The organism is Streptomyces sp. NPDC002669, assembly GCF_042889165.1.
GTDB lineage: Bacteria > Actinomycetota > Actinomycetes > Streptomycetales > Streptomycetaceae > Streptomyces.
On the sequence record NZ_JBIAQQ010000001.1, the window covers coordinates 56,010 to 111,735 of the forward strand.

The 55,726-nt window shown below is 73.4% G+C and carries 50 protein-coding genes (1 of these 50 running past the window's edge); 21 read left to right on the forward strand and 29 right to left on the reverse strand.

Features of this window, described 5'->3' with window-relative positions; genetic code table 11:
- Positions 1 to 145: 145 nt before the first annotated feature.
- Positions 146 to 730: a TMEM165/GDT1 family protein gene (locus ACFYW1_RS00250; protein WP_388985084.1), complete on the forward strand. Its 585-nt coding sequence runs from the start codon at positions 146 to 148 to the stop codon at positions 728 to 730.
- Positions 731 to 828: 98 nt separating this feature from the next.
- On the opposite strand, the gene ACFYW1_RS00255 is transcribed toward ACFYW1_RS00250, so the two are convergent.
- Positions 829 to 1,353, reverse strand: a complete 525-nt coding sequence (locus ACFYW1_RS00255; protein WP_388985086.1) for a methylated-DNA--[protein]-cysteine S-methyltransferase — start codon at positions 1,351 to 1,353, stop codon at positions 829 to 831.
- A complete protein-coding gene (locus ACFYW1_RS00260; RefSeq protein ID WP_388985088.1) occupies positions 1,350 to 2,846 on the reverse strand; it encodes an AlkA N-terminal domain-containing protein in 1,497 nt (498 codons plus the stop codon). Before ACFYW1_RS00260 ends, ACFYW1_RS00255 begins: the two co-directional genes overlap by 4 nt.
- A gap of 165 nt (positions 2,847 to 3,011) precedes the next feature.
- Here ACFYW1_RS00260 and ACFYW1_RS00265 point away from each other — a divergent pair, with 165 nt between their 5' ends.
- Positions 3,012 to 3,449, forward strand: a complete 438-nt coding sequence (locus ACFYW1_RS00265) for a hypothetical protein (RefSeq protein WP_388985090.1) — start codon at positions 3,012 to 3,014, stop codon at positions 3,447 to 3,449.
- A gap of 55 nt (positions 3,450 to 3,504) precedes the next feature.
- Positions 3,505 to 4,311, forward strand: coding sequence for a hypothetical protein (locus ACFYW1_RS00270; RefSeq protein WP_388985092.1), 807 nt, complete (start codon positions 3,505 to 3,507; stop codon positions 4,309 to 4,311).
- A gap of 49 nt (positions 4,312 to 4,360) precedes the next feature.
- Here the strand turns inward: ACFYW1_RS00270 and ACFYW1_RS00275 are convergent, their stop codons facing one another.
- On the reverse strand, positions 4,361 to 5,776 hold the full coding sequence (locus ACFYW1_RS00275; protein ID WP_388985094.1) for a phytoene desaturase family protein: 1,416 nt from the start codon (positions 5,774 to 5,776) through the stop codon (positions 4,361 to 4,363).
- An 86-nt stretch (positions 5,777 to 5,862) separates the two neighbouring features.
- Between ACFYW1_RS00275 and ACFYW1_RS00280 the strand changes: the two genes are divergently transcribed.
- Positions 5,863 to 6,696 carry a nucleotidyltransferase domain-containing protein gene (locus ACFYW1_RS00280; RefSeq protein WP_388985096.1) on the forward strand — a complete coding sequence of 278 codons (834 nt, stop codon included), beginning with the start codon at positions 5,863 to 5,865 and terminating at the stop codon, positions 6,694 to 6,696.
- A gap of 67 nt (positions 6,697 to 6,763) precedes the next feature.
- Here ACFYW1_RS00280 and ACFYW1_RS00285 read toward each other — a convergent pair whose 3' ends face one another.
- The 3 genes from ACFYW1_RS00285 to ACFYW1_RS00295 form a co-directional block, all read right to left on the reverse strand.
- Entirely contained in the window at positions 6,764 to 7,609 is an 846-nt protein-coding gene (locus tag ACFYW1_RS00285; RefSeq protein ID WP_388985098.1) for an inositol monophosphatase family protein, read from the reverse strand.
- 69 nt (positions 7,610 to 7,678) lie between these two features.
- Complete coding sequence (locus ACFYW1_RS00290; protein ID WP_262375966.1) at positions 7,679 to 8,029, reverse strand: zinc ribbon domain-containing protein; 351 nt, start codon at positions 8,027 to 8,029, stop codon at positions 7,679 to 7,681.
- 138 nt (positions 8,030 to 8,167) lie between these two features.
- Complete coding sequence (locus ACFYW1_RS00295; RefSeq protein WP_388985101.1) at positions 8,168 to 8,893, reverse strand: TetR family transcriptional regulator; 726 nt, start codon at positions 8,891 to 8,893, stop codon at positions 8,168 to 8,170.
- A gap of 109 nt (positions 8,894 to 9,002) precedes the next feature.
- Between ACFYW1_RS00295 and ACFYW1_RS00300 the strand changes: the two genes are divergently transcribed.
- The 4 genes from ACFYW1_RS00300 (at position 9,003) to ACFYW1_RS00315 (ending at position 12,499) form a co-directional block, all read left to right on the forward strand.
- Positions 9,003 to 9,788 carry an electron transfer flavoprotein subunit beta/FixA family protein gene (locus ACFYW1_RS00300; RefSeq protein ID WP_388985103.1) on the forward strand — a complete coding sequence of 262 codons (786 nt, stop codon included), beginning with the start codon at positions 9,003 to 9,005 and terminating at the stop codon, positions 9,786 to 9,788.
- Positions 9,789 to 9,902: 114 nt separating this feature from the next.
- Positions 9,903 to 10,865 (forward strand): electron transfer flavoprotein subunit alpha/FixB family protein, encoded by a 963-nt coding sequence (locus ACFYW1_RS00305; RefSeq protein WP_388985105.1) that lies wholly within the window; start codon positions 9,903 to 9,905, stop codon positions 10,863 to 10,865.
- A 378-nt stretch (positions 10,866 to 11,243) separates the two neighbouring features.
- A complete protein-coding gene (locus ACFYW1_RS00310; RefSeq protein WP_388985107.1) occupies positions 11,244 to 12,245 on the forward strand; it encodes a sporulation protein in 1,002 nt (333 codons plus the stop codon).
- Positions 12,245 to 12,499 carry a twin-arginine translocase TatA/TatE family subunit gene (locus ACFYW1_RS00315; RefSeq protein WP_388985109.1) on the forward strand — a complete coding sequence of 85 codons (255 nt, stop codon included), beginning with the start codon at positions 12,245 to 12,247 and terminating at the stop codon, positions 12,497 to 12,499. The genes ACFYW1_RS00310 and ACFYW1_RS00315 overlap by 1 nt, the downstream gene beginning before the upstream one ends.
- 12 nt (positions 12,500 to 12,511) lie before the next feature.
- On the opposite strand, the gene ACFYW1_RS00320 is transcribed toward ACFYW1_RS00315, so the two are convergent.
- From ACFYW1_RS00320 to ACFYW1_RS00330, 3 genes are all read right to left on the reverse strand, one after another.
- Positions 12,512 to 13,576 (reverse strand): fatty acid desaturase, encoded by a 1,065-nt coding sequence (locus ACFYW1_RS00320; RefSeq protein WP_388985111.1) that lies wholly within the window; start codon positions 13,574 to 13,576, stop codon positions 12,512 to 12,514.
- A 118-nt stretch (positions 13,577 to 13,694) separates the two neighbouring features.
- On the reverse strand, positions 13,695 to 14,600 hold the full coding sequence (locus ACFYW1_RS00325) for a hypothetical protein (RefSeq protein ID WP_388985113.1): 906 nt from the start codon (positions 14,598 to 14,600) through the stop codon (positions 13,695 to 13,697).
- 51 nt (positions 14,601 to 14,651) lie between these two features.
- Entirely contained in the window at positions 14,652 to 15,458 is an 807-nt protein-coding gene (locus ACFYW1_RS00330) for a GntR family transcriptional regulator (RefSeq protein WP_388985115.1), read from the reverse strand.
- Between the two features lie 115 nt (positions 15,459 to 15,573).
- On the opposite strand from ACFYW1_RS00330, the gene ACFYW1_RS00335 reads away from it, so the two are divergent.
- On the forward strand, positions 15,574 to 15,819 hold the full coding sequence (locus ACFYW1_RS00335) for a hypothetical protein (protein ID WP_388985117.1): 246 nt from the start codon (positions 15,574 to 15,576) through the stop codon (positions 15,817 to 15,819).
- Positions 15,789 to 16,697: a diaminopimelate epimerase gene (gene dapF, locus ACFYW1_RS00340; protein WP_388985119.1), complete on the forward strand. Its 909-nt coding sequence runs from the start codon at positions 15,789 to 15,791 to the stop codon at positions 16,695 to 16,697. Before ACFYW1_RS00335 ends, dapF begins: the two co-directional genes overlap by 31 nt.
- Before the next feature lie 34 nt (positions 16,698 to 16,731).
- Here the strand turns inward: dapF and ACFYW1_RS00345 are convergent, their stop codons facing one another.
- From ACFYW1_RS00345 to ACFYW1_RS00375, 7 genes are all read right to left on the reverse strand, one after another.
- A complete protein-coding gene (locus ACFYW1_RS00345) occupies positions 16,732 to 17,589 on the reverse strand; it encodes a helix-turn-helix domain-containing protein (protein ID WP_388985121.1) in 858 nt (285 codons plus the stop codon).
- Positions 17,590 to 17,643: 54 nt separating this feature from the next.
- Positions 17,644 to 17,913, reverse strand: coding sequence for a hypothetical protein (locus ACFYW1_RS00350; RefSeq protein WP_388985123.1), 270 nt, complete (start codon positions 17,911 to 17,913; stop codon positions 17,644 to 17,646).
- 319 nt (positions 17,914 to 18,232) lie between these two features.
- Entirely contained in the window at positions 18,233 to 18,463 is a 231-nt protein-coding gene (locus ACFYW1_RS00355) for a phosphopantetheine-binding protein (RefSeq protein ID WP_388985125.1), read from the reverse strand.
- 4 nt (positions 18,464 to 18,467) lie between these two features.
- Complete coding sequence (locus ACFYW1_RS00360; RefSeq protein WP_388985127.1) at positions 18,468 to 19,100, reverse strand: isochorismatase family protein; 633 nt, start codon at positions 19,098 to 19,100, stop codon at positions 18,468 to 18,470.
- Positions 19,101 to 19,113: 13 nt separating this feature from the next.
- Positions 19,114 to 20,808 carry a (2,3-dihydroxybenzoyl)adenylate synthase gene (locus ACFYW1_RS00365; protein WP_388985129.1) on the reverse strand — a complete coding sequence of 565 codons (1,695 nt, stop codon included), beginning with the start codon at positions 20,806 to 20,808 and terminating at the stop codon, positions 19,114 to 19,116.
- Positions 20,805 to 22,010, reverse strand: a complete 1,206-nt coding sequence (locus ACFYW1_RS00370; protein ID WP_388985131.1) for an isochorismate synthase — start codon at positions 22,008 to 22,010, stop codon at positions 20,805 to 20,807. Before ACFYW1_RS00370 ends, ACFYW1_RS00365 begins: the two co-directional genes overlap by 4 nt.
- A 100-nt stretch (positions 22,011 to 22,110) precedes the next feature.
- Positions 22,111 to 22,947: a 2,3-dihydro-2,3-dihydroxybenzoate dehydrogenase gene (locus ACFYW1_RS00375; RefSeq protein WP_388985133.1), complete on the reverse strand. Its 837-nt coding sequence runs from the start codon at positions 22,945 to 22,947 to the stop codon at positions 22,111 to 22,113.
- 143 nt (positions 22,948 to 23,090) lie between these two features.
- Between ACFYW1_RS00375 and fhuB the strand changes: the two genes are divergently transcribed.
- The 3 genes from fhuB to ACFYW1_RS00390 are packed head-to-tail and all read left to right on the forward strand — an operon-like array spanning position 23,091 to position 27,150.
- Positions 23,091 to 25,427 (forward strand): Fe(3+)-hydroxamate ABC transporter permease FhuB, encoded by a 2,337-nt coding sequence (gene fhuB / locus ACFYW1_RS00380; protein ID WP_388985135.1) that lies wholly within the window; start codon positions 23,091 to 23,093, stop codon positions 25,425 to 25,427.
- A 51-nt stretch (positions 25,428 to 25,478) separates the two neighbouring features.
- Complete coding sequence (gene fes / locus ACFYW1_RS00385) at positions 25,479 to 26,714, forward strand: enterochelin esterase (RefSeq protein ID WP_388985137.1); 1,236 nt, start codon at positions 25,479 to 25,481, stop codon at positions 26,712 to 26,714.
- Between the two features lie 34 nt (positions 26,715 to 26,748).
- Positions 26,749 to 27,150, forward strand: a complete 402-nt coding sequence (locus tag ACFYW1_RS00390) for an SgcJ/EcaC family oxidoreductase (RefSeq protein WP_388985139.1) — start codon at positions 26,749 to 26,751, stop codon at positions 27,148 to 27,150.
- Positions 27,151 to 27,209: 59 nt separating this feature from the next.
- Here the strand turns inward: ACFYW1_RS00390 and ACFYW1_RS00395 are convergent, their stop codons facing one another.
- Genes ACFYW1_RS00395 through ACFYW1_RS00405 form a run of 3 tightly spaced genes read right to left on the reverse strand, consistent with a single transcriptional unit; the run spans position 27,210 to position 36,120 of the window.
- A complete protein-coding gene (locus ACFYW1_RS00395) occupies positions 27,210 to 28,688 on the reverse strand; it encodes a DHA2 family efflux MFS transporter permease subunit (RefSeq protein ID WP_388985141.1) in 1,479 nt (492 codons plus the stop codon).
- Positions 28,685 to 28,897 carry an MbtH family protein gene (locus tag ACFYW1_RS00400; protein WP_388985143.1) on the reverse strand — a complete coding sequence of 71 codons (213 nt, stop codon included), beginning with the start codon at positions 28,895 to 28,897 and terminating at the stop codon, positions 28,685 to 28,687. The genes ACFYW1_RS00395 and ACFYW1_RS00400 overlap by 4 nt, the downstream gene beginning before the upstream one ends.
- An 8-nt stretch (positions 28,898 to 28,905) precedes the next feature.
- Complete coding sequence (locus tag ACFYW1_RS00405; RefSeq protein ID WP_388985144.1) at positions 28,906 to 36,120, reverse strand: amino acid adenylation domain-containing protein; 7,215 nt, start codon at positions 36,118 to 36,120, stop codon at positions 28,906 to 28,908.
- Positions 36,121 to 36,268: 148 nt separating this feature from the next.
- On the opposite strand from ACFYW1_RS00405, the gene ACFYW1_RS00410 reads away from it, so the two are divergent.
- Positions 36,269 to 37,429, forward strand: a complete 1,161-nt coding sequence (locus tag ACFYW1_RS00410) for a M20 family metallopeptidase (protein ID WP_388985146.1) — start codon at positions 36,269 to 36,271, stop codon at positions 37,427 to 37,429.
- 64 nt (positions 37,430 to 37,493) lie between these two features.
- Here ACFYW1_RS00410 and ACFYW1_RS00415 read toward each other — a convergent pair whose 3' ends face one another.
- Positions 37,494 to 38,495, reverse strand: coding sequence for an ABC transporter substrate-binding protein (locus ACFYW1_RS00415; protein ID WP_388985148.1), 1,002 nt, complete (start codon positions 38,493 to 38,495; stop codon positions 37,494 to 37,496).
- Between the two features lie 153 nt (positions 38,496 to 38,648).
- Between ACFYW1_RS00415 and ACFYW1_RS00420 the strand changes: the two genes are divergently transcribed.
- Entirely contained in the window at positions 38,649 to 39,440 is a 792-nt protein-coding gene (locus ACFYW1_RS00420) for an ABC transporter ATP-binding protein (RefSeq protein ID WP_388985149.1), read from the forward strand.
- A gap of 137 nt (positions 39,441 to 39,577) precedes the next feature.
- Complete coding sequence (locus ACFYW1_RS00425) at positions 39,578 to 40,162, forward strand: TerD family protein (protein WP_385600962.1); 585 nt, start codon at positions 39,578 to 39,580, stop codon at positions 40,160 to 40,162.
- A 34-nt stretch (positions 40,163 to 40,196) separates the two neighbouring features.
- Here the strand turns inward: ACFYW1_RS00425 and mgtA are convergent, their stop codons facing one another.
- Positions 40,197 to 42,860: a magnesium-translocating P-type ATPase gene (mgtA, locus tag ACFYW1_RS00430; RefSeq protein WP_388985151.1), complete on the reverse strand. Its 2,664-nt coding sequence runs from the start codon at positions 42,858 to 42,860 to the stop codon at positions 40,197 to 40,199.
- Complete coding sequence (locus ACFYW1_RS00435) at positions 42,853 to 43,209, reverse strand: ArsR/SmtB family transcription factor (protein ID WP_388985153.1); 357 nt, start codon at positions 43,207 to 43,209, stop codon at positions 42,853 to 42,855. Before ACFYW1_RS00435 ends, mgtA begins: the two co-directional genes overlap by 8 nt.
- Before the next feature lie 219 nt (positions 43,210 to 43,428).
- On the opposite strand from ACFYW1_RS00435, the gene ACFYW1_RS00440 reads away from it, so the two are divergent.
- Complete coding sequence (locus ACFYW1_RS00440) at positions 43,429 to 43,695, forward strand: GlsB/YeaQ/YmgE family stress response membrane protein (RefSeq protein WP_148836180.1); 267 nt, start codon at positions 43,429 to 43,431, stop codon at positions 43,693 to 43,695.
- Between the two features lie 323 nt (positions 43,696 to 44,018).
- Positions 44,019 to 44,447, forward strand: coding sequence for an ATP-binding protein (locus ACFYW1_RS00445; protein ID WP_388985155.1), 429 nt, complete (start codon positions 44,019 to 44,021; stop codon positions 44,445 to 44,447).
- A gap of 148 nt (positions 44,448 to 44,595) precedes the next feature.
- Here the strand turns inward: ACFYW1_RS00445 and ACFYW1_RS00450 are convergent, their stop codons facing one another.
- From ACFYW1_RS00450 to ACFYW1_RS00465, 4 genes are all read right to left on the reverse strand, one after another.
- Entirely contained in the window at positions 44,596 to 45,444 is an 849-nt protein-coding gene (locus ACFYW1_RS00450) for an MHYT domain-containing protein (RefSeq protein ID WP_388985157.1), read from the reverse strand.
- A gap of 386 nt (positions 45,445 to 45,830) precedes the next feature.
- On the reverse strand, positions 45,831 to 46,661 hold the full coding sequence (locus ACFYW1_RS00455; protein ID WP_388985159.1) for a peptidoglycan-binding protein: 831 nt from the start codon (positions 46,659 to 46,661) through the stop codon (positions 45,831 to 45,833).
- Positions 46,662 to 46,744: 83 nt separating this feature from the next.
- Positions 46,745 to 48,142, reverse strand: a complete 1,398-nt coding sequence (locus ACFYW1_RS00460) for a ferric reductase-like transmembrane domain-containing protein (protein ID WP_388985161.1) — start codon at positions 48,140 to 48,142, stop codon at positions 46,745 to 46,747.
- Between the two features lie 525 nt (positions 48,143 to 48,667).
- Complete coding sequence (locus tag ACFYW1_RS00465) at positions 48,668 to 49,231, reverse strand: hypothetical protein (RefSeq protein ID WP_388985163.1); 564 nt, start codon at positions 49,229 to 49,231, stop codon at positions 48,668 to 48,670.
- Positions 49,232 to 49,299: 68 nt separating this feature from the next.
- Between ACFYW1_RS00465 and ACFYW1_RS00470 the strand changes: the two genes are divergently transcribed.
- Complete coding sequence (locus tag ACFYW1_RS00470) at positions 49,300 to 49,992, forward strand: response regulator transcription factor (protein WP_388985165.1); 693 nt, start codon at positions 49,300 to 49,302, stop codon at positions 49,990 to 49,992.
- Entirely contained in the window at positions 49,989 to 51,386 is a 1,398-nt protein-coding gene (locus ACFYW1_RS00475) for a sensor histidine kinase (RefSeq protein WP_388985167.1), read from the forward strand. Before ACFYW1_RS00470 ends, ACFYW1_RS00475 begins: the two co-directional genes overlap by 4 nt.
- A gap of 31 nt (positions 51,387 to 51,417) precedes the next feature.
- On the opposite strand, the gene ACFYW1_RS00480 is transcribed toward ACFYW1_RS00475, so the two are convergent.
- The 3 genes from ACFYW1_RS00480 to ACFYW1_RS00490 all read right to left on the reverse strand — a co-directional run bounded on the left by ACFYW1_RS00480 (position 51,418) and on the right by ACFYW1_RS00490 (position 55,271).
- A complete protein-coding gene (locus ACFYW1_RS00480) occupies positions 51,418 to 51,744 on the reverse strand; it encodes a hypothetical protein (RefSeq protein WP_388985169.1) in 327 nt (108 codons plus the stop codon).
- Positions 51,745 to 51,778: 34 nt separating this feature from the next.
- Positions 51,779 to 54,115 carry a PAS domain-containing protein gene (locus ACFYW1_RS00485; protein ID WP_388985171.1) on the reverse strand — a complete coding sequence of 779 codons (2,337 nt, stop codon included), beginning with the start codon at positions 54,113 to 54,115 and terminating at the stop codon, positions 51,779 to 51,781.
- Positions 54,116 to 54,281: 166 nt separating this feature from the next.
- Complete coding sequence (locus ACFYW1_RS00490; protein WP_388985173.1) at positions 54,282 to 55,271, reverse strand: lytic polysaccharide monooxygenase; 990 nt, start codon at positions 55,269 to 55,271, stop codon at positions 54,282 to 54,284.
- Between the two features lie 356 nt (positions 55,272 to 55,627).
- On the opposite strand from ACFYW1_RS00490, the gene ACFYW1_RS00495 reads away from it, so the two are divergent.
- On the forward strand, positions 55,628 to 55,726 hold the 5' end (the start) of the coding sequence (locus ACFYW1_RS00495; RefSeq protein ID WP_388985884.1) for a biotin/lipoate A/B protein ligase family protein. Its footprint extends 957 nt past the window's final position; the window shows 99 of its 1,056 coding nt (coding positions 1–99); the start codon lies at positions 55,628 to 55,630; its stop codon lies off the right edge, out of view.

A 55,726-nucleotide genomic window follows, 5' to 3' on the forward strand; every position in this document is an offset into this window, starting at 1 on the left:
CATGGCGGGCGGGCGAGACCTTCGGTCAGGTATGACACGCCCGCGCCCGTGGGCGCTGACGTCATGCCGGGCCGAGTGGTCCTCCGAGAGCCGTCCGGCGCTTCGCGAAGGCCCGGGGCCCGGCTCTCACAGAAAGCCACCCGGAATGCACCTCGACCCCCTGGCGATCCTCACCGCCTTCGGGCTGATCTTCCTCGCGGAACTCCCCGACAAGACGATGTTCGCGTCGCTTGCCATGGGCACCCGCATGCGGCCGCTGTACGTCTGGTTCGGCACCTCGTCCGCGTTCATCGTGCACGTCGCCATCGCGGTGGGGGCGGGCAGTCTGATCGGGCTGCTGCCCGACTGGATCGTGAAGCTGGTGTCGGCCTCCCTCTTCGCCTTCGGCGCGTTCATGCTGCTGCGTTCCAACGGCGACGATGACGACGACGAGGCGGGCAGCAAGACGGTGACCGGTTTCTGGCCGGTCTACTCGACCGCGTTCATGGCCGTCTTCATCAGCGAGTGGGGCGACCTCACCCAGATCACCACGGCCAACCTGGCCGCGAGCAACGGCACCTGGTCCACGGCGATCGGGTCGGCGGCGGCCCTGATGTCCGTCTCGGCACTGGCGCTGCTGGCGGGACAGTTCATCGCGAAGCGGGTGCCGCTCAAGACGGTCCAGCGGATCGGCGGGCTCTGCATGCTGGGGCTGGCGATCTGGACCCTGGTGGAGATCTTCACCGGCTGACGCCGGCCGACCGGCCGGGGCACTTCCCGGTTGCCCGGAGGGCGGCCCCGGACGTTCCCGTCCGGGGCCGCCCCGGTGCTTCTCCGCACGGGGCGGGTTCAGAAGAGCGCCGGGGTCTCGTCCCGCACACCGCTCTCGAAGGCCAGCAGCCGCTGCTTGCGGTCGAGGCCGCCGCCGTAGCCGGTGAGCCCGCCCGAGGCGCCGATGACGCGGTGGCAGGGGACGATGATGCCCACCGGGTTCTTGCCGTTGGCGAGCCCCACCGCGCGCGAGGCGCCCGGTTTGCCGAGGATCTCGGCCAGTTCGCCGTACGAGCGGGTCTCGCCGTACGGGATGTGCCGCAGCTGTTCCCAGACGCTGCGCTGGAACGGGGTGCCGCCCAGGTGCAACGGCAGGTCGAACTCGTGCAGTTCACCGGCGAAGTAGGCGTCGAGCTGGCGGACGGTCTCCGCGAAGGGCCGCGGGTCCGGCTCCCCGAAGGTCTCCTCGGGCGGGCGGTGGCGCTGTTCGGTCATGTAGAGGCCGCAGAGGATCCCGTCGGTGGCGACGAGGGTCAGCGGGCCGTACGGGCTGTCGACGACCGTGTGCCGCCGGGGCGCCGTGCTCGTGGGTTTCGTGGTCATGACTGGTCTTCCCGGCTTTCTCGGGTGGGCAGGTGGTTGATGGGGTGATCGTCGACGGTCCACAGGTACTGGACCGCGTACGCCCGCCAGGGCCGCCAGGCCGCCGCCCGGGTGGTGAGCGCCGCGGGGGTGGACGGGAGGCCGAGCTTCCCGGCCGCGCGCCGGATGCCGAGGTCGGTGGGGAGGAAGGCGTCGGGGTCGCCGAGCGCCCGCATCGCGATCACCTCCACGGTCCAGGGGCCGAAGCCGGGCAGGGCGGCCAGCTCGGCCCGGGCCCGTTCCCAGTCGGTGCCGGTGCCCAGGTGGAGCGATCCGTCGGCCAGCGCCCCGACGAGCGTGGTGAGGGTGGTGCGACGGCTGCGCGGCAGGGCGAGCCGTTCGGGGTCGAGTCCGGCGAGCGCCCCGGGGGTCGGGAAGAGGTGGGTGAGGCCGCCCTCCGGGTCGTCGACGGGGGTGCCGTGCGCGGTGACCAGACGGGCCGCGTGGGTGCGGGCGGCGGCGGTCGAGACCTGCTGGCCGAGCACCGCCCGGACGGCGAACTCCGCCTCGTCGACGGTGCGCGGGACCCGCCGGCCGGGGCCCTCGTCGACCAGGGGCGCGAGCAGCGGATCGGCGCGCAGCTGTTCGTCGACGGCCGTCGGGTCGGCGTCCAGATCGAGCAGCCAGCGGCAGCGGCTGATCGCGAGCGTGAGGTCCCGCGGATCGGTGAGGGAGAGCCGGCAGGCGATGTGGCCGGGCTGCGGGGAGAGGGCGACGGTGCCGTGCCCGTACCGCAGGGCGAGCGTGCGGCGGTAGGCGCCGTCCCGCCACTCCTCGACGCCGGGAACCGCGGTCGCGGCGAGGTGGCCGAAGAGGTTACTGGGGTTGAGCGGGGCCCGGTACGGCAGCCGCAGCGCTGTCGTGCCCGGCGTGGCGGGAGGGTTCGTGGCGCGGGCGGCGCGGCTGCGCAGTTCGCCCGGGGCGAGCGCGAAGACCTCGCGGACGGTCTCGTTGAAGGTGCGGATCGAGGAGAACCCGGCGGCGAACGCGACTTCGGCCATGGGCAGCGCGGTCGTCTCGATGAGGAGCCGCGCGGTCTGGGCGCGCTGGGCGCGGGCCAGGGCGAGCGGTCCCGCACCGAGTTCGGCGAGCAGTTGGCGTTCGATCTGCCGGGCGGAGTAGCCCAGCCGGGCCGCGAGCCCGGGGACGCCTTCGCGGTCGACGACGCCGTCCCGGATGAGGCGCATCGCGCGGGCCACGGAGTCGGCCCGGGCGTTCCATTCCGGGGAACCGGGGCTGGTGTCGGGCCGGCATCGCTTGCAGGCCCGGAACCCGGCCTGCTGGCAGGCGGCGGCGCTGGGGTAGAAGGTCATGTTCTCGACCTTGGGCGGCACGACGGGGCAGCTGGGACGGCAGTAGATCCGGGTGGTCAGAACCGCCGTGAAGAACCAGCCGTCGAAGCGGGCGTCCTTGGACCGGACGGCCCGTACGCAGCGCTCGGTGTCGGTGTACATGCCTCAAGCATCCGGTACGGGCGGCCGGGGGGCTGGCGGAATTCCGACATCGACGCGACGCTGCCAGGCTCCTTCGGATTCGCCTCCCCCGGCCGTCGGCGGCGTTTCGCCGTTCCGCCCGGTAAAACGATGGAGGGCGGGGCTCCGGTCGGTCATGCTCCCGGGATGGACCGAATCGTCGATCTCGACCGGGCCGCCGCCGTGCTCGCCGACCGGGCAGCGCCCTGGCGCGACCGCGGAGTGGTGTTCGACCCGGTGACGTGGCGGGACGCGGAGGCGTCCTGGCCCCAGCCCCTCGAAACCGACCGGGCACGGGTGGGCGACCCGGATTCGCTGGGGGTCGTCGCCCACGGCCCGGACGACACCGAGCTGTCCGTGGTGCTGTTCCGGGGCGGCTGGGCCGATGTCGACCTCTTCGCCTCCCCCGACGGCTTCGAGCCGCTCCCGGCCTCGGACGTCGTCTCCGCCGAGGACTTCGGGGACCGGCTCGCGCAGTGGCTGCGGCGCGCCTTCGGCCCGCCCCGCGGCGAGTCCCCGGGAGCACGGTCGGGCACACTCGACGGAGTGCACGGGGAATGGCCGGAAGCGGGTGGGGAACGGTGAGCGGTCCGTACGAGCGTTGCGGGGCGGCACGCCCCGGCTCCGTGGTCGGGGCCGGATGACCTCCTTCCACCACTCCGTCGTCGTCCGCCCCGTGGAGCCCGGCCGGCTCCGTGAACTCATCGGAATACTCTGTGACTTCGCCGAATCCACCCGGGCCGGCGGCGGGCAGGTCCTGTTGGAGGACGGGCGGCCGGTGGCGGGCGTGCGCCTGCTGAAGGGGCGCCATCTGCGGCCCGGTGCCCGGTACGGGATCGCGGCGGCCGACTCCACGGAGCGGACCGTCGTCCTCGTGCGCGAGTGGCGGCGCACCGGCGCGATCGCCGTGGAGCAGCTGTCGGTCACGGCTGACCTCACGGCACGTATGGCCCTTCGGCTGAGCAGCCCGGACCGGCCGCGGTTGGTGGAGGCCGAGGGAAAGCTGCGGGGGCCGGAGGGGTCCGGGGCGCTGCGCCGGGGAACGGGGAGGGCCCGGCTCGACCTGGCCGCGTGGTGGGCGGCGGCCGGACTCCCGCCCGGGGCCCCGCCGGTGGCGCGGGCCCCGATGACGGCCCGGCTGGGGCACCGGCTGGGCGAGGCGCGGCTGCGACTGCGGCCGCGCCGGGCGGACGGTGGGCTGTGGCAGGTGGACGTGTCGGTCACGGTGCGCGGACGGTGGCTGCTGCGACCGGTCGTCGCGGTCGCCCTGGCCGTGGCCGGGGGCCGGGTGCGGCAGGGGTTCCGGTCCGCGGTGGAGCGGGCCGCCGACGGGTGGAACCAGGAGATCGGCGAGCTGCTGGCCCTGGATCCGGACGAGCTCCGGGCCGAACTTGCGAAACAGTCCGCCGAGCACCCTCACGACGACGCCGGGCGCCCTTCGCGGTGATGCCGGGCGGCCCGCGTCCTTTCGGGCCGCCCGGCACCCAGAACCGTCGTCAGGAGGACCGGAGCCGCCGCCAGACCGCCTTCGCCGCGTGGTGGCCGGACATTCCGTGCACGCCGGGGCCGGGCGGGGTGGCCGAGGAGCACAGGAACACCGCCGGGTGCGCCGTCGCGTACGGGACGCGGGCGAGCTTGGGACGGAGCACCGTCTGCAGCCCGGCGAACGCACCGCACGCGATGTCGCCGTCGACGTAGTTGGCGTTGCGCGCGGCGAGTTGCGGCGGCCCGGCGACCGCGCGGGCGAGCACCAGGTCGCGGAAGCCGGGGGCGAAGCGTTCCAGCTGGCGTTCGATGACGTCGGTGGCGTCGCCCTCCCAGCCCGCCGGGACGTGTCCGTACGCCCAGAAGACGTGTCGCCCCTCGGGGGCGCGGGACGGGTCGACCAGGCTGGGCTGTGCGGTGATCAGGAACGGCACGCTCGGGTCGTGCCCCTTCACCGCGGCCGTCAGCGCGGAGTCGATCTCGCCCGCGGTGGGACCGATGTGGACCGTTCCGGCGCGCCGGGCCTCCTGCGCGGTCCAGGGGACGGGACCCGACAGGGCGTAATCGACCTTGAAGCAGGAGGCGCCGTACCGGTAGCCGCGGTAGGCCCGGCCGAGCCCCGCGATGCGGGCGACGGCGGTCGGCGAGGTGTCGAAGACGTAGGCACGGGCGGGCGGGAGTTCGTCGAGCCGCTTGACCTCGGTACCGGTGTGGATCACGCCGCCCTGTTCGCGCAGGTACGAGGCGAGGGCGTCGGAGATGGACTGCGATCCGCCGCGCGGCACGGGCCAGCCCTTCTCGTGCGCCGCCAGCGCGAAGAGCAGGGCGATCCCGCCGGTGGCCAGGCCGCTGGTGGGGGCTATGGCATGGGCGGCGAGCCCGGCGAACAGGCCGCGCGCCTTCTCCCCCCGGAAGCGGCGGGAGATCAGCGAGGCGGGCTGGAGCGCGTCGAGCCCGAACCGCACCCAGCGGTACGGGTCGCGGGGCAGCCCGTCCCACGGGGTGCGCAGGAAGTCCTCGGCGAGGGTGTCCCAGTGGCCGAGGTACGGGGCGACGAGCCTGCGGTAGGCCCCCGCGTCCCGCGCACCCAGCGACATGGCGCTCTCCCCCACCGAGCCGGTGAGCACGGCGGCCGTGCCGTCCGGGAACGGATGGGCGAGCGCCAGCTCGGGCTGGATCCACTCCAGGCCGTGCCGAGCGAGCGGCATCGCGTCGAACGCGGGCGAGCCGATGCCCAGCGGGTGGACGGCGGAACAGGGGTCGTGGCGGAAGCCGGGGAGGGTCAGCTCCTCAGTGCGGGCACCGCCCCCGACGGCCCCTGCCGCTTCGAAGACCTCCACGGCGAAACCGCGGCGGGCCAGTTCGACCGCGGCGGTAAGTCCGTTGGGGCCGGCCCCCACGACGACTGCATCGAGCATCGACGGCACCTTCGGACTCCTTCGTCAGCCGACGGCCAGGACACCCAGGATATTCCGAGGCGTCGGCGCCCCGGCCGGGGGTAGGGTCACGCGCGATGAACCCACTGAACTCCCTTGCCGCGCCCGTGCCCTCCCACATCCTCGACATGGCCTCCCGCCTGGCCGATCTGCCCGGAATCCGGGCCGTCGCCCTGGGCGGCAGCCGGGCCCGCGGCACCCACCGCCCGGACTCCGACTGGGATCTGGGCCTGTACTACCGCGGCACTCCCGACGTGGCCGCGCTGACCGCGCTGGCGTCCGAGGTTCAGGGCGCCCCGGCCGAGGTCGCCGGTCCCGGCGGCTGGGGCCCCTGGGTCGACGGCGGGACATGGCTGCGGGTGGACGGCGTCGCGGTGGACTGGATCCTGCGCGACCTGGACCGGGTGGAGGCGGTCTGGGAGGACTGCCGCGAGGGCCGCTTCGAGGTGGGCGTGCAGCCGGGGCACCCGTTGGGCTTCTGGTCCCCCGCGTACCCCGGCGAGGTCGCGTCGGCTCGCGTACTGGCCGACCCGCTGGGCGAGTTGACCGACCTTCAGGAACGTACGAGGCACTATCCGGAACCGCTGCGCACCGCCCTCGTCGAAGCCGCGTGGGAGGCGGACTTCTCGGTGGCGGCGGCCCGCAAGTCGGCGCCCGCCGGCGACACGGTCCATGTCGCCCTGTGCCTGTCGCGGGCGTTCGGCGTCCTGGCCCAGTCCCTGCACGCCCACCATCGTGTCTGGTGCCTCAACGAGAAGGGCGCCACGGCCGCCGCCGCGGCGTTGCCGGACACTCCGGCGGGCTACGCGGACCGGGTCGACGCGGTGTTGCGGGGGCTGGACGGGGCGGCGGTGGAGCGGGCGGCGGAACTGGTGCGCGAGGTGCGGTCGGCGATCGCGCCGCGTGCCTGATCCCGGGGCCTGCCGTACGCCCCGGGCGTGGGCCCGGGACGGTACGGCGCCGGGCCGCAGCGGTCGGTCAGGCTCCGGTGCGCAGCGCTTCGAGGACGCGGGCGGCGGTCGCCCCGTCGCGTGCCGCGGTGAACGGCAGGTCGTTGCCGCCCGCGATGCGGAACGGGGCGCCGGAGAGCGTGGCCTGGGCTCCGCCCGCCTCGGCGACCAGCAGCAGACCCGCCGCGTGGTCCCAGGCGTACTCCCAGTTGAAGGCGACGGCGTCCTTGTCACCGCGGGCTATGTCGAGGTATTCGAGCCCCGCCGAGCCGCAGGGGCGGGCGTCGATGCCCTCGGTGCGCAGGCCGAGCAGGGCGCGCTTCTGGGCGTCGGTGGTGTAGTCGGGGTGGGACATCGCCACCCGCAGGACGGCGCCGGGGGCGGGCGCCCCCGAGCGTATCGGCCTGCCGTTGAGCGTGGCCCCGCGACCGCGGACCGCGACCGCCATCTCGTCCAGGGCCGGTGCGTACGTCCACGAGGCGAGGAGCTCGCCGCGGTGGGCCAGGGCCACCAGGGTGCAGAAGCCCTGCTCGCCGCGGACGAACTGGCGGGTGCCGTCGACCGGGTCGACGATCCACACCGGGGCGTCGCCGCGCAGGGCGTCGTACACCCCCGGGTCGGCGTGCACCGCCTCCTCCCCGACGACGACGGAGCCGGGCAGGAGCGCGGTGAGCGCGGCGGTGAGGTGTTCCTCGGCGAGGCGGTCGGCGACGGTGACGAGGTCGTGCGGGCCGTTCTTCTCGACGATCTCATGCGCGGCCAGCTGCCGGTGGCGGGGCATGATCTCGGCAGCGGCGGCGGCGCGCACCGCCGCCTCGACCTCGATCAGGTGTCCGGCGTCCCCGGCGGTATGGGCGAGAAAGTCATCGATCATGCCTCCAGCCAATCATGTCCCTCCCGGGCGCCGGCGACCCGGTGGTGACGGGGGCGTGACCGGTCGGCGTCAGTACCAGTCGTCGTGCCCCGGCGGGTCGCAGAGTTCGAAGACCACCTCTCCGGTGTCCGGGCCCTCGACGACGGCCGGGCGCACCCGGGCGCCGACCGCCACCCGGTCCGGCGCGGCGCCCACGACCCGGCAGCGGAACACGAAGCCCTCGGGGAACCGGACGAGGGACTCGTTGCGGGCCGCCTCGGTGTAGCGGTGCACCACGCCCGACCGCACCACGACACCGGGACCGGCGCTGTGTTCGGACTCCAGGTCGCTGGACGCGCACACCGGGCACAGCAGCCTCCGGAAGGAGGCCGTGCCGCACCAGCGGCATCGGTGGTAGGTCAGGCCGGCTTCCTCATGCACCGTCCGCGCGGTGCCACTTGACGACTGGGACACGTTCGACCCCCTGCGCTCGGCTCGGAGCGCGCCGCGTCTGCGCGTCGGCACGCGTCCGCACCATAGGGCACTGAGTGTCGAAACGTAAAGACACTCAGTGCCAGATCATGCCGTTCCGGGGCGTCCGCCCTGCCCGAGGGCCGATTCGACCTGCTGGACGACGCGCCACATCGGGGCGCCCTTCGCCGCGACCATCACCACCACGTCGCCGTCGGCGGAGGGCGGCGCCACGTTTCCGTCCATCCCGCTCCCCCACACCTGGCGCACCAGCCCGAGCGCGTGGTCGACGGCGGCCTCCGCGTCGCCCTCGCCGCCCGAACGCAGCCAGCTCCGCAGCCCGTTGTTGTGCGCGGCGACCACGGAAGCCGCGATCACCTCGGCCCGCAGCGCGCCGTCGGCCGATTCGCCGTACCGGCCGCGGAGGTAGCCGGCCAGCGTCTGTTCGTACCGGCGCACCACGGACAGTTCGTAGGTACGCAGTCCGGGCACCTCCCGGGTGAGCCGGTAGCGCTGGACGGAGAACTCCGGGTTGGCGGAGTACATGCGCAGCACCAGCCGGGCCGCGTCGCTCACCACGTCGACCGGCTCGGCGTCGCCGGCCTCCGCGAGGAAGGCGGTCATGTCGGCGAGGCACCGTTCGTGGTCCGGGAAGACCGCGTCCTCCTTGGAGGGGAAGTACCGGAAGAACGACCGGCGCCCGACCCCGGCCCGCGCCACGATGTCGTCCACCGTCGTCCGCTCGAAGCCCCGCTCCAGGAAGAGCTGGAAGGCCGCCTCGGCGAGCACCTCCCGCATGGGGGCCTTCTTCGCCGGTCTGCGTGCGTCAGTCATGCCGGGAACGTAGCACCGAAAAGAGCTTTCTGGCACCGGGTTCCTTTACAGAGGGTACTGAGTGCCATAATGTCGTCTCTACGAACCACACCCAGGTAGGAGAGCCGGCGTGAGCTTGAGGATCGTTGTCTGTGTGAAGTACGTGCCCGATGCGACGGGTGAGCGGCGTTTTGCCGATGATCTGACGGTGGACCGTGAGGATGTGGACGGTCTGTTGTCGGAGCTCGACGAGTACGCGGTGGAGCAGGCGTTGCAGATCGCGGACGGGGTGGAGGGTGCGGAGGTCACCGTGGTGACGGTGGGTCCGGAGGATGCGCGCGATGCGTTGCGCAAGGCGTTGTCGATGGGTGCGGACAAGGCGGTGCATGTCGAGGACGAGGATCTGCATGGTTCGGATGTGATGGGGACGTCGTTGGTGCTGGCGCGGGCGGTGGAGAAGGCCGGGTTCGATCTGGTGGTGTCGGGGATGGCGTCGACGGACGGTTCGATGGGTGTGGTGCCGGCGTTGCTGGCGGAGCGGCTGGGTGTGCCGCAGGTGACGTTGTTGTCGGAGGTTTCGGTGGAGGGTGGTGTGGTGTCGGGGCGTCGTGACGGGGATGTGGCCTCGGAGCTGGTGGAGGCGTCGTTGCCGGCGGTGGTGTCGGTGACCGACCAGTCGGGTGAGGCGCGGTATCCGTCGTTCAAGGGGATCATGGCGGCGAAGAAGAAGCCGGTGGTGTCGTGGGATCTGTCCGATCTGGGGGTCGAGGCGGAGGAGGTCGGGCTGGCGGGTGCGTTCACCGTGGTGGAGTCGGTGGCGGAGCGTCCGGCGCGTGTGGCGGGCACGGTCGTGAAGGACGAGGGCGAGGGCGGGCGGCAGCTGGCCGGGTTCCTGGCGGGCCAGAAGTTCATCTGACCGGGTTGCCGGTCCTGGCCGTTTCGGTGGGGGCTGGTGGTGCCGGTGGCTGCTTCGGTGGGGCCGGTGTGGGTGTTGTCGTTCCGTCTTTGATTCGCAGGAGGTTGGGGTTCCATGGCTGAGGTTCTGGTTTTTGTCGATCACGTGGGCGGTGCGGTGCGCAAGCCGACGCTGGAGCTTTTGGCGCTGGCGCGGCGTGTGGGTGAGCCGGTGGCGCTGGCGGTGGGTGAGGGTGCCGGTGAGACGGTTTCGGTGCTGGCCGAGCACGGTGCGGTGCGGGTGCTGACCGCGGTGGGTGCGGAGTTCGGTGAGTTCTTGGTGGTGCCGAAGGTGGATGCGTTGCAGGCGGCGTGCGGGGTGGTGTCGCCGGTGGCGGTTTTGGTGCCGTCGTCGGCGGAGGGCAAGGAGGTGGCGGCGCGGCTGGCGTTGCGGCTGGGTTCGGGTGTGATCACCGATGCGGTGGATCTGGAGGCGGGTGCGGAGGGTGTGGTGGCGACGCAGTCGGTGTTCGCGGCGTCCTTCACGACGCGTTCGCGGGTGTCGCGGGGTGTGCCGGTGGTGACGGTGAAGCCGAACAGTGCCGGGGTGGAGGCGGCTCCCGCAGCGGGTGTGGTGGAGGAGCTGGCGGTGGAGTTCTCGGCGGCGGCGCGGGGGACGCGGGTGACGGGGCGTACGGCGCGTGAGTCGACGGGGCGTCCGGAGCTGACCGAGGCGGCGATCGTGGTCTCGGGCGGGCGCGGGGTCAACGGTGCGGAGAACTTCGCGGTGATCGAGGCGCTGGCCGATGCGCTGGGGGCGGCGGTGGGTGCCTCGCGGGCCGCGGTGGACGCGGGCTGGTATCCGCATTCCAGCCAGGTCGGGCAGACCGGCAAGAGCGTCTCCCCGCAGCTGTACATCGCCTCGGGGATCTCCGGCGCGATCCAGCACCGGGCCGGGATGCAGACGTCCAAGACGATCGTCGCGATCAACAAGGACGCCGAGGCCCCGATCTTCGACCTCGTCGACTACGGCGTGGTCGGCGACCTCTTCCAGGTCGTCCCCCAGCTCACCGAGGAAGTCAACTCCCGCAAGGGATGACGACCCAGGCCGCGGCGCCCCGTTCCCGGGGCCGCCCGGAGATCCGTCCACCGGCCCCGCCGACGCTCCCCCGCGTCGGCGGGGCCGGTCGCGTACCACCTGGGGCGGGCTCCGCCCCGAGGCGTGCGCCACGGTACGGCGCCGGGCGGTACGCTCACCGGGGCACGGTAAAATCACGGCAAAACGCGCTCGTCAAGTGGCTGTCCGGACCTCGTGGGCGATCCTTTTCGGACTTTCCCGCCCACCGGGCCCGCACGGCTCCTGCGCCCCCTTCACCGGCCCTATGCTTCTACACGTCTGTAGAGTTCGGGTGCTTCCTCGGGAGGTGCCCGGGCTCCCCCGCACCCCTCGTACGCACATAAGGGAGTGAACGCCGCCATGGTGTTCAAACGACTGCTCGGCTCGCTCGGCGTGGGCGGCCCCACCGTCGACACGGTCCTCGATCCCGGGGCGGTCGCCCCGGGCGGCCCGCTGTCCGGTCAGGTCCATCTCAAGGGCGGCAACGCCGACTTCGACATCGAGCACATCACGCTGGAGCTCGTCGCGCGGGTGGAGTCCGAGCACGAGGAGGGCGAGAGCGAGGGCGTCGTGGCCTTCGAGCGCCTCACCGTCGGCGGCGGCTTCCGGCTGGCCGAGGGCGAGCGGCGCAGCGTTCCGTTCACGGTCGCCCTGCCGTGGGAGACCCCGATCACCGAGCTGTACGGGCAGGACCTGGGCATCGTCCTCGGCGTGCGCACCGAACTGGCGGTGGCCGGGGCCAAGGACAAGGGTGACCTGGACCGGCTCACCGTCCGCCCGCTGCCGGCGCAGGAGGCCGTCCTGGAGGCGCTCGGCCGGCTCGGTTTCGGCTTCAAGTCCGCCGACCTGGAGTACGGGCACATCGGCGGCACCGGTCAGCAACTCCCCTTCTACCAGGAGATCGAGCTGTCCCCGGCACCGCAGTACGCGCACGCGGTCAACGAGATCGAGGTCACCTTCCTCGCCTCGCCGGGCGGCATGGAAGTGGTCCTGGAGGCCGACAAGCGCGGCGGCCCCTTCTCCGACGGGCACGACGCGCTCAGCCGGTTCACGGTCCCGCACGACGGGGTGGAGCACCAGGACTGGACGGCGCTCGTGGACGGCTGGCTGCGGCAGCTGGTCGAGCACCGGTCGGCGTACGCGGCGGAGTCCTCGTACGGGCACGACGGCCCGTACCCCGCGCAGCACGGGCACCACTCCCACGAGGGCGGTCACCGTTCCGGGCCGGGCATCGGCACGGCCGTCGCGGTGGGCGCCGCCGGGCTCGCGGTCGGGGTGGTCGGCGGCATGGTCGCGGCCGAAGTCGTCGACGAGGTCGGGGACTTCTTCGAAGGCGACGACGAGGACGAGGGCGACGACTGATGTTCGGCCTCAGCGAACTCGCGATCATCCTGGTCGTGGTCATACTCGTCCTGGGCGCCAAGCGGCTCCCCGACCTCGCCCGTTCCGCGGGCAAGTCGGCCCGCATCCTCAAGTCCGAGGCCAGGGCCATGAAGGACGGCCCGGACGGCGACGGGGAAACCGCGCCGCCCCGCGTCATCCGTGGCGAGACCGTCGACCGCCGGGACACCGGGGCCCCGGAGCCGGGCACGGACCGGCCGCCGGGGCACGCCTGATCTGTTGGGCCGTCAGGCTGTCGGGCCGCTCGCACGAGCGGCCCGACAGCCGTTCGGGGGTGTGGTGTCTCCTCGGCCGGCCGCGAGGGCCCGCAGATGGCGCCGGGCGACCGAGGCCGGGCCCAGGACGAGGGCGGACGGCATGAAGTGCGGCTGTTCCAGGTCGCGTTCGTAGGCGGTCAGGTAGTTCCAGCGCATGCCCGGATGGGCCGAGTGGGCGTAGTGGTACAGGTCGCCGTACGGCAGCCAGGTCGTCGACGCGACGCGTGCGAGGAACCGGTTGGACGGATACAGGCGCAGGCATCGTCCCGCCTCCGTCCGGGCCGGGGAGCCCGTCCTGAACTCGGGGTCGAACCAGGTGTGTTCGACGAAGAGGCTGAGCCAGGCGAGCTGGGGATACAGCAGCAGCCGCGGCACGAGGACCCCGCAGACCGCCGCGGGCCACCCGCCGACGAGGTAAGCGGCGGCGAGCACTCCCAGGGCGGCGAGCGGGCGGCTGGCCCCGTGGTGGCGCAGATTGCCCCGGAGCGTGGCCGCCGTCGCCCCCATGCCCCGCGGGGTCAGGGGGTGCACGACGGCCAGCGCGAAGCGCAGGGTGCCGAGCCCGGGGCGCAGTCCGGCCCGTTCGAGTTCGGCGAGATTGGGGTCGGCGCCGGGCACGGCGGCGTTGGGATGGTGCTCGCGCACGTGCCGGACGCGGCGGATGCGGACGGGCCCCAGGGCGATGGGGTGGTGCACGAACACTTCGGCGAGCCACTGGTTGGCCCCCGCGCTGCGTGCGAGGACTCCGTGGACCGCGAAGTGGCTTATCTCCTGGAGGTGCCGGAACTGCACCGCCACGCCGAGCGCGGCGGCGACGGCGGGAAGGGCTCCCTGTCCGGCCAGCAGCCACCAGCCGACGATCTGGGTCCACTGCCCCAGGAGCAGCATCGTCGGGGTCCAGTCATTGGCCCTCGACCGTTGCAGCGCCAGCAGTTCGGCGGAACCCGCGGAACGGGGGCGGCCGACGGCGAACTGGATGTGGTCGGGCTGGCGCAGAACGAGGCCCAGGGCGATGACGCCGACGGCAAGCAGCATGGTGAGTGGTCCCCGTACAGACGCGGGACGGGAACACCCCCGCCCAGGACGTCACTCACCGTACATCTGGTCCACCAGATCGTGGGGCTGTTCGCCTCGATCCGGCGACGGTCCCGCTTCAGCGGTCGAGTTCCGTCTCCGCGATCTCCCTCACCCAGTCACCCTCCCCCAGCATGGGACGGACCACCGCCTCGTACTTCTCCAGCCTGCGCGGGGCCGCGTCGGCGCCCTGCCCCCAGACGGACTCGAAGCGGCGGACCCAGCGTTCCACGCCCTTGAAATAAACGCTGGAGCGGCCCTGCCGGTAGTCGGCGTCGCCCTGCTCCTCCTCGACCAGCACGGCCGCGGACGCGAACACGATGAAGTCCACGGCCTCCTCGGCGCGCAGCCGCTCGCGCACGGCGAGGCCGCAGGTGACGCCGAACTGCCGGTGCCGGTCGACGAGCCGGAGCAGGTCGGCCACGAAGCCCTGCCGGAGAAGGTCTTCACGGCGGACGATGAACAGCCGATCGATGCTGCCGCCGCTCTCGGTGAAGCGCCGGTTGGCGGCCTGGTACTCGCGACGCCCGGTGAGCAGCGAGGGGTTGGTGGTCAGATCGGCGGCGAGGATGCGCCGGGGCGCGGAACCGGACTCGGCCAGGGTGTTCACGAGCAGTACCGACACCTGCGGGACCTCGCTCGCGTAGACCCTCATGTGGCCGTCGGCGATGTCCCCGTAGTCGGAGATCAGCTCGTTCTCCAGATGGCTGCGGATGAGGTCGTAGTAGCGCACGTCGTCCATGAGCTTCGGATTGTTCACCCGACGCAGGGTGATGTACGCCTTCCGCAGCCACAGGTGGCTTGCCGTCAGGGCGATGACGACGGCCGTCTCGGCGATCAGCAGGGTGTTCCTGACCTCGGCCCGTTCGCTGATCCAGGCGGCGACCGGGACGAGGACGCCCACGAGGCCGAACAGTGCGTTCAGGACGGGCGACACCAGCAGGTCGGTGACCCGGGTCACCGGGTCACGACGTCGTTCCGCCATAGGAACAGCTCCCCCCACGCGCGGCCGTTGCGGACCGCGCCGTCATCGATGTCATCGTGCTCTCGGCGTTCCGGGCCGGCCGTCCGTCGCCCGGAGCCCCTTCGTGCCGGATCCGTCGAGCCGGATCTCGTAGGCGACGTCCCAGTGCTCGACCGGGATCACCATGTCCGCCGTCTCCACCGGGCGGTCGTCCGTGTCGTAGTGCGTGCGCCGGATCCCGACGGCCAGGGTTCCGGTGGCCGTGCCCAGCAGTTCCGCCTGCCGGCGATCGAGCCGGACCGGGTGGACGAACTCCACCGCCCGCTCCACCTCGATGCCGATGTGGGCCATGCGTGCGACCACGCCCCGTCCGGCCAGCGGACCGCCCTCGGGCAGCAGTACCACGCTGTCTCCGGTGACCGTCATCGGTTCCCAGCTGGTCGAGAGCATGACCGGGCGGCCGCCGGGGGCCAGGAACTCGTACGCCGTCCGGACGCACAGTTCGCCGTCGCGCAGCCGGAGGCGGTCGGCGACCGGGCCGGGGGCGGCGACCCGGGCCACGCTCTCGGCCTCCCAGGTGCCGTCGAATCCGTGCGGGGCGGGGCCGCCGTCCCGCCCGACGAGGCTGCGCAGCATGAACCGCTGCTCCTGGCGTGCGCGGACGTAGGTACCCGAGCCGGCCCGGCCTTCGAGCAGCCCTTCGAGCACGAGTAACTCCAGGGCACGCCGGACGACGTTCTCCCCGACCCCGAACTCCCGCCCCAGCGCCTGGCGCGAGGGGAGTCTGTGACCGGCGGGCCACACCCCGCGTCCGATCCGGTCCCGCAGGGCGGCGGCAACACGTTGATAGGGGTGCGCCACTGCTGCCCCGTCAGTCATACCTCTCCTCGCCACAGGGCCGTCCTGTACGCATTGACAAGCTAACGTGCGGGTCACAAGCTGGTTAACCAGCAATTCTCTGTGTGATCAACGCCTGATCGAAGCGGTGACAGCCATGAAGGAGACACCTCCGGCCGAGCTGGTGCGGGAGGTGGTCGACCGGCTCACCGCGCTCACCGGACGTCCGCCCGAGGTCCTCGACGAAACCGGTGCGATCCGTGTCGTGAGCGACGTCTCCCGGGTCCCGGACGACTCCTGGCCGTGTCTGCTCTCGGTGCTGGAGGCCGGTGACACCTACGGCCTGAACACCACCGCCACCGGAAGGACCGCGTGGCTGCGCATCACCGGGAAGCGGGACTGACCGGCATGGGTGTCTCCTCCTCGACGGACCGCCCGTTCGCCAAGGGGCACGGCACGGGCAACGACTTCCTGATACTCCCCGACCCCGACGGCGGCCTCCCCCTGTCCGCCGAACACACCATGCGGCTGTGCGACCGCCGTACCGGTGTCGGCGCGGACGGAATCCTCCGGGCCGTACGGTGCGCGGCCGAACCGGAGGCCGGGGACATGGCGAACACCGCGGAGTGGTTCATGGACTACCGCAACGCCGACGGGAGCCGTGGCGCGATGTGCGGCAACGGCATCCGGGTCCTGGCCCGCTACCTCGTGGACACCGGGCTCTGCGCCCCCGGGCACATCCGCATCGCCACCCGGGCCGGGATCCGCCGGGTCCACGTGCCCGACTCCGCTGGAGCGCCGATCGGTGTCGGCATGGGACGCCCCGTGCTGCCCGGCCCCGGGGGAATCACCGTTACGGCGGGCGGGCGGAGCTGGCCCGCCACCCAGGTGGACATGGGCAATCCCCACGCGGTCGTGATGCTTTCGGACCTCACGGCCCCGGGATCGTTGCGGTCAGCGCCCCTGGTCGAGCCGGCCGGTGCGTATCCGCTCGGCGTCACGGTCGAATTCGTCGTGTCCCATACCGCTGAGCACCTCCAATTGCGCGTCCATGAAAGGGGTGTCGGGGAGACCCTCGCCTGCGGCACCGGCGCCTGCGCGGCCGTGGCGGCCTTCCGGGCCGGCACGCGCCGCTCCGGTCCGGGCGAGTACCTGGTCGACTCACCCGGCGGACGGCTCCGGGTGGGAGTGGGTCCCGAAGGAGAGATGGAGCTGGCGGGAGCGGCGCAGATCGTGGCTCACGGAACGATCGGGGCTCCGCTGTGGGACACCGGGGCGTGAAACCGGTTGTTCGGATCCGTGCGGTGCGTTCCCGCTATCCGTCGTTGACGTCCTTGAGCGCCGTGGCGATGAGGGAGCGTGCTGCTCTTCCAAAAACGGCGAGTTCCGCGAGTTCATCGAAAGCCTGCTCGTAAAGCCGTATCTCCTGTGCGGTGGTGAACGTCATGAAGGCGGCGACCAGCTCCACGTTCACCGTCATCCGGTCGAATATCCAGAAATCCTCGACCGGCCACATGCGGTCGCGCACCGGAGAGTTCCGGTCCTCCGGGATGATGCCGAGTTCGACATTGGGCAGTGCGCTGACGTCGACGAGGCGGGCCATCTGCCGGACCAGTGTGTCGGGCCCCCCGATGCGGCGGCGCAGCACGCACTCCTCGATCAGGATCCGGAAATTGCGCCTCCGGTCGTCGAGGAGTTCCTGTTTCCGCACCCGGGTCTCGACCGCCGCGTCGACATCATCGACCAGTGAGCGACGGTTCCTGATCGAGGAAAGAACGGCGTGGGTGTACTCACGGGTCTGGAGCGGTCCCGGTATGAGCGAATGCGAGTACGCCTTGAAATCGGTCGCGTTCTCCCATATCGGAAGCACCTTGCTCTGGGCACTCCGAAGTCCGGTGACCTCCATCTCGCGCCACTGGATGTACATTCCCTTGACACCGGCGGCTGCCGCCACCAGATCCTCCGCCTGCTCAGCGGCACCGCACAGACGGGCCCAGGTGCGGATGTCCGTTTCGGACGGCACCATTTTTCCGTTCTCGATCTTGCTGCATTTCGATTCGTGCCACCCTGCCAACCCCGCCAGTTCGCGGGCGCTGATGCCGCGGCTCCGACGCAGGGTGCGGAATTGGCTGCCCAGATTCTCTCTGGCCCGTTCGACGCTGGAGTTTCTCATGAGGACAGTGTGGTGGCCGCCGTCCGGCTTGGCCAGCGGCCACCGGATTTCCGACTACCCTTCCAGGCCCGCCCCCTCGACCTCTATCCTTCCCCCGCACCGGCATCTCTCCTCCGAAAGCCGTGACGGCGGGAAGAGGGAAAGCATCCGTTCGGGGAACTCGACGATCGTCTCGTGCTCGGGGATGGAGATTTCCGAAAGGCGTGCCGTGTCGAGGACCTTCCAGGACTGGAGCAGGTAGGTTCCTGAGCAGTCGTCATAGTACAGGGTGGGGCTTCCGTTGTTCGGACTCTCCGGATCCTTGCACAGCAATCGAAGTGCCACGAGTTCCTCCCGCGCCGTCCCGGCTTTCAATGACATTGCACTGCCGAGCTTGCACGTGCGCCCACAGCCCTGCCATCGACTTGCTTCACCTTTCGGCACATTCTCGAAAGTCTGGAATTATGTGCCGGAACTTGCTCGCGGTCCGCACCGAATGAGCTGGATATACCTTTCGGCGGGTAGGTTTGATTCATCAACTTATGTCCGGCTCATCGTTCGCGGTCGTCCCGGGAAGCACCACACCCCCGAACGGCCGCGCCCGGTCGGTGGTTCGCGGGCGCAGGCGTTCGGGGGTGTGGTGCTTCCCGGAGCGGGGGCCGTGTCAGGCCGTGGCCCCCAGGAGTCCGGCCCATGCCTCCACGGCCGGGCGCTCGGCGAGGTCCGCGACGGCGATGTCGAGGCCGTGCGCCTCGCGCCAGCGGCCGACCAGGGCCATCAGGCGGATGGAGTCGAGTCCGTAGTCGACGAGGTTCTCGTCGTCGGGGATGTCGTCGACGGACTCGCCGAGGATGTCGGCGATGTCCTCGCGCATCTGCTGCAGGGTCAGTGCCACGGGGTCAGATCCCTTCCAGAACGGTGTCGGCGGTGGTGACGACGGCGCACCGGCCGGCGGCCCAGCGCAGGGCCATGGCGTGTTCCTCGGCCGAGAAGTCCGCCACCGCGTCGGCGACGACGAATGCCTGGATGTCGCGCATCCAGGCGTCGCAGGCGGTCATCAGCACGCCGATGTGGGCGTAGACGCCGGTGACGACGAGCTGGTCACGGCCGAGGACGGCCAGCCGGTCCGCCAGGTCGGTGCGGACGAAGCCGCTGTACTTCCACTTGGTCACGACCTCGTCGTCCGGGCCGGGCGCGACGGCTTCGGCGATCGCCGCGGCCGTGGGGTCGTCCGGCAGGCCGGAGCCCCAGAAGTCCTGTTGCAGGCCGCGTTCCTCCCGGGTCTGCCCGCCCGGCTGGGCGGTGTAGAGGACGGGGATGCCGAGTTGCGCCGCGCGCTTCTTCAGGGCGGCCACGCCCGCCAGGAGTTCCGGGACGGGGGACGCCTCGACGTCGTAGGCGGAGAGGAAGTGGTTCTGCAGGTCGTGCACGAGCAGGACCGCGCGGGCCGGGTCGACCTTCCAGTCGACCCGGTTCGCCGGCAGATCCGCGGCGGCGGGCATGGGGTACGGGGTGATCCTGGGCAGGGCCATGTGGGTGTCTCGTTCAGTCCTGTGCGGGGGCGGACGGCCGGGGAGCGGCCGTTTCGGGGCTGGTGACGGAGGGCTCGGGGGCGGCGGGCCCCGCGCCGCCGTGGGCGGCGGCCCGGAGGTCCTTCTTGGAGATCTTGCCGACCCCGGTCTGCGGGAACGCGGTCACGAACTCGACGCGGTCGGGCACCTTGTAGGCGGCCAGGCCCCGTTCGCGGACGAAGCGTTTGACGGCCACCGGCTTCAGCGGCTCGGCGCCGGCGCGCAGGATGACGTAGGCGCAGGTGCGTTCGCCGAGGTAGGGGTCCGGTTCCCCGACCACGTTGGCGTCGTGGACGGCGGGGTGGGCGAGGATGTGGTTCTCGACCTCCTCCGCGGCGATCTTCTCGCCGCCCCGGTTGATCTGGTCCTTGGCCCGGCCCTCCACGACCAGGTGGCCGGTTCCGGTGCGGCGGACGATGTCGCCGGTGCGGTAGAAGCCGTCCGGGGTGAAGGCGCGGGCGTTGTGCTGGGGCGCGTTCCAGTAGCCGCGGATGGTGTAGGGCCCGCGGGTCAGCAGGTGGCCGGAGCTGCCCGGGGGCAGGTCCTCGTCCGCGTCGTCGACGATGCGGATCTCGTCGTCCGGGGAGATGGGGCGGCCCTGGGTGGTGACGACGGTCTCCTCGGGGTCGTCGAGGCGGGTGTAGTTGACCAGCCCCTCCGCCATGCCGAACACCTGCTGGAGCGTGCAGCCGAGGGCCGGCCGGACCCGCCGTGCGGCCTGCTCGCTGAACTTGGCGCCGCCGACCAGCAGGACGTCCAGGCTGCTCAGGTCGTACGGGGTGGTGGGCGCGGCCTCGGTCCAGATCAGGGCGAGCGGCGGAACGAGACCGGTGATGGTGACGCGTTCCCGTTCGATCAGCGGGAAGGCCGTCTCGGGGCTGGGCCGCGGGCAGAGCACCACCCGGGCTCCCGCGTACAGCGCGCCGAGCGTGCCGGGCGAGGACAGCGGGAAGTTGTGGGCGGCGGGCAGGACGCACAGGTAGACGCTGTGCTCGTCCACCGCGCAGATCTCGTTGGAGCCGCGCAGCGAGTAGATGTAGTCGTCGTGGGTGCGCGGGATCAGCTTGGGGACGCCGGTGCTGCCGCCGGAGAGTTGGAGGAAGGCCAGGTCCCCGGGTTCGGGCCCGTCGAGCGGCACGGGGTCGGTGTGCACCGCGTCCAGCGGCTCGAAGGCGCCCGCGTCCGGTCCGGCGACGAACACGTGGCGCAGGGTGGGGACTTCGGCCCGGACCTTCGCCGCCAGCTCCCGGTAGTCGTAGCCGTCGTGCTCCCCGGCGATCACGTAGGCGGCGGCCCCGGTGAACTCGCAGAAGTAGCCGATCTCCGACTCGCGGTGCGCGGGCAGCGCGAAGACCGGCAGTGCGCCGATCCGGAAGAGGGCGAAGATCACCTCGAAGAACTCGGCGGTGTTGGGGAGTTGCACGACCACCCGGTCGCCCCTGCCGATGCCCCGGGCGAGCAGCCCGGCGGCGAGCCGGTCGGCCCGGACGTCGAGTTCGCCATAGGTCCAGCGGGTGCCGGCGGCCGGGTCGACGATCGCGATGCGGTCGGGGTGGGCGGTGGCGCGCTCGCGCAGCATGGCGCCGAAGGTCTCGCCGCGCCAGTGTCCCGCGGCGCGGTAGCGCTCGGCGTACTCGGCGGGCCAGGTCGGGGTGGGGTGGACGGTCACAGCCGGGCCCCCACGGCGCCGAGGAAGGTGCGGAACTTCGCGGCGGTCTCGGCGGTCTCGGCCTCGGGCTCGGAGGCGGCCACCACCCCGGCGCCGGCGTACAGGCGCAGCGAGGTGGGTTCCGCCTCGGCGCAGCGGATGGTGACGACCCATTCGCCGTCGCCGTCGGCGTTCCCCCAGCCGACCATGCCGGTGAAGAAGCCCCGGTCGAAGCCCTCGCTCTCCCGGATCACCCGGCGGGCGGTGTCGGTGGGGGTGCCGCAGACGGCGGGGGTCGGGTGCAGCGCGCAGGCCAGTTCGAGGGCGGCGGTGTCCGGGGAGCGGAGCCGGCCCGTGACGGTGGTGGACAGGTGCCACATGGTGGCGGTGCGCACCAGGGTGGGCCGGACGGGGACCGTCAGGCCGGTGCAGTACCGGGCGAGGCTCTCCTCCACCGCGTTGACCACGACGGCGTGTTCGTGCAGGTCCTTGGCGGATTCCAGGAGGGCGGCGGCGCGTCGGACGTCCTCGGCGAGGTCGTCGCTGCGCGGTACGGAGCCGGCCAGCGGGTTGGCGACCACGCGGGAGCCCTGCCGGGAGACCAGCAGTTCGGGGCTGGCGCCGAGCAGGGTGCGGTCGGGCCCGGTGGGCAGGGCGAAGGTGTAGCCGGAGGGGTCGCGGCGGGCCAGGCGCTGGAGCATGGCGGCGACGTCGAACGGCTCGGTGGCGTCGATCCGCAGGGTACGGGCGAGCACGACCTTGCTGAACTCGCCCTTCCACATGCGTTCGACGGCGGCGGCGACGGATGCCGCGTACCGCTCGGGCGCCGGTTCCTGGTGGACCGTCATGTCGGCCCGCGAGGGCGGGTCCGCGGGCAGTGCGACCAGCGGGTCGGCGGTCAGCGGCGGCGCGGTGTGCAGGACGGCCGGCACGGCGAGCGCGGCGGGGGCGTCCTGGTCGAAGGGTATGGCGCCCATGACGAGGGGGGCGGTGTGCCCGGCGGCGCGGGCCGCGGCGAGGGCGGCGGCCACCCGCAGGGCCGGCGGGCGCTCGTCGTGCGGCACCTCGCTGTGCACTCCTTCGCCGAGCAGTGTGCGGGTCGGGGTGCCGAGGAAACGGGCGCCCGGGACATAGGAGTTGAGCAGCCCGGTGGCCACGCCCACGGCGGGGTGGTCCGGCTCGGCGAGGGTGTGGGACGCGGCGACTTGTGGTGCCGTCGACACGATGGCTCCGTTTCTCGCACGTCCGGCTGCGGGCGCGGGCGCGCGGTGCGGGGGGTTCGGGGGTGTGTTTCGGTGCGCGGGATGTGCGCGGGGAGGACGGTCAGCGAAGGGTCGCGCCGCCGTCGACGTAGAGCTCCTGCATGGTGATGTGCCGGGCCGCGTCCGAGACCAGGAACAGGACCGCCCCGGCGATGTCGGCCGGGTCGGCGATGCGGCCGAGCGGGATGCCCGTGCGGTACGCGGCCGGGTCGCCGTCGATGACCCGGCGGGGCGCCTCGGGGTCCTGCCACAGCGCGCGTTGCATGGCGGTGTCGGTGGACCCGGGGGCGACCACGTTGCAGCGGACGCCGCTGCGGGCGAGTTCCAGGCCGAGGCATTTGGTGTACATCGCCGAGGCGGCCTTGGACGCGGCGTAGGCGCCCATGTGCACCCGGGGCACGCCGGCGGCGTTGGAGCCGACGGTGACGATGCTGCCGCGGCCGCGGGCCGCCATGCCCGGGGCGACGGCCCGGGCGGTGTGGAAGACCCCGGTGGCGTTCACGGCGAAGGTGGCCGCCCAGTCCTCGTCGGACAGTTCGGCCGCCGGGCCGGGGCGCAGGATGCCCGCCACGTTGACCAGGATGTCCAGCGGGCCGTGCCGGGTGGTGACCGTGTCGGTCACAAGGTCCACGGCCGCGGCGTCGGTGACGTCCATGGCGTACGGGGTGATGGCACCGGGTTTCGACCCGCCGTCGTTTGCGGCGTGTTCGGCCGCGAGCGCCTCGACGCCCTCGGCGCTGCGGTCGGTCGCCGCCACGTGAGCGCCCTGCGCGGCGAGCGCACGGGCGACGGCCGCGCCGATGCCCTGGCCCGCTCCGGTGACCAGGGCACGGCGGCCGGCGAGAATTCCGCTCCCGCCCGGGCCGCCGTCGTGGCTCCCGGTGGTTCGTTCCGCCATGGGCACGGAAGCGTCGGATATGACTTCGGACACGACTGACCCCCATTTCGTAAGGCAAGCCTAACCTTATTTGAGCGAAGTTGACAGCCCCCCGCCGCTCGACCGGCAACCTCGACTTTCTATGGTTAGGCTAACCTCACTTCATGCGCATACGGCATTCCGAGGTCCCTCGCCCCGACGGACAAGAGGGCGGAAACGCAGGGACGTTGACGGCGGGGGCCGAGCGGCCCTCCCCCACCGCCCCCGTGACCGGAACGGAGCGCCGTCCCGCGGCCGAGCCCTCCCGGCGCCGCACCGGACTGGTGATCGCCGGTTTCGCGGCCGCCCTCGTCCTGCTGTGCGGCGTCTCGCTGTGCGTCGGCGCGGGCGAGGTCGGCCCCGGCGGGGCGCTGGACTATCTGCTGAATCGTCACGGTGCCCGCTCGGACAGCCGGCTGGCCCTGGTCATCGGCGATCTGCGGCTGCCCCGCACGCTCACCGCCGTCCTGGTCGGGGCGTCCCTGGGCGTGGCGGGCTGCCTGCTCCAGGCCGTGACCCGCAACCCGCTCGCCGAGACCGGTCTGCTGGGTGTCAACGCGGGCGCCTCGCTCGGTGTGGTGGCCGGCATCGCCCTGCTGGGGCTGAACTCCGGTTACGCCTACCTGGTGTGCGCCTTCGTCGGCGCGGTGGTCGCCAGCGGTCTGGTGCTGCTGATCGCGGGCCGGGGCAACGGCAGTTCCCCCATGCGGCTGGTGCTCGCCGGTTCCGCGCTGGGCGCCACCTTCGGCGGGCTGACCAGTGTGATCCTGGTCAACTCCGCCGAGACCTACGACCGGTTCCGGTTCTGGGTGCTGGGCTCCCTGGCCGGAGTGGACGGATACGGGGAGCTCGGCAGGCTGCTGCCCGTCCTGGTCGTCGGTTTCGTGGTGGCACTGCTGGTGACCCGGCCGCTGTCGGCCCTCGCCCTCGGCGACGACCTCGCCCGCGGCCTCGGCCACCGCCCCTCGGTGATCCGTACGACGGTCGCGGTGGCCGTGACCCTGCTCACCGCGGGCGCGGTCGCGCTGGCCGGCCCCATCTCCTTCCTCGGTCTCCTCGCCGGGTTCCTGGCCCGGGCGCTGGCCGCCACCCGGCCCGCGGCCCGGGTCGTGCTGGCCGGGCTGATCGGCGCCGGCGTGCTGACGGTGGCGGACGTGGCGGCCCGGGTGGTGTCCCGGCCGTTCGAGGCGCCGGTGTCGGTGATCGTGGCGCTGATCGGCGCGCCGGTCCTCATCGGCATCGTGCGCTCGCGGCAGTTGACCGCGATGGGCATGACCGAACCGGCCGCCGACGGCGCCCCCTCCGAGCCGGGCCGGACCCTCGTACCGGCCGGACTCACCGGCGCCCTGCGGAAACTGCGGCCCGCCCGGACCGCCGGAAAGGACGGGGCGGCCGGGAAGGACGGGGCGGCGGAGCCCGGGGCGCTCGCCCCGGGCACGGCGGTCCTGCGTCGCGGCCCGCTCTCCCTGCTGGTGCACCGGCGGCCCGCGCTCGCCGTGCTCGCCCTCGCCGCCCTGGCGGTGGTGGCCGTCGTGCTGTCCGCGTACGCGGGCCAGAGCGACATGGGCGTGGTCCGCACCTTCCGCGCGGTGTTCGGACAGGGCGACCGCTTCGACGTCCTGCTGGTGCAGAAGTTCCGGCTCGGCCGGATCGTCGCCGGGCTGGCCGCCGGTGCGGCCCTGGGGCTCGCCGGCTGTCTGACCCAGACGCTGGCCCGCAACCGGCTCGCCACCCCCGAACTGCTCGGTGTGAACGACGGTGCCACCGCCGCCGTGCTGCTGTCGGTGACGCTCAGCGCCACCGGCACCTTCGGCGACTGGTGGGCCGGGCCGCTCGGGGCGCTGGCCGCCGTGCTCGTCGTCACCGCCGTCTCCGGCGGCCTGGGCACCCGCGGCTACCGGGTGCTCGTCGTCGGGCTCGCGATGTCGGCCCTGGCCTCCGCCGTCACCCAGGTGGTGCTGTCCCGCCGCTCCCTCAACTCGGCCGGTTCGCTGTACGTGTGGACCTCCGGCAGCCTCAACGGGCGCGGCTACTCGGTGGCGGTGCCCGTACTGATCGGGCTCGTCGTCCTCGTCCCGGCGGCCCTCGCGGTGGCGCGGCACCTGGCCGTGCTGCGCTTCGACGACGTGACCGCGACCTCGGTGGGCGTCCACCCGAACCGGGTGCGGCTGGTGTGCATGCTGCTGGCCGTGGCCCTCGCCGGGCTGGCGGTCGGGGTGTGCGGCCCGGTGGCGTTCGTCGCGCTGGCCTCCCCCGTCATCGCCACCCGGCTCGCCGGTCCGCTCAGGGTGCCGCTGGTCGCCTCGATGCTGACCGGGGCGGTGCTGACGGTGGCCGCCGACACCGTGGGGCGGATCGTCTTCTCCGGCTCCGAACTGCCGGTGGGCGTGGTGACCACGGTGCTCGGCGGGCCCTTCCTGCTGTGGGTGCTGCTGGGCCGGTCCGCCGCCACCCGGGTGTGACCGCCGCGCCCGCCCCGGCCTCCGCACGACTCGCACGAAAGGCAGACGAACGTGACCGCTCTCCCCAGCCCCGCCCTGCGGACCCTGCGCGACGGGGTCCGGGCCGGGGTGCCGGGCGCCGAGGAGGCGTTCTGGCTCCGCGCCGGACGGACGGGCACCCCGCTGGTCGAGCCCGACCCCGAGGGCGACCCGGCCCACCGCCTGGTCACCTTCGTCTGGCGGGACGACCCGGCCCGGCCCGCCACGGACGTCCTGCTCCTGGTGCACACCGTCACCGACCGGGACCGGCACGCCGGTGACCTGACCCGGCATCTGATGCGACGCGTCGAGGGCACCTCCGCATGGGCGCTCTCCCACCGGCTGCGCGCCGACCACCGTGCCTCCTACCAGTTCCTGCCCGGTCACGGCACCCGCGAGGAACTGCTGCGCACCGACCGGGCGTCCTGGCGGGCCGCGCTGGACCGGGCCCTGCCCGACCCGCTCGGCCCGGCGCCCCTCCTGCCGTCCCACGGCGGGCGCCGGCCGGCCTCGGTGCTGTCGCTGCCCGACGCCCCGCCGCAGCCGTACGTCGCCGACGACGGCCCCGTGCCGCGCGGGACGTCGACGGAGCACGAGGTCGGCGGCCGCCGGGTGACCGTCCGCCGCCCGGCGGGGCACGGGGCCCCGCAGGCGGTCGTCGTGCTGCTCGACGGCGAGATGTGGGGGCCGGTGCTGGACGCCGGCGGCATGCTCGACCGGATGCACGCCGCCGGATCACTGCCGCCGACCGCGGCGCTGATGGTGGACACGATGAGCGCCCGGATGGACGACCTGAGCTGCAACGGGCCGTTCGTGGACTGGCTGGCGGACACCCTGCTGCCGTGGGCGGAGGCGGAGTTCGGCGCGCCGGTGCGGCCGGGGCGGACCGTGGTGGCCGGGCAGAGCGCGGGCGGGCTGACCGCCGCGTTCGCCGCGTTCCGGCGCCCCGACCGGTTCGGCCTCGCGGTGTCGCAGTCGGGCTCCTTCTGGTGGCCGGACGACGACCCCGACAAGGGTGCGGAGTGGCTCACCCGGCAGTACGCCCGCGAGGAGCGCCGCCCGGTCCGCCTGTGGCTGGAGGTGGGCGTCCAGGAGTGGATGCTCCTCGCGGAGAACCGCCGGCTGCGCAACGTCCTGCGCGCCCGCGGCTACGACGTGACCTACCGGGAGTTCAACGGCGGCCACGACTACGCCTGTTGGCGCGGCGGCCTGGCCGACGCGCTGGTGGACCTGCTGGGCGGCCCGCGCCGGCCGGGGAACGGCTGTTGACCTCGACCGCGGTCGAGGTCGCAGGGTGGTCCGCATGACCACCGACACCGTGCCCGCCACGGACATCGAAGCCATCGAACGGATCGTCGCCGCCGTCGAGCGCACCCAGCGTGCCAAGGACGCGGACGGCTTCCTCGCCCTCTTCCACCCCGACGCCCTCTGGACGACCGCGCACGGCAAGGTCCTGGTCGGCCTCGACGAGATCGCCGCGTTCACGCGCGTCGTGCTGCCGGCAGCGGACTGGGACGGCGAGGTCACCTACGAGGTCGTGCACACGCGGTTCCTGCGGCCCGACGTGGCCGCCGTGAAGATCCGCCAGGTGTACCACGCGCCCGAGGGCGACTCGGAGGGCTCGCCGCTCTACGTCATGACCCGCCGGGACGACGGCCATTGGCTGCTGCACGTCGGCCAGAACACCGAGGTGCGCGCCGGCTGACGTGCCACGGGCGCCCCGCGATCGGCTCGCGGGGCGCCCGTGCGCGAGGCGGCGAGCCGTCAGGGGGCGGCCATCGGCTCCGGGCTCCCGGCTCCGCCGGATGCCCCGTCGTCCAGTGGCGGGGGCTGCGGTGCCGTGCGCGGCAGCCGCAGGGCGAACAGGGCCGCCAGGGCCACCAGGGCGGCCGTGGCCCACACCGCCGTACGGAACGGGCCGGCGTCCATCGTGGTCCCCGCACCGTGCGCGCCGCCGCCGACCAGGGCCGCGCACAGCGCGATGCCGAGGGCGCCGCCCAGGGTGCGGACGATCTGGAAGAGGCCCATCGCCTGGCCCATGTCGGGCGGCGCGATGGTCTCGAACCCGGCGATCTGCACGGTGAGCACGGCCGTTCCGAGCACCAGCCCGATCAGGAACATCAGCGCCCGCACGGCCCAGCTGTTCTCCGCCGTGCCCGGCACCGCGAGCGCGCCGAACACCACGGCGGCCGCCAGCAGCGCGGCCACCACCAGACGGCGGGGGCCGAGCCGGGGCAGCAGCCGGTCCACCGTCTGCGAGGCCAGCATCAGGCCGATCGCCTCGGGGAAGACGCTCAGCCCGGCGTCCAGCGCGGAGCCGCCCAGGGCGGCCTGGAACAGCAGCGGGACGACGAACAGCACGCCCATCAGCCCGGCCGCGGTCAGCGCGGCCAGCGCGGCGGCCGTCCCGTAGTACCGGTCGCCGAACAGCCGCAACCCCAACAGGGGTGCCGGGGCCCGGTGTTGCTGGATGACGGTCGCCACCAGCAGCACCGCGCCCAGTACCGCGCCCAGCACGACCGACGGGTCGGACCAGCCGTGCGCCGGTCCGAAGCCGAGCGCGTAGGTGAGCAGGCCGAGGGCGGGCGTGGCGAGCCAGAAGCCCGCCCGGTCGAACCGCCCGGCGGTGCCCTCGACGTGTTCGCGCAGCCCGATCGCGCCGAGCAGTACGGCGGCCACGCCGACCGGCACGTTGACGAAGAACAGCCAGTGCCAGGAGAGGTGTTCGGTGAGCAGTCCGCCGAGCGGCGGGCCGAGGGCGGGCATCAGGGCCGTCGGCACGATCAGCACCTTCGACAGTTTGGCCCGCTCCGGCGGGGCGAACGCCCGGAACAGCAGCGTCATCCCCACCGGGGTCAGCAGTCCGCCCGCCAGTCCCTGCAACGCGCGCGCCACGACCAGGACCGGCAGGTTCCAGGCCAGCCCGCACAGCGCGGAGGCCGCGGTGAAGACGGCCAGCGAACCGAGGAAGACCCGTTTGGTGCCGTACCGGTCGCCGAGCCAGCCGGCCACCGGCAGGGCGAGCGCCAGGGCGACCAGGAACGCCGTCTCGACGGTGTTGGCGGCCTGGACGGGCCGGTCGAAGTCCTCGGCGATGGTGTAGAGGGCCGGGTTGACGATGGTCGAGTCCAGGCCGTTCATGCACATCGCGGCCACGTAGACCAGGACCACGGCGAGCCGGGGGCGGATGCGCGGCACCGGCAGCCATCCGCCCCTCCTGGTACGGGATTCGGGTGCGGTCACCGGGACAGCAGCCCGGTGTCGTGCGCGGTGATCCGGTCCAGCGCCTCCTGGCGCCGGCACGGCCCGTGGACCGCCGTCCAGCCGGCCGGCACGTCGGCGAACTCGGGCCACAGCGAGTACTGGCGCTGTTCGTTGACGAGGACGAGGAAGGCGTCGGCCCCGCCGTCGGCGTCGAAGGGGTTGACGGGTGCGTCGCTGTTCACGGCCATCGGGGGTGTCACTTCTCCAGGTCGGTCAGGCGGTCGGCGACCACGCGGGCGATGTGCGCGATCGGTTCGGGCAGGGTCATGTCCTTGTGCGAGCAGGCGACGTCCGTGTTGTCGATGCGCCCGCTCACGTACGGCGCCCAGGTGTCCGGGGTGAGGGTGTCGTCGATGGTGTCGACGGTCGCGCGGAAGAACAGCACGTCGGCGTCGAGGCGCCGGTGGTCGAAGCCCCGGACGAGGTGGTTGGTGTTGAGGTAGATCCCGGCCAGCGACTCCAGCGTGCCGGTGGACAGCGCGGCCAGCGGGCTGCCCTCGCGCTGGAGCACCTCGATCACGTGGTCGGTGGTGAGCGGCTTGCCCTCCATCGCGTCGGGGCCGTGGCCGCCCATCGCCAGCAGGGACTCCATGGCCTCGGCGTGGTCGGGCACGGGCAGGTCGCGGAAGCCCTCGGCCGGGTAGGCGTCGAGGATCGCGAGGAGTCCGACCTCCTCGCCCAGGTCCTGGAGCCGGGTGGCCATGGCGTGCGCGATGATGCCGCCGGTGGACCAGCCGAGCAGGCGGTACGGCCCCGCCGGCTGCACCTCCCGCATCCGGCTCACGTAGTGCGCGGCCAGCTCCTCCAGGGAGGCGGGCAGCGGCTCGTCGGCGGTGGCGGGGCCGACGCCCTGCGCCTGGAGGCCGTAGATCGGCACGTCGGCGGGCAGGTGGCGGATGAGTCCGGCGTAGCACCAGCTCAGTCCGCCCGCCGGGTGGACGCAGTACAGGGGGGCGCGGTCGCCGTCGCGGGCGGGCCTGAGCGGCAGCAGGACGTCCAGCGGGTCGTCGTGGCCCGCGCCGTCCCCGGCCGCGTCCAGGGCGGCGCCCAGGGCGGCGACCGTGGGCGAGCGGAAGACGGTGCCGATGGAGACCTCGGTGCCCAGGGCCGCCGTGACGCGGGCGGCCAGCCGGACGGCGAGCAGCGAATGGCCGCCCAGGTCGAAGAAGTTGTCGTCGACGCCGACCCGGTCCGCCCCGAGCACCTCGGCGAACAGCGCGCACAGCTGCTCCTCGCGCGGACCGCGCGGGGCTCGGCCGCGGGCGTCGCCCGCGGGGCGGCCGGGCGCGGGCAGCGCCTTGCGGTCCAGCTTGCCGTTGCCGGTCAGCGGCAGCCGCGCCAGCTCGATCACGGCGGACGGGACCATGTGCGCGGGCAGTTCGCGGGCCGCGTGCTCGCGCAGCCGCGCCGTCAGGTCCGGGTCGGCCCCGGTGCCGGCGGCGGGTACGGCGTAGGCGACGAGCCGCTTGTCGCCGGGGGTGTCCTCGCGGACCACCACGGCCGCGTCGGCGACTTCCGGGCGGGCGGCCAGGACGGCCTCGATCTCGCCGAGTTCGATGCGGAAGCCGCGGATCTTGACCTGGTGGTCGGCGCGGCCGAAGTACTCCAGGGTGCCGTCGGCGCGCCGGCGGGCCAGGTCGCCGGAGCGGTACATGCGGGTGCCGCTCTCGCCGAACAGGTGGGCGTGCGGGTCGGCGACGAAGCGGGTCGCGGTGAGGCCGGGCCGGCCGAGGTAGCCGGCCGCCACGCCCTGTCCGGCGACGTACATCTCCCCCGTGACGCCGGGCGGCACCGGCTGGAGCCGTTCGTCGAGGACGTAGACGCGCAGGTCGGGGATGTTGACGCCGATGGTGGACGAGGTGGCACCGGCGGCGGTGGCGCGGTCGAGGGGGAAGTGCGTGACGTGCACGGTGGTCTCGGTGATGCCGTACATGTTCACCAGGACCGGCGCGTCGTCGGCGTGCCGGGCGTACCAGTCGTCGAGGCGGCCCAGTTCCAGTGCCTCTCCGCCGAACACCACGTAGCGCAGGGCGAGTTCGCCTGCGGGGTGTTCCCGGTCGGCGGCGGCGAGCTGGTAGAAGGCGGAGGGCGTCTGGTTGAGGACGGTCACCCGCTGCGCGGCGAGCAGCCGCCGGAAGGCGTGCGGGTCGCGGCTGGTCAGGTGCGGTACGACGACGACCTTGCCGCCGTACAGCAGCGCGCCCCACAGCTCCCAGACGGAGAAGTCGAAGGCGTAGGAGTGGAACAGCGTCCACGCGTCGTCCGGGCCGAAGCCGAACCAGTGGTCGGTGGCGGTGAACAGCCGGGTGACGTTGTGGTGGGTGACCACGACGCCCTTGGGGCGGCCGGTGGACCCGGAGGTGTAGATGATGTACGCCGGGTCGTGCGGGGTCAGCGGGCGGACCCGTTCCGCCTGGGCGAGCGGGCCGGTGGCGTGTGCGGTGGTGTCGCCGTCGACGGTGACGACCGGCAGGTCGTGCCCGGGCAGCCGGGGCACGGTGGCGGTGTCGGTGACGACGGCCGCGGGGCGGGCGTCGGCCAGCATGTACGCCAGCCGGTCGGCCGGGTAGTCGGGGTCCAGCGGCAGGTAGGCGGCGCCGGCGAGGGAGACCGCGAGCAGGCCGGTGACCAGTTCGGCGGAGCGCGGCAGCGCGAGGGCGACGACGGAGCCGGGGCCGATGGAGCGGGCGGCGAGCAGCCGGGCCAGGCGGTGGGCGCGGGCGGAGAGTTCGGCGTAGGTGAGGGTGGTGCCCTCGTGGCTGACGGCGATCCGGTCGGGGTGGCGGCGGGCGGCCTCCTCGTAACGGTCGGCGAGGGTGGCCGGGGCGGCGGGGGCGGCGGGCAGCGGCTGGGCGTTGCCGTCGACCAGGGCGCTGCGGCGCTCGTCGCCGCTCAGCAGCGGCAGCAGGCCGAGGGGGGTGTCGGGGGCCTCGGCGGCGGCGGTGAGCAGCCGGGCGAGGCGGTCGGCGAGGGCCTGGGCGGTGGGGCGGTCGAACAGGTCGGTGCGGAATTCCAGGAAGCCGCCGATGCCGCCGCCGGCCAGTTCGCCGGCGTTGAGGGTGAGGTCGAACTTGGCGGTGCCGGAGGTCATGGTGGACAGCCGGGCGGTGGCGCCGGGGCCCAGCGGGAAGGCGGCGTCCGGCACCGACTGCCAGGCCAGCATGGTCTGGAAGAGGGGGTGGCGGGCGAGGGAGCGGGCCGGGTTGAGCGCCTCGACGAGGTGGTCGAAGGGCAGCGCGTCGTGCTCGAAGGCGGCCAGGGTGCCGGTCCGTACCCGTTCCAGCAGTTCCCGGAAGGTGGGGTCGCCGGAGGTGTCGGTGCGGAGCACGACGGTGTTGGTGAAGAAGCCGACGAGGGCGGCGGTGGCGTCGTCGTCGCGTCCGGCGACGGGGGTGCCGAGCGGGATGTCGGTGCCGCAGCCGTGCCGGGTGAGCAGAGCGGCCAGGCCCGCCTGGACGGTCATGAAGACGCTGGCGCCGGTGGTGCGGGCGAGGGCGGCGAGGGCCGTGTGCGCGCCGGTGTCCAGGGCGAACGGGACGGTGTCGCCGTCGGTGGTGGCGACGGCCGGGCGGGGCCGGTCGGTGGGCAGGTCGAGCTGGTCGGGCAGCCCGGCCAGGGTCCGCTTCCAGTGGTCGAGCTGGGCGGTGGCGAGCGGGGTGGGCCGGTCGGGGGTGCCGAGCCGGCGCCGCTGCCAGGCGGCGTGGTCGGCGTACTGCACGGCCAGCGGGGCGAACTGCGGTGCGTGTCCGGCGAGTCGGGCCCGGTAGGCGGTGGCGAGGTCGTCGGCCAGCGGGGTGGTGGAGGCGCCGTCGCCGGCGATGTGGTGCAGCACCAGCAGCAGGGTGTGCCGGTCGCCGACCTCGGTGAACAGGGTGGCGCGCAGCGGGATCTCGTGGGCCAGGTCGAAGGCGTGGCGGGCGGCGGCCGTCAGGTCCTCGCCGTCGGCGGCGCGGTGCGGACGGGGCCGGGCCGCCGGGTCGTCGGGGGCCAGGACGTGCTGCCGGGGCAGGCTGTCCGGGCCGTCCTCGTGGACCGGATAGATCGTCCGCAGAGTTTCATGACGCGCCGTCAGGTCGGCGAGGGCGGCGGTGAGCGCGGCCTCGTCCAGGGTTCCCTCGACGGTGAGGACGAGCGGGATGTTGTACGTCGGGGAGGGCCCCTCCAGCCGGTGCAGGAACCACAGCCGCTGCTGGGCCGGGGACAGTGGCAGTTCGCCGGTGCGGGGCACCGGGGTCAGCGGTACCTCGTCGACGGGGGCGCCGGTGTGACGGGCGCGGACCAGGGCGGCGAGGGCGGCCGGAGTGGGCTCGCGGAACACGTCGGCGACGGAGACCGGCACGTCGAAGGTCTCCCGCAGCCGGGCGGCGAGCCGGGCCGCGAGCAGCGAGTGGCCGCCCAGGTCGAAGAAGGAGGCGTCGGGCGCGGCCTGGTCCGCCCGGCCGAGCAGGTCGGCGAAGAGTCCGCGGACGATGTCGGTGTGCGGGTCGGCGGGGCGGGTGCCGGCGGCCGGGTCGGCGGTGGCGGCGAGCGGTGCGGGGTCGGGCAGCGCGCGGTGGTCGAGCTTGTCGTTGGCGGTGCGCGGCAGCGCGTCGAGCAGGATGACCGCGGCCGGGACCATGTGCGCGGGCAGCTCGGCGGCGAGGTGGTCGCGCAGGGCTGCCGGGTCGGCGGAGGTGCCGGGGCGCGGGACGGCGTAGGCGAGCAGCCGCTTGCCGCCGGCCGCCTCGCGGGCGATGACGGCGGCCGCGGCGACGGACGGGTGGGCGGCCAGGACGGCCTGGATCTCGCCGAGTTCGATGCGGAAGCCGCGGATCTTGACCTGGTCGTCGGTGCGGCCGAGGAATTCGACGGTGCCGTCGGGGCGGCGGCGCACCAGGTCCCCGGTGCGGTACATCCGGCCGCCGGCGTCGCCGTGCAGGGCGCCGTAGGGGTCGGCGACGAAGCGTTCGGCCGTCAGGTCGGGACGTCCGAGATAGCCGCGCGCCAGGCAGGCACCGGCGACGTACAGCTCGCCGGGCACGTGGTCGGGGGCGGGGCGCAGGGCGGTGTCGAGCACGTAGAGGCGGGTCCCGCGCACCGGGCTGCCCTCGGATCCGGGGCCGGTCCAGTGGCAGGCGTCGACGGTGGTCTCGGTGGGGCCGTACAGGTTGAGCGGGTGGACGCCGTCGGTGGTGGCGAGGCGGTGCCACAGCGGTGCGGGGACGGGTTCGCCGCCGACGACGAGGACGGCGGGCCGGTGGTGGCCCTCGGCGAGCAGCCCCTCGGCGAGGAGTGCCTCGGCGTACGAGGGGGTGATGTCCAGGTAGTCGACGAGGTGGGTGTCGACGTGGGCGGTGAGGGCGGCCGGGTCGCGGTAGGTGGCGTCGTCGAGCAGGTGCAGTTCGTGGCCGTGGACCATCCACAGCACCGGGTCCCAGGAGGCGTCGAAGGCGAAGGAGGCGCTGTGGGCGACCTTGAGCCGGGTGCGGCCGGTGCGGGCGACGGCGGGGGCGATGTGGTCGGTGCCGTGTCCGGCGTACAGGTTGGCGAGGGAGGCGTGGGTGACGACCACGCCCTTGGGGCGGCCGGTGGAGCCGGAGGTGTGGATGATGTAGGCCGCGTCGGTGGGCGCGGGGGTGGCGGCGGGGCGGTCGGCGGGTGCCTCGCGAAGGGCCCGGACGGTTCCGGGGGCGTCGAGGTCGATCACGGGCAGGCCGTGTTCGGGGAGCCGGGCCAGGGCCTCGGTGGTGCCCAGGACGCAGACCGGACGGGCGTCCTCCAGCACGGCGAGGGTACGGGCGGGCGGGTGGCCGAGGTCGAGGGGCTGGCAGACGCCGCCCGCCTTGAGGACCGCGAGCAGGGCGGTGATCATGCCGGTGGAGCGGGGCAGGGCGAGCGCGACGGGGGTCTCGGGGCCGACGCCGTGCGCGGCAAGGTGGTGGGAGAGCCGGTCGGCGGCGGCGTCCAGTTCGGCGAAGGTGAGGGTCTCCGTGCCGCAGCGGACGGCGGTCTCGTCGGGGGTGCGGGCGGCCTGTGCGGCGAACTCCTCGGGGACGGTGGTGGTGCGGGGTTCCTCGGAGCGGCCCGCGGTCACCCGGCGTATCGCGTCCTCGTCGAGCAGGTCGAGGGTGGCGACGGGGCGGTGCGGGTCGGTGAGCAGCAGCGCGGCCAGGTTGTCGAGGCAGCGCAGGAGCGTGGCGCCGTGCCGGTCGGTGTCGGCGGCGGTGTAGCGGTCGGCGGCGGCCTCCAGCACCAGGGCGAGGGTGCCGTCCGGGCCGGGCCAGGCGCCGACGGCGAGGTCCTCGACCGGGCCCGCGGCGAGGTTGCGGACGGTGCCGGACGGTCCACCGAGGTCGAGCGGGGCACCGTCGTGGGGCTTGATGTTGACCATCGGTCCGGTCAGCGGTGCGGTGGGGGCGGTCAGCCCCAGGTCGCGGCGCAGGTCGGCCTGCGGGTAGCGCTGGTGGCGGCGGACCTGGCGGATCTCCAGCACGACGCGGCGCAACAGTTCGGCCGCGGTGTCGCCGGGGCGGACGGCGAGGCGCAGCGGGAGGACGTTCACGGTCATCGCGGGGGTGCGCAGCGCGGCGGGGCTGCGGCGGTTGGTCACGGGCAGGCCGAGGACGACGTCGCGGGCGCCGGTGAGCCGGTGCAGGTGGACGGCGGTGGCGGCGACGACCAGTTCGGCCCAGGTGGCCCGGACGGCTCCGGCGGCGCGGGTGACCGTGTCGGCGGGCAGTCGGGCGGCGTACCGTCGCGGCCGGGCCGCCGGGGCGGTGCCCCGGCCGGGTCCGGCGGGCGGGGCGAGCGTGACGGGGACGGCGCCGGCCATCCGTCCGGTCCAGAACTCCCGGTCGGCGGCGTACTGTTCGCCGTTCAGGTACGCCTGTTCCTCCGCGACGAGTTCGCGCAGCGGGGCAAACCGGCACTCCGGTGCCTCCTGCTCGCCGGCCGCGTACAGTTCGGCGACCCGGTTGCCGATGAGCGTCAGGGCGTAGGCGTCGACGGCCAGGTGGTGGATGCGCTGGTACCACCGGTACGAGGTGTCGCCGACGCGCAGCAGGGCCTGGGTCATCAGGCCCTCCGGCGCGTCGAGGTCGGCGGGCCGGGACAGGTCGGCGTCGATCCAGCGCCCGGCCTCCTCCTCGGGCGCCCCGTGGCCGCGCAGGTCGATCCGGTGCAGCCGGAGGGCGTGGGCCGGGTCGGGGTACTGGGCGGGGGCGCCGTCCGTCTCGGTGATCCGCAGCCGCAGGGTGTCGGCCTCGGCGACGGTGCGGCGCAGCGCGCGCTCGAAGCGTTCCTCGTCGAGGGCTCCGTCGATCTCCACGACGTCGGCGGTGTGGAACTCGGTGCCACCCGGGGCGAGCTGTTGGGCGTAGTGGATGCCGCTCTGCGCGGTGAGCAGGGGGAACGACTCCGGACGCTCGTTCATCTGGGGACAACTCCTCGGTTGTGAAAGCCGTGCCGCGCAGCGGGCCGCCAATGACTTAGGCAAGCCTAAGCTAAATACTTGCACGGCAGGTCCGCGGGTGAACTTCACGGCGCGGACCGTGCGACCGCACCCACCGGAGGAGGAACCGATGACCGACCCGCATGGCCACGCCGCACCCGCCCCCCGGGACGTCAAGTCCCGCATACGCGAGGGGATCGAGCAGGAGGGCGACGCCCTGCTCGGCCTCAGCCGCCGCATCCACGGCCACCCCGAGACGGCGTTCGACGAGCACCGGGCGGCCGCCTGGTGCGCCGAACTGCTGGGCGCGCGGGGCTTCGCGGTGACCGCCCCGGCGTACGGGCTGGACACCGCGTTCGAGGCCACCGCGGGCAGCGGCCCGCTCACGGTCGCGGTGGTCTGCGAGTACGACGCCCTGCCCGGCCTCGGGCACGCCTGCGGCCACAACCTCATCGCCGCCGCCGGGATCGGCGCCGCGCTGGGCCTCGCCCCGCTGGCGGACGAACTCGGCCTGCGCGTACGGGTGCTGGGCACCCCGGCGGAGGAACGCGGCGCGGGCAAGGAGCTGATGCTCCGCGAGGGCGCGTTCGACGGCGTCGACGCCGCCATGATGGTGCACCCGTGCCCGTTCGAGGTCGCCGACTTCCGGTCCTTCGCGCTGGGCACCCTGTCGGTGACGTACACCGGCCGGTCCGCGCACCCGAGCCTGAATCCGCACGAGGGCCGCAACGCCGCCGACGCGCTGACCGTGGCCCAGGTGGCCATCGGCCTGCTGCGCCAGCAACTGCCGCCGCAGTGGCGGGTGCACGGCATCACCACGGAGGCGGGCAGCTCCCCCAACGCGATCCCGGACCGGACCCGCGCCGAGTACGAACTGCGCGCGCTGGCCGCCGAGGACCTGACGGAGCTGCGCGAACGGGTGGAGGCGTGTTTCCGGGCGGGCGCGCTGGCGACCGGGTGCGAGGTGACCCTGGAGCGTCCCGAGCCCGACTACCTGGACTTCCGGGGCGATCCGGAGCTGATCCGGCTGTGGACGGCCAACGCCCGCGCGCTCGGCCGTCCGGAGCCCGTGGAGCGGGCCCCGTTCGCCTGCACGGACATGGGCAACGTCTCGCACGCGGTGCCCGCCATCCATCCGGTGCTCGACATCAGCGGCGGGGCCTGCGGCCCGCACGAGGCCGCCTTCGCCGAGGCCGCGCTCTCGCCCGCGGCCGAACGGGCGGTGCTGGACGGGGCGACGGCGATGGCGTGGACGGCCGCGGACCTCGCCGGGGCTCGCCGCGACGCCTGAGGCACGCCGGACGCGGGCCGGCCGCACGGCGAGTACGGCCGGCCCGCACCGGCATGACACGGCGTCAGGAGCCGTTCAGGGCCTTGGTGATGTCCTTGACGACCTCGTCGGCGGCGAGCGGGCCGCCGCGGGTCGACCAGACGGAGCCGTTCACCGTCACCACGTGACCCTCCTTGACCGCGTTCAGTTCCTTGTACGCGGCCTTGGACTGCACCTCCTTGAGCGCCTGCTCGCCGTCGGAGGTGAGGGTCGACAGGAACAGCCAGTCGCCGTCGATCTCGTTGATCTTCTCCAGGCTCAGCGACGGCGTGTGCGCGTTGCCGTCCTTGTTCTGCGTCCCGGGCCGCTTCAGGCCCATCTCCAGCGCGATGCCGCTGGCGAACTGCTTGTTCTCCATCCAGCTGGGCCCGTCCGGGTTCCAGCGGACGATGGAGACCTCGGCGCCCTTGTTCCCGCCGAGCTTCTCGCCCGCGGCCTTGGCGGCGCTCTCGTGCTCGGAGATGACCTTGTTGGCCACGTCGAGCTTGTTCAGGGCGTTGCCGATGCCGCGCAGCGACAGCTTCCAGTCGTCGGTCGGCGCCATGGTGACGAGGGTGGCGGGGGTGATCTCGCGCAGCTGCTCGAGAACCTGCTCGTCCTGCATGTCACCGGCGAGGATCAGGTCGGGCTTGGCGGCGACGACCTTGTCCATGACCGGCTGGAGCAGGTTGCCGACGATGTCGATGCCCTCGACCTTGTCGGCGAGGTAGGCCGGCGGCTTGTTCAGGCCCTGGCCGTTGGTGATGCCGACCGGCTTCACGCCGAGCGCGAGCACCGCGTCGAGCTCCTCCTGAGTGAGGGTCACGATCCGCTTGGGATCGGCCGGGACCTCGACGGCGCGGCCGGTGGCGTCCTTCACGGTACGGGTGGCCGATGCCCCGGAACCCTTGTCCGAGGACCCCTTGGCGTCCTTGTCGCCGGAGTCCGCACCGCAACCGGTCACGAGGAGCGCGGCCGCACCGATCGCGGCGGCGACCCGGGCCGCGCGACGCGGCAGGAGCAGGGAGGAACGGCTGGACAGGGTCATGGGAACTCCACGGTTCACGGAAACGTACGAACTGCGCGGAGGGCAGGCCGATGGCTCGCAGCCGCCTCAACACCCCCGCCGCAATGACTAAGGTTAGCCTTACCTCAGGCCCATCGAGCAAGGGGCTCTCGTCATTTCGAAAGGGCGGTCCAGATGGAACTGCGCACCGAGCAGCTCATTGCCGGATATTCCGGACGTACGGTCGTCGACCGCGTCGACGTGACGGCACCTTCGGGCCATGTGGTCGCGATCGTCGGGCCGAACGGCTGTGGGAAGTCGACCCTGTTGCGCTCGATGGCCCGGCTGCACGCCCCGGAGTCGGGCCGGGTGCTGGTCGACGGCGAGGACGTGTGGCGGATGCGGCAGCGGGAGGCCGCGCACCGCATCGCCCTGCTCCCCCAGGCCCCGCAGGCGCCGGAGGCGGTCACGGTGGCGGGCCTGGTCCGTTACGGACGCCACCCGCACCAGGGCCTGTTCCGCCAGTGGTCCCGCGACGACGAACGGGCGGTCGAGCGCGCCCTGACCGCCACCGGGACCGCCGCCCTGGCCGACCGCCGGGTCGAGGAACTCTCCGGCGGTCAGCGGCAGCGGTGCTGGCTGGCCATGGCACTGGCCCAGGAGACCCCGGTCCTGCTGCTCGACGAACCGACCAGCGCGCTCGACATCGGGCACGCCGTCGAGGTCCTGGACCTGGTGCGGCGGATCGCCGCCGACGGCCGCACCGTCGTCATGGTCGTCCACGACCTCGCCGCCGCCGCCCGGTACGCCGACACGCTGATCGCCATGCGGGACGGCCGGGTCCTCGCCTGCGGCGCCCCGCGCGAGACCATCGACGCCGCGCTGGTGAGGGAGTTGTACGGCGTGGAGGCCGAGATCCTGACGGCCTCGTCGGACGGATCGCCGGTGGTGGTACCGCTGGCGACCCCGGCCCCCGTCCCCGCCTGACCGGGCGACACCGCCCGCCGCACCGCGTCCGCGGCGGCGTGCGCGACCGGCGGCGGGCGGACCGGGTGTGCGGGGCCCCGAGGGCTCCGGGCACACTCTGTATGTCGCGTTACCGCCAGCAAAGGGATGATCCACGCATGATTACGCTCAAGAAGGAAGACGGCCCGGCGGACCTGGACGGGGTGACCCATCTGTCCATAGGGGTGTCCTGGGACCCCACCGCCGGGAGCAGCGGCGGGATGATGGGGATGCTGCGCCGCAAGTCCGGAACGGACCTGGACCTGATCGCCATCGCGATGCAGGGCGCGGACCCGGTGCGTCTGGCGGGCCTCGACTCCCTCGACCCGATGGGCAACGGCTCGCTGCTCCACAGCGGCGACAACCAGACCGGGCGCGGGGACGGCGACGACGAGACGGTGACGGTCGAGTTCGCGCGCCTGCCGGAGAACATCACGTCGATCGTGTTCGTCGCCGCCGCGTACAAGCGGGGCAGCTCCTTCCAGAAGGCGCGCAACATCAGCTTCAAGGTGTACGACGCGACGGGCGGCAGCTCCCAGCAGGTCGCCGACATCTGGCCGAGCCTGCTCACCACGGACAACGGCTGCGCGGTGGCCAAGGCCATGCGGGTCGGCAACGCCTGGAAGCTCGAAGTGATCAACACCACGGGGAAGATCAAGCAGGGCAGCGAGCACGCGCTGATGCGTTTCGCCATCAGCAAGTAGCCCCGGCCGGCCCACGCGTCCGGCGGCGGACGGTCTACGGCCCCGCGTCGCGGTTCCCCCGGCGGCGGACGGCGAACGCGAGGGCCGCCGCGTACAGCCCGAGCACCGCCACGAGCAGCGGGTAGTAGAGGGCGGGCAGCGCCGTCATGCCCAGGGGCGGGCCGAGCGGGGAGAGCGGCAGCAGCAGCCCGGTGACGGCGAGTCCGGCCGCCGCCCTGCCGACCGGGCTGCCGCCGCGGCCCCCGGCGGTGCGGCGGCCGGTCCGCAGGAGCACCATCACCAGGGCCTGGGTGAGCAGGTTCTCGGTGAACCAGCCCGAGTGGAACACCGCCTCGTCGTCCGCGCCCCCGGGCCCGTACAGGGCGAGGGCGAGCACCCCGAAGGTGGCCAGGTCGGCGACGGCGTTGAGCGCCCCGAAACCGGTGATGAAGCGGAGCAGGTCCCGCGGGCGCAGCGCCGTCGGGCCCCTGAGCGCGGCGGGTGCGGGCCGGTCGTAGGAGAAGGTGAGCTGGGCGGCGTCGAAGCACAGGTTCTGGACGAGGGCCTGGGCCGGGAGCATCGGCAGGAAGGGCAGCAGGAGCCCGGCGAAGAGCATGGCGATGACGTTGCCGAGGTTCGAGGACAGCGTGATGCGCAGGTACGTCGCGATGGTGACGCTGCTGTGCCGGCCCGCCGTGATCGCGTGGGCGATCGCGGTCAGGTCCTTGCCGCGGCCGGCGAGGACCACGTCGGCGCTCTCGCGGACCATGTCGACGGCGTCGCGCGGGCAGATCCCGACGTCGGCCGCGTGCAGCGCGGGCAGGTCGTTGACGCCGTCCCCGAGGAACCCCGCGGTGCGGCCCGCGGTCCGCAGCGTGGTGACGATGCGGGCCTTGTGCTCGGGGGTGCAGCGGGCGAAGACGGTGGTGCGGGCGGCGAGCCCGGCCAGTTCGGAGTCGGTGAGCCCGTCGATGCGGTCGGCCGTGCACACCTCCCCGGGGTCCAGCCCCAGGTCCCGGCAGGCGCGGGCCGCAGTGGCCGGGTGGTCGCCGGTGAGCACCTTGACCGTGACGCCGCGGTCGGCGAGGACGCGCAGGGCGCCGGCGGCGGAGGGGACGAGTTCCTCGCGCAGGGCGACGAAGCCGACGAAGGTCAGGCCGCGTTCGTCGGCGGGGGTGTACGGGCGGTGCCGGGCGGGGCGTTCGGCGCCGGCGACCGCCAGGAGCCGCAGCCCGTCGTCCGCCCGGTCCGCGGCGAGCCGGAGCAGCCGCCGGCGCCGGTCCCCGTCGAGGGCGCACCGCTCCAGCACGCTCTCGACGGCGCCCTTGACCACGAGCAGGTCCGTGCCGAGCCGGCCCGGCACGCGCACCACGGCGGTGGACAGGCGACGGGCCGGGTCGAAGGGCACGGCCGCGACCCCGTCGTGGACCTGCGCGTCGGCCGTGTCGGCCGCGTCGAGGATCGCCTCGTCCAGGGCGTCGGGGACGGGCAGGTCGGCGAGTTGGAGCGTCCACCAGGCGTTCACGGCGGCCCAGTGCAGGACCTCGGGGTCGTCCCGCCCCTCGGCGTCCAGGCCGCGCACCACGACGGGGCGGTCCCGGGTGAGCGTGCCCGTCTTGTCCAGGCACAGCACGTCGACCGCGCCCAGGTCGTGCAGCGCGGGCAGCCGTCTGACGATCACGCCGTGGGAGCGGGCGAGGAGCGACGCGCCGCGGGCCAGGCAGGTGGTGACGACGACCGGCAGCATCTCCGGGGTGAGCCCCACCGCCACCGCCACCGCGAAGGGCAGCGTCTCCAGGCCCCGGCCGCGCAGGGCGGCGTTCGCCATCAGCACCAGCGGCGGCGTCACCAGCATGAACCGGATGAGGGTCCAGGAGATGCCGTGCACGGAACGGTCGAAGGCGCTCGGGCCGCGCGGGTGCACGAAGTCGTGCGCGGCGGCGAACCGGGTGCGCGCCCCGGTCGCCACGACCACCGCGGTGCCACTGCCCGACATGACGCTGCTGCCCTGGAAGCACGACTGCGGCTCGCCGAACGGCCCGCGCTCCGGCACTCCGCTCCCGGACCCGCCCGGCGCGTCGACGGGGTACTTGGCGACCGGGGCCGACTCGCCGGTCAGCGCCGCCTGGTTCACGCTCAGGCTGTTCGCGCGCAACAGCCGTACGTCGGCGGGGACGAGGTCCCCGGGGCCGAGCCGGACCACGTCCCCGGGCACCAGTTGGTCGACGGGGATCTCGCGGGGCACCGGGTCCGCGTCCCGCCCCGTGCGGCGCACCACGGTGGCGGTGGTCGCCACCAGCTCCCGCAGTCCCGCCATCGACCGGTCGGCCCGGTGCTCCCCGGCCGACCGCAGCACGCAGCTGACCACCACGAGCACGGTGATCACACAGGCCGGGCCCCAGGCCGCGACGGCCGCGGACACCAGCCCGAGGCAGAGCAGCACTGCGGTGAACGGGTCGCGGAGACTGTGCAGGAACCGGCCGGGCCACGACACCGTCCGCCGGGCGGGCAGGGTGTTCTCGCCGTACCCGGCCAGGCGTGCCTCGGCCTCCTCGTCCGTCAGGCCGTGGGGCCCGCTGTCCAGTGTGCGCAGCACCTGGAGCGAGGTGGGGCCCGCCGGGGCGCCGCCGGCCCCGGGTGCTCCGGCCGGTGCCGGAAGGGTCCGCGACGGGAACGGCAGCACCAGGCCCCGCCCTCCGGTCGCGGAGGTCTCAGGCACCGGTTCGGCGGAGTGTGCGCGACTGCGTGGAGGCGGCGCGTGCGGCCAGCCGGCCGACCATCATCCGCACCACGGCCACCACGTCGGGGTCGTCCACGAAGTACACCATCCGTCGGCCGTCGCGGCTGGAGCGGACCAGCCCCGCGAGCTTCAGCTTCGTCAGATGCTGGCTGACGGCGGGCAGTGCGCCGCCCACCCGCTCCGCGAGCCCGGTCACGTCGCTCTCGCCCTGGGCCAGCGCCCACACGATGTGCAGCCGGGCCGGGGACGCCAGCAGTCCGAAGGACGCGGCAGCCTCCGCGAGCACCTCGGCAGGCGGGTCCTCGAAGCCGTCGACGTCCGTCTCCACCGTCGCCCCTTCCTCTTCCCGGATCGTTTGCGGGCCCAAGTCTAGGCAGTCTCCGAGGACTGCCGTCCGGCCGCACGGGGACACGGTGAGGACGTGGAGCAACCACCCCCGCCCGCCCCGCGTCCTCACCATCGTCCGTACAGTTGCGCAACCATGCAATGCACTCGCCGACCGGGGCCGTTCCCGCCCCGGTGCGGCCCGATGAGGGGAATGACGAACGTGGGCATCATCAGCTGGATCATCCTCGGCCTCGTCGCCGGAGTCATCGCCAAGATCCTGCTTCCCGGCCGCGATCCCGGGGGCCTGATCGGCACCACCCTCATCGGCGTCGCCGGTGCCTTCGTCGGTGGCTGGCTCTCGGCGCGCGTCTTCGACCGGCCGGTGGAGAAGGAGTTCTTCGACCTGACCACCTGGGGAGCGGCGATAGGCGGTTCCCTCGTCCTGCTCATCGGTTACCGCCTCCTCTTCGGCAACTCGCGGAACTGACCGGGAACGCGCTCCCCGGGCCGGTGCCCTCCACCGGCCCCGTACCCCGTGGACGCGCCGCCGCCCGGCGCGGCGCCCCCGGGTGCCGTGTTCTCGAACATCCGATCATGCACTCCGGTGCCGTGACCGACCGCTCGGCCACCGTCGTTACTTCTGCGGAGTTCCCGCGACGGGCGACTTCGCCGAAACGACAACGGGTGGTGCGGACGGATGCGTGCAACAGGTACGGAGGTGCGGCCGACGTGCCGGGTCGGGACGCGGCGCGAGGCGTCGTACGCGTCGGGCCGCCCGGGCGCGGCCGACGGCACGGAGCCGGAACGCGCGTGATGCTGCGTCTGCCCGCGCACCCGGACCACCTCTCCTGGGCCCTGCCGTCGATCCGCGGATCGGTGCAGGCGGCCCGGGACCGTTCCGGCCAGTGGCTGCACCGGGCCGGCATCGCACCGGATTCCACCCTCTTCGACGCGGCCCTCCAGGTGGTGGCCGAGCTCGTCTCCAACGCCGTGCAGCACGCCGACCTCTCGCCGGACGTACAGGTCTCCCTCGCGCTGGAGGGGTATCTCCTCACGATCTCCGTCGGGGACCAGGACCCGCGCCCGGTGTCGCTGGAGGACCTCGCGCCCCGGCAGGGCCTCGCGGTGGTGTCCGGTCTCGCGCACGACTATTCCGGCGACGTACGGACCGAGCCCGCCTGCGACGGACCCGGCAAGAGCGTCATCGTCCGGTTCGCGCTGCTCGGCGCGATCGAATGAGCCGGGCCCGGCCCCGGCCGGGTTCCCGCCGTTGCCCGGCCGGGTCAACAGGGGAGGGGCCGTCCCGCGCGCATGACGCACGGTACGGCCCCGGCCCGGCCGGGCGCGGCTTCCCTCCGGCACCGCCGGAAGGAGCCACGCTCCCCTCCTATGGCCTGCCCACCCGCTGCCTTCCGGCGGTACGCCTCCCGGCCGTACGCCTTCCGGCCCTCCCCGCGGGCCTCCCGGAGGACGGGTCCGTGCCCCGGTCCTCCCATTCCTCCCCCAGCATCAGGACGGGGTCGAACATCACCACCGCGGCGGCCACCACCAGGAACACGGCCGGCCCCAGCAGCATCGGCACGAGCAGTTCCGTGCCCGTCATCCCGCCGCCGTGCGACCCGTGGCCCTCCCCGAGTTCCACGTTCAGCGCGGCCATTCCCGTGTAGTGCATCGCGGCGACCGCGACCCCGAAGATCAGGCTCGCCCGGAGGCTCGCGCGAAATCCGTACGCGGACATCGCGGACCACAGTGCCGCCGTCGCGGCGGCCACCGCGATCACCACGGACAGCACCACCAGGGGCACGGAGTAGCTGATCCCCGACCCCACGTGCATCGCCGCCATGCCCAGGTAGTGCATGCCCGCGATGCCCAGGCCCATCAGCAGACCGGCCGTCAGCAGCACCGGCCGGCGCGCCCCCAGATATCCGACGGCGAAGACGCCGACGCCCACGACCACGACCGCCACCACCAGGCTCGCCGCGGTGAGCGCGCTGTCGTAGGTGATGGAGGATTCCGCCACGCTGAAGCCGAGCATCGCGATGAAGTGCATCGTCCAGATGCCGACGCCGATCGACGTGGAGCCGAGCGCGAGCCATCCCGTCTTCGCGACGCCCCTGCTGTGCATCGACCGGTTCGTGCACCGCAGCCCGAGGGCTCCGCCCAGCCAGGCGACGAGGAACCCGGCGACCGGGGTCACGAAACCCTGACTGAAACCATCCACGGTCGCGGACGACATCGTTCCGCCCCTCCCTTGCCCGACCCGTGCGCGAACTCCCCTTCGAAGCCCCGCCTCATGACGATAAGCAGACGTGATGACTGAAAACCCACCCTCTTGAATAACTGAATCATCACGAAATCCGACAGTCGATCTTGAATTCGCCTTCATGTGATATGCGGCACGGAAAAAGCGCCCATTCCAATCCGTGACGATTCCGTTTCGAGACCTGACGGAAAGTCACCCGCCGGACGCCGCCCCACTCGCCCCGGGCGGGAACGCCGGTGACCGGGACGCGGTGGCCCCCGCCCTCGCCCGTGACCGCCTGGTCCACCACGCGGCGCCCGAGGAGTTCGCCGGGGCGGTCGTGGCGTTCCTCCGAGGCGCGTCGGCGCCGTACGGTCCCGTCAGCGGTCCGGGCCGTTTCCGTCCGTCTCCGCCCGGAGCGCCTCTCGGGTGGCGGCCCCGTAGACGCCGCGCGGATCGTCGATGGCCCGGATCCGCTGGAAGCGGAGCACGGCGTCCTCGACCGCGGCCGAGAAGACGCCGTCGTACGGGCCGTCGTACAGGGCGAGCCGGGACAGCCGCCACTGGAGTTCGCTCACCTGCGGCCCGCTGCTGCCGAGTGCCGGTGCCCCGTCGTCGGGCAGTCGCGAACGCTCCGGTGTCGCTCCGGCCGACGGGGTGCCGCCGCCGCTCGTCCCGGGGTCGGGCGTGCGGCTCGGGGCGGGCGGGGGCGTCCCGGGGACGACGGGCGCGATCGCGGTCCGGCTGGGCTCCGGGTCCGTGAACCGGGCGGGCGCGTCCTCGTCGGCCCCGGCCGCGCGGCGGTCCTCGACCGGGGGCGCCGTCGGGGGCGCCGCGATCCGGCGTGCCTCGGGCGGGCGGTCGGGGCCGGAGGCCGCGGAGACCCCCATGAGGACGGCCGAGGAACCGGCCGCCGTCGCCGCCACGAGGGCGAGCACCCGGCCGAACGCCCCCGCCCCGGTCCGGGGCCCGCGCCTGCGGGGTCCGGGCTCCTCCGTCGCCGCCTCGGGTGGCCGCACCAGAGCGGGGGCGGCGGGCACGGGGTCGGCGAAGAGATTCAGGATCTCCTGCTCGATCGTGTCCGCGGTGCTGTCCGGCGGCACCACCCTTCCGAGTACGGGATTCGCCCCGTGGTGGGCGGTGTCGTCGTGGTGGTGCGGTGGGTGCGGGTGGTTCCCCGGCCGGTGCCACGGGTGTTGCTGTGCGGTCATGTGCCGGCCCTCCGGGCACGTCGGTGGTGTGGGCGTTGCGTCCTGTGGGGTGTCCCGCGCGGGGTGGACGCGCGGGAGGGGGGTCATGCGGAGCGGCGGTGGGGCGGGGCGCCGGGCGCGGTCCGTCGGCGCGACGCCGCGCGGGAGTCGTCGAAGGAGAAGTCCTCGGTGTGGATCCGCTTCCCCGGGACCCCGGCCCGGACGAGTGCGGTGACGGCCGCCCCGGTCATGGCCGACGGCCCGCACACGTAGACGTCGCGCCTGACCAGGCCGGGGACCAGGCCGCGCAGCGCCTGCGGGGCGAGTGGGTTGAAGGAGGCGTCGGAGGGGCCGAGGAGGTAGTGGAGGTCCGCCCCGCGGTACGCGGCGATGGCTTCCAGCTCCTCGCGGAACACCAACTGCTCCTCGCTGCCCGCGCGGTAGAGCAGGGTGATGTCGCCGGGCCCTCCCGGCAGCGTCTCGAAGAGCGTCCGTATCGGTGTGATGCCGACGCCTCCCGCCAGGAGCAGGACCTTGCGTCTGGTGCGCCTGCGCGCGGTCATCGCGCCGAACGGCCCGGTGGCCAGGACCCGGGTGCCGGGCTTGAGCCTCCGGATCCGCCGGGTGTGGTTCCCGACCGCCTTGACGGTGATGCGGATCGTGTCGTCCCGCACGGGTGCGGAGAGGGAGAAGGGCAGGGCCGAGTGCCAGATCCTGCGCTGCAGGAACCGCCACCGGAAGAACTGCCCGGATTCCGCTTCGAGGGCGTCCAGCCCGGTGCCCCGCATCAGCACGGAGACCACTCCGGGCCCCTCGGTCCGCACCTCCAGGACGCGCAGGTCGTGGCGCATCACCTGGCGGACCGGGACGACGAGCCGGTACTGGACCAGCAGTGCCGCGACCACGACATGGAGCGCCACCCACACGCAGAGCACGAAGGTGTTGTCCCCTATGTCCGGTCCGGTCATCTGGTGGGCGACGCCGAGCCCGGCCCCCACGTAGGTGAGCAGGTGCACCGCCCGCCAGATCTCGTGCGGGACACGGCCGCGTACGCCGCGCGCCGACACGGCGCCGACCGCGCAGAGCAGCACCGTTCCGACGACGGCGAGCCCGATGCCCGTCGAGCCCAGCAGGTCCAGCGCGGAGGTCAGCAGATCGCTCCCGCTGCGCGTCGCGTAACCGCACAGGGCGAGCACCCCGTGCGCCAGGCACGACAGGATCACCCAGCGCCCGCCCCACGCGTGCAGCCGTGCGAGCCGGTCGGCGCCGACGCCGTGTTCCACCGCCGGTATCCGCGCCATCAGGAAGAACATGACGAGGACGCCGTACCCGGCGAGCAGGCCGGTGAGGTGGGCGAAGGCCGCGAACAGTCCGTCGAGCCGGGCCGTGGGCTCCGTCCCGGCCGCCCATCGGGCCGTGACGGCGAAGGCTCCCGCGGCCAGAGCCGCCTGGAGCGACGCCGGGGAGATCCGCGGTGCGAACCCCGTCCGGGGAGCGCGCATCCGCCTCACGAACCGCTCCGCCCACGCACGCACCGTCCGGGCCGGCGACTGGCGGTGCCGCGTCCGCGCTGCCGCCGTCCGCACGGCGCGGTGGGCGGCGTGCCGTGCGCCCGGCACCGCACCGGGGGATGACGGTGCGGTGCCGAACACATTCCGGGGCCACGTGAAAGTCCCCTTTCCCATCGGGCGGAAGGAGCTTTCTTCTGTTTCGTTTCGGCGCCGGTGTTCCACGGTCCGAACATAGCCGTCCGTCCGGGGCGGAAAGCCTGTTCACGGCGCCCGGGAAAGATCCTTAAGGTTCTCTTCAGTTTCGCTTCAAGGGTGGCTAAGCATTTTCCCGGAACGCGTGATGTCCGGGGCAATAAAGTGATGTGACGGCGGTTCGGAAGATTCCGGGTAAGGAAGCCTCCGGGGTACGCGGAGTCCGGTACGGAAAGGCCGACGGGCAAAGCCCGGAGCGGAGAGGCCCGTACGGAAAGCCCGGTCCGAACGCACCGGGGCCGGTCCGCTTCCACGGGGCAGCGCTCAGCTGCCTTCCTCGATCTCGACGAGCGGAGCATGTTGATACCAGCTGCAGAAGACCGAGATCTCCCGGGAGTCCTTGGTGAAGGACACCCGGATCCACTGCGGGTGCTTCCACGTCTGCATCCGCCAGCCCGAGTCGGGGACGGCCGAGACCAGTTCCGCGTGGTCCTGCTTGATGTTGAAGACGACCCGGCCGCCGTCGACGGTGTAGCCCTTCACGTTCCCGGACCCGCCCGTCGACCGGCCGGCGGTGGGCGGCGCGGAAGTCGGCGCGGTGCTTCCCGCCCCGCCGGTCGGCGGCTTCGTCCTCGTCGCGGCCTCACCGCCGTCACTCGCGGACGGGCCGGGCGTCGGGGACTGCCGGGGGCGGTGCGTGGCGGAGGGCCGGGGGCCGGCGTTCTCGTGCTCGGCCTGCTCCACGTCCACGATCGGCAGGGCGCGCGGTGGGTCGTAGGCGGTCCCGGACATCACGGTGTGGACCCCCCACCAGGTCAGCGTGACCGCCGCTCCCGTGGAGAGCACCCACGCTATGCCGTTCACCAGTCCTCGTCGCATCCGGAACATCTTGCACCATGCGTCTTTCGGGTCGGCGCAGCGGGGAACACTTCGTTGAATAGCATACGATTTCCCCCATGGCTGGTGTGCTCGTCGTCGAGGACGACCGTTTCGTACGCTCGGCCCTCATCCGGCACCTGACCGATGCCTCCCATGTCGTATGGAGCGTCGGTACGGCCCTCGAGGCGCTGCGCGAAGTCTCCCGTTCCCGCTTCGACGTGGTCATCCTGGATCTGGGGCTGCCCGACCTGGACGGCGCCAAGGCGTTGAAGATGCTGCGCGGAATCACCGATGTGCCCGTGATCATCGCCACCGCCCGGGACGACGAGGCCGAGATCATCCGGCTGCTCAACGACGGCGCCGACGACTACATCACCAAGCCGTTCTCCGTCGAGCACCTCTCGGCGCGCATCGCCGCGGTGCTGCGGCGCGCCGGCACCGGCCACACCGGCGAGGCCCAGCCCTCGCAGGTGCTCCGGGTCGGCGGCCTCGCCATCGACCCGCTGCGCCGGCAGGCGACCCTGGACGGCACCCAACTCGTCCTGACCCGACGGGAGTTCGACCTGCTCGCGTTCCTCACCGAGCGGCCCGGGGTCGTCGTGTCCCGCAAGGAGCTCCTGGCCGAGGTGTGGCGGCAGCCGTACGGCGACGACCAGACCATCGACGTCCATCTGTCGTGGCTGCGCCGGAAGCTGGGCGAGTCCGCCGCCAGGCCGCGCTATCTGCACACGTTCCGCGGGGTGGGAGTGAAGCTGGAAGCCCCGCTGTGAGATGGGCTCTCGTCAAGGTCTGCCTCGCGGTCACCACGATGGTCGTGGTGGCCTTCGCCGTCCCGCTCGGTCTGGTCATCCGGGAGATGGCGTCGGACCGGGCGTTCTCCGACGCCGAGCGGCAGGCGGCCGCGATCGGCCCCACGCTCTCCATCACCGCGGACCGGGAGCAGTTGACCCGGGCCGTCATGTCCACCGAGGCCGGTGCGCAGGGGCGGGTGACCGTGCACGTCCCGGGCGACGACACCCGCGCCGCGCTGGAGATCGGCCGCCCCCGGGCGACGACCGGGGAGATCGTGGCCACCCGCGAACTGGGCCGTGAGTCCATCGCGAAGGTGCCGGGGGGCTCGGCTCTCATGACGCCCTTCGCGCTGCGTTCCGGGAAGACCGCGATCGTCGAGGTGTTCGTGCCCGAGGACGAGGTCGGCAGCGGTGTGACGACCGCCTGGTTCATGCTCGCCGGGGTGGGCGTCGCGCTGGTCGCCGGTTCGATCGCGGTGGCGGACCGGCTCGGCGCGCGCATGACCCGGCCCGCCGCGCAACTGGCGAGCGCCGCCCATGAGCTGGGTGAGGGCAGGCTCGACGTAAGGGTCCCCGAGAGCGGCCCGGCGGAGCTCGAACAGGCCGCTGTCGCCTTCAACTCCATGGCGGACCAGCTGCTCCAGCTCCTCGCCAACGAGCGGGAGCTCGCGGCGGACCTCTCGCACCGGCTGCGCACCCCCCTGACCGTGCTGCGGCTGAACACCGCTTCGCTGGGCAGCGATCCGGCCGCGGACCAGACGCGGGCCGCCGTGGACCAGCTGGAGCACGAGGTGGACATGATCATCCGTACGGCGCGCGAGGCCAGGCCGCAGGCCGCGGCCGTCGCCGCCCCCGTGGCGAGCTGCGACGCGGCCATGGTGATCCGGGAACGGATGGAGTTCTGGTCCGCGCTGGCGGAGGACGAGGGGCGCGGGGTCCGGGTCGCCGGCGTCGACCGGCCGGTGCACGTCCCCGTCGCCCGCGCCGATCTGGTGGCCGCCCTCGACGCGCTGTTCGGCAATGTGTTCCGGCACACCCCGGAGGGCACCGCCTTCTCGGTGGACGTACACGGCGGCGGGTACTCGGTGATCGTGCTGGTCTCGGACGCGGGGCCGGGCATCGACGACCCGGAGGCGGCCCTCGCCCGCGGCAACAGCGGTGCCAGGAACGGTTCGACGGGGCTCGGGCTGGACATCGTGCGGCGGCTGGCCGAGGAGACCGGCGGCGACGTGCGCATCGGCCGCTCGGTGCTCGGCGGCGCGGAGATCCGCATCCGCATCCAGCTCGACGGGCGGCGCTCCGAGCAGGGGCAGCGGCGCCATCGCGGTTCGGGCCGGCGCGGGCGGCGCGCCGTTCGGGCCGCCCGCTCCTGACGCCCTCCCCCGGCGCCGGGCGCACGGAACGTCAGGCGGACAGCCGGCCGGACGGACCGGCGCCGCCCCACACCGTCCTGCGGGGGTGGACGTCGACGACCCGGTGGCCGGCGTCCCAGGCCCGCACGGCCGCGCGGGCCGCGTCCGCGAGCAGACCGAGGGCGACCGGATCCTTCGGACCGCGCACGGCGACGGCCCGCATCGCCCGGTGCTGGGCGATGCGAGCGGCGCGTATGTCGAATTCCAGGATCGAACCGTTTCGTCGGGCCGCGGGACGGGGCGGCGGGGAACACGTACGGGGCAGGAGGCGGACGGGGGCGGTCCGCCCGTGCCCGGTACCGTTCCGGACGGTCGTCACAGCCGTTTCACCACTGCCGTCGCACCACGGCGTTTCACCAGGGGCCGCCCGCGGCCGGTCCGGAGTACGGGGCGGCGGGGAGCAGCCCCCTGCCGAGGGGCCGGACGCCCGACGCCGTGCCCTGCGCGAGGTCCGGGCCCGCGGTGTCCGGGCCGGGGAAGGAGGCCGGTCCGCCCGGCACGGGGAGCAGCTGCGCGGCCCCGCCGTCGCCGGGGAGGTCCGGGCCGCGCAGGGGCCGCCGGGAGCCGGCCGGTGCGGGCAGCAGATCGAGGTGCGCGGGCGCACGGTCGCCGTACCGCTCGTACTCCGCGACGGGGTACGGGGCCTCGTCGTGCGCGGGAAGGCCCGTCGGTACGAGTACGGGCGGGGCGGGCAGCACCGGGACCGGGCCGGAATCGCTCATGGTCGTGTCCGTCCAGCGCTGTGCCGTCACGAACGCGTGCCGTGGCGCGGGGAGTTCGCCCCCGTACCGTTCGGCGGGGGCGGCCGCGACGGGCCCGATGCCCGTCGGGGGCACCCTGTCGCCCGGTGCGGGGTACTCCCCGGTCCCCTCGGCGGTCTCGGCGGGGCGGCCCCGGCGTCGCCCCGTCGGCTCGCCGGGCACCGTGACCGCGTCCCAGCGGTCCCCCGTGTCCGACGCCGCGGGGAGCGGGGTCCTGCCCCTGCGGCGGCCGGTCGGGCCGGGGTGTTCCGTGCGGGTCCCGGAGATCTCGGCACGGGCGCGCTGGTGTCTGCCGCCGCCGTGGGTGCCCGTCTTCCCGCCGGACAGTGTGCCCGTGCGCGGGCCGGGGAGACCGGCCGTCGGCGAGGGGGCCGATTCCCTTGTACCGAGCGGTACTTCGAGGACGTAGACCCCTTCGTCCTCCCCCGTCCCGCCGTGGGCCTGCACCACTCCGCCGTGCGCGGCGACGATCCCCCGCACGATGGGCTGGTGGACGGGGTCCCCTCCGGCGTACGGGCCGCGGACCTCGATCCGTGCGGTGTTCCCCCGCTGTGCGAGGGCGACGACGATCTCGGGGACGGTGGTGCCCGATTCCGGGGCGTGGACGAGCCGGGTCCTGCCCGCCGAGTCGACTCCCGCGACGTCCGCGAGGAGGTGGGCGAGTGCCGTCGTGAGCCGTTCTGCGTCCGCCTCCGCCCCGATCGGCGCCGTGTGCACGGTGAACCGGGCCCGGTTGGCGCCGATGAGTTCGGCGGCCTCGGCGACACCGGCTTCCACGACGCCGTCCAGCCGCACCTGTGCCATGCGCAGTTCCTCGGCGCCCGTGTCGAGCCGCTGGCTGCCGAGGACGTTGTCGAGCAGGGCCACCATCCGGGCGTGCCCGGCCGCCAGCCGGTGCATGGCCTGGCTGGCCTCCGGCCAGAGGTGCCCGGCGTTGTCGGCGGCCAGGGTGGCGAGTTCGGTGTGCATCTCCGTCAACGGCCCGCGTACGGCCTCTTCCAGAGTGGCCGTCAGCTGTTCGTGCCGGGCGGACAGGTTCGCCCGGCTCTCCCGGTGCCTGTCCAGTTCGTCCGCGTGCCGCTCGTCGCGTTCGGCGAGTTCGGCACCGTGGGTCAGCACCAGCTGTTCGCAGGCGCTGCGGTCGGTGAACGTCATGACCGCGCCGACGAGTTGGCCTCCGTCGCGCACCGGGGCGGTGGTGATGTCGGCGGGCACCCGGGTCCCCTCCTTCGTCCACAGCGCCTGCCCGCGCACCCGGTGCTTGCGGCCCGAACGGAGGGTGTCGGCGAGCGGCGACTCGTCGTACGGGAACGGCACGCCGTCCGCCCGCGAGTGCAGCGCCAGGGAGTGCAGTTCCCGGCCGCCGAGCTGACTGGCCCGGTAGCCGAGGATCTGTGCGGCGGCGGGGTTGACCAGGACGATCCTTCCGTGGACGTCGGTGCCGACGACCCCCTCGGACACGGCGCGCAGGATCATCTCCGTCTGCTGCTGCGAGCGGGTCAGTTCGGCCTCGGTGTCCAGGGTGCCGGTGAGGTCCCGCAGCACGAGCATGAGCAGGCCCTCGTCGGGGTGCGCCCGGTACGGGTCCCGGTGGCCGGTCCCGGCGTCCAGGTAGACGTTGGTGATCTCGGCGAGGAACTCGTGGCCGTCGGGGCGGCGCGCGGTCGTCCGGGCGGGCTTCGTGCGCCCCCACGCGTCGGCGTCGTCGGGCAGCAGCATCGAGCCGGGGAGCAGGCGCGATTCGAAGCCGGGCAGGATGTCGAGGAGCCCGCGGCCGACGAGGGCGGTGCCGGGGGTCTCGAACATGCCGAGGGCCACGGCGTTCGCGTCGACGACCGTGCCGTTGCTGTTGACGATCACGAGGCCGTCGGGGAGGGCGTCGAAGATAACGGCGAGACGGTCTGCCCCTCGGGGTGGTCTGTTGTTCACGACGACACTTCTCTCCTGAACCACGGTGTCCTGCCTGCCCGTCCGCTCGCACCGGTGTCGGTGCCGCGCCCGCCGACACCGGTACGGGCGGGCGCGGGTGGGTGATTGCCTACGGTCCGCCCGTCGCCGGGGCCCTGCCGCGGGCCCCGGCGCGGTCGGTACGGTCTCAGCGCCTGCCGGTCGCCCCGCGGCGGCGGCCCATGGCGAAGACCGAGGCCGCTCCGATCGCCAGCACGGCGGCCCCGGCGATCGCGATGACCGGGGTGGTGCTGTCGCCGCCGGTCTCGGCGAGTTCGATCCCGGGCTTCTCGGCCGCGCTGTTCGCCTCGGGCGCGTCGGCCCCGCCCGTCGCGGTACCGGGTGCCGCCCCGGCCGTCTTCCCGGTGTCCCCGCCCCGGTCGGCCGGGGCGGGGGCGCCGCCGCCGTGGCCCCGGTGCGTGACGGAGGACTTGCCGGCCCCGGCCGCGATCTCCTCGTCGGTGGGGGCGGTCGCCTTCCGCGCGGAACCCTTGGCACCGCTGTCCTTGCCGAAGACGACGTCCGAGCAGGTGTAGAACGCCTCGGGGGAGTCCGAGCGCTGCCAGATCGAGTAGATGAGGTGACGGCCCGACCTGGCGGGAACATCGCCCCGGAAGACGTAGTCGCCGTTCTCCATCTTCGGGTCGGCGACCTCCACGAAGGGCTTCGCCTCCAGGTCCGACCACTTCAGCGGCTTCGCCGGGTCGTAGGAGTCCTTCGTGATGTACAGCGCGAAGGAACCCTTGTGCGGGGCGGTGCCCTTGTAGTGGAAGGTGTGGCCGCCCGCGGACATCTTCGTCGACGGCCAGTCGGCCCGCGGCAGATCCAGGCCCCGGTACTTCTCGTTGGCCGCGCTGCACAGCTTGCCGTCCGGAATGATCTGCTTCGACTTACCCGCCGCATTGGCTATGTTGACCGCGTTCCAGTCGTAGAAGGCCTGCTTCCCGCTCGCCGCGACAGCCGCCTTGCACGCCGCCGACTGCGGCGACTCCACACCCTCCGCGTAACAGGCCGAGACCCGGCTCACCGGATCCGTCATCGACCCGTGCGCCGCCGCCGGAACACTCAGCGAAACGGTCAGGAACATTGCTGCGGAACCGGCTCCGGCGCATGCTGCGGCCTTGCGGTAAAAGGTCATTGGGATGAACTCCTCAACCCTGCGGTGGTGTTTGGGGACGGGGGCACCGGGCGGTCTCCCGGTATGGAGTCCTGCGGTCCGGCGATCAGCAACCTAACCCTCGAAACCCGGCTGCCTGGCGGGTGGAAGCCGTATCGGGCAATTCTTATGGATGCCTTAAGGGATTCCTCAGACTGCTATTACTTCCCTCGCTCCCCGCCGCTCGACGGCCCGGCGCAGGGGTGTTTTCCCCCGGCCGGAACGGGACGCCCGGCCCCTCCGGGACGGGGGTTCGGACTAAAACGTGCGGCGATGATGTTGTTCCTGGTCGGTACCGATTTGCGAAGATGCGGGTCGGACGGAACGGAGGCATGGCTGTGCACGGTGAGTACAAGGTTCCCGGCGGCAAGCTCGTCGTGGTGGATCTGGACGTCGAGGGCGGGGCACTGCGCAACGTACGGGTGGCCGGGGACTTC

What these genes read in the sequence shown, in the direction of transcription:
- ACFYW1_RS00490 (WP_388985173.1), bottom strand. Translation starts at nt 55,271, where the DNA reads ATGACCTTTTACCGCAAGGCCGCAGCATGCGCCGGAGCCGGTTCCGCA.
- ACFYW1_RS00260 (WP_388985088.1), bottom strand. Translation starts at nt 2,846, where the DNA reads ATGTACACCGACACCGAGCGCTGCGTACGGGCCGTCCGGTCCAAGGAC.
- ACFYW1_RS00415 (WP_388985148.1), bottom strand. Translation starts at nt 38,495, where the DNA reads ATGACCCTGTCCAGCCGTTCCTCCCTGCTCCTGCCGCGTCGCGCGGCC.
- ACFYW1_RS00360 (WP_388985127.1), bottom strand. Translation starts at nt 19,100, where the DNA reads ATGGCCCTGCCCAGGATCACCCCGTACCCCATGCCCGCCGCCGCGGAT.
- ACFYW1_RS00270 (WP_388985092.1), top strand. Translation starts at nt 3,505, where the DNA reads ATGACCTCCTTCCACCACTCCGTCGTCGTCCGCCCCGTGGAGCCCGGC.
- ACFYW1_RS00320 (WP_388985111.1), bottom strand. Translation starts at nt 13,576, where the DNA reads ATGCTGCTTGCCGTCGGCGTCATCGCCCTGGGCCTCGTTCTGCGCCAG.
- ACFYW1_RS00425 (WP_385600962.1), top strand. Translation starts at nt 39,578, where the DNA reads ATGATTACGCTCAAGAAGGAAGACGGCCCGGCGGACCTGGACGGGGTG.
- fhuB (WP_388985135.1), top strand. Translation starts at nt 23,091, where the DNA reads ATGCGCATACGGCATTCCGAGGTCCCTCGCCCCGACGGACAAGAGGGC.
- ACFYW1_RS00265 (WP_388985090.1), top strand. Translation starts at nt 3,012, where the DNA reads ATGGACCGAATCGTCGATCTCGACCGGGCCGCCGCCGTGCTCGCCGAC.
- ACFYW1_RS00295 (WP_388985101.1), bottom strand. Translation starts at nt 8,893, where the DNA reads ATGACTGACGCACGCAGACCGGCGAAGAAGGCCCCCATGCGGGAGGTG.
- ACFYW1_RS00420 (WP_388985149.1), top strand. Translation starts at nt 38,649, where the DNA reads ATGGAACTGCGCACCGAGCAGCTCATTGCCGGATATTCCGGACGTACG.
- ACFYW1_RS00310 (WP_388985107.1), top strand. Translation starts at nt 11,244, where the DNA reads ATGGTGTTCAAACGACTGCTCGGCTCGCTCGGCGTGGGCGGCCCCACC.
- ACFYW1_RS00335 (WP_388985117.1), top strand. Translation starts at nt 15,574, where the DNA reads ATGAAGGAGACACCTCCGGCCGAGCTGGTGCGGGAGGTGGTCGACCGG.
- ACFYW1_RS00405 (WP_388985144.1), bottom strand. Translation starts at nt 36,120, where the DNA reads ATGAACGAGCGTCCGGAGTCGTTCCCCCTGCTCACCGCGCAGAGCGGC.
- ACFYW1_RS00465 (WP_388985163.1), bottom strand. Translation starts at nt 49,231, where the DNA reads ATGTTCCGGATGCGACGAGGACTGGTGAACGGCATAGCGTGGGTGCTC.
- ACFYW1_RS00305 (WP_388985105.1), top strand. Translation starts at nt 9,903, where the DNA reads ATGGCTGAGGTTCTGGTTTTTGTCGATCACGTGGGCGGTGCGGTGCGC.
- ACFYW1_RS00450 (WP_388985157.1), bottom strand. Translation starts at nt 45,444, where the DNA reads ATGTCGTCCGCGACCGTGGATGGTTTCAGTCAGGGTTTCGTGACCCCG.
- ACFYW1_RS00375 (WP_388985133.1), bottom strand. Translation starts at nt 22,947, where the DNA reads ATGGCGGAACGAACCACCGGGAGCCACGACGGCGGCCCGGGCGGGAGC.
- ACFYW1_RS00315 (WP_388985109.1), top strand. Translation starts at nt 12,245, where the DNA reads ATGTTCGGCCTCAGCGAACTCGCGATCATCCTGGTCGTGGTCATACTC.
- ACFYW1_RS00250 (WP_388985084.1), top strand. Translation starts at nt 146, where the DNA reads ATGCACCTCGACCCCCTGGCGATCCTCACCGCCTTCGGGCTGATCTTC.
- ACFYW1_RS00255 (WP_388985086.1), bottom strand. Translation starts at nt 1,353, where the DNA reads ATGACCACGAAACCCACGAGCACGGCGCCCCGGCGGCACACGGTCGTC.
- ACFYW1_RS00400 (WP_388985143.1), bottom strand. Translation starts at nt 28,897, where the DNA reads ATGGCCGTGAACAGCGACGCACCCGTCAACCCCTTCGACGCCGACGGC.
- ACFYW1_RS00455 (WP_388985159.1), bottom strand. Translation starts at nt 46,661, where the DNA reads ATGACCGCACAGCAACACCCGTGGCACCGGCCGGGGAACCACCCGCAC.
- ACFYW1_RS00330 (WP_388985115.1), bottom strand. Translation starts at nt 15,458, where the DNA reads ATGACTGACGGGGCAGCAGTGGCGCACCCCTATCAACGTGTTGCCGCC.
- ACFYW1_RS00280 (WP_388985096.1), top strand. Translation starts at nt 5,863, where the DNA reads ATGAACCCACTGAACTCCCTTGCCGCGCCCGTGCCCTCCCACATCCTC.
- ACFYW1_RS00325 (WP_388985113.1), bottom strand. Translation starts at nt 14,600, where the DNA reads ATGGCGGAACGACGTCGTGACCCGGTGACCCGGGTCACCGACCTGCTG.
- ACFYW1_RS00285 (WP_388985098.1), bottom strand. Translation starts at nt 7,609, where the DNA reads ATGATCGATGACTTTCTCGCCCATACCGCCGGGGACGCCGGACACCTG.
- ACFYW1_RS00410 (WP_388985146.1), top strand. Translation starts at nt 36,269, where the DNA reads ATGACCGACCCGCATGGCCACGCCGCACCCGCCCCCCGGGACGTCAAG.
- ACFYW1_RS00470 (WP_388985165.1), top strand. Translation starts at nt 49,300, where the DNA reads ATGGCTGGTGTGCTCGTCGTCGAGGACGACCGTTTCGTACGCTCGGCC.
- ACFYW1_RS00460 (WP_388985161.1), bottom strand. Translation starts at nt 48,142, where the DNA reads ATGCGCGCTCCCCGGACGGGGTTCGCACCGCGGATCTCCCCGGCGTCG.
- ACFYW1_RS00390 (WP_388985139.1), top strand. Translation starts at nt 26,749, where the DNA reads ATGACCACCGACACCGTGCCCGCCACGGACATCGAAGCCATCGAACGG.
- ACFYW1_RS00345 (WP_388985121.1), bottom strand. Translation starts at nt 17,589, where the DNA reads ATGAGAAACTCCAGCGTCGAACGGGCCAGAGAGAATCTGGGCAGCCAA.